Annotated in this window: 66 protein-coding genes and 1 tRNA gene (1 of these 67 only partly in view); 30 read left to right on the top strand and 37 right to left on the bottom strand. The window is 57.7% G+C overall.

The features are described 5' to 3' along the window. Nucleotides 1-541: 541 nt before the first annotated feature. Nucleotides 542-970, bottom strand: coding sequence for an archaeal heat shock protein Hsp14 (gene hsp14 / locus WKI84_RS05480; RefSeq protein WP_337862523.1), 429 nt, complete (start codon nucleotides 968-970; stop codon nucleotides 542-544). A gap of 17 nt (nucleotides 971-987) precedes the next feature. On the opposite strand from hsp14, the gene WKI84_RS05485 reads away from it, so the two are divergent. Further along, nucleotides 988-1,194, top strand: coding sequence for a zinc finger domain-containing protein (locus tag WKI84_RS05485; protein ID WP_337862524.1), 207 nt, complete (start codon nucleotides 988-990; stop codon nucleotides 1,192-1,194). A 5-nt stretch (nucleotides 1,195-1,199) separates the two neighbouring features. On the opposite strand, the gene WKI84_RS05490 is transcribed toward WKI84_RS05485, so the two are convergent. Then, nucleotides 1,200-1,877 (bottom strand): hypothetical protein, encoded by a 678-nt coding sequence (locus tag WKI84_RS05490; protein WP_337862525.1) that lies wholly within the window; start codon nucleotides 1,875-1,877, stop codon nucleotides 1,200-1,202. Nucleotides 1,878-2,015: 138 nt separating this feature from the next. On the opposite strand from WKI84_RS05490, the gene tmk reads away from it, so the two are divergent. From tmk to pyrH, 3 genes are read left to right on the top strand one after another with little or no spacing between them, the layout of a single operon-like run. Then, a complete protein-coding gene (gene tmk, locus WKI84_RS05495) occupies nucleotides 2,016-2,633 on the top strand; it encodes a dTMP kinase (protein WP_337862526.1) in 618 nt (205 codons plus the stop codon). Nucleotides 2,634-2,662: 29 nt separating this feature from the next. Then, nucleotides 2,663-3,949: an HD domain-containing protein gene (locus WKI84_RS05500; protein WP_337862527.1), complete on the top strand. Its 1,287-nt coding sequence runs from the start codon at nucleotides 2,663-2,665 to the stop codon at nucleotides 3,947-3,949. Beyond that, a complete protein-coding gene (pyrH, locus tag WKI84_RS05505; protein ID WP_337862528.1) occupies nucleotides 3,933-4,688 on the top strand; it encodes a UMP kinase in 756 nt (251 codons plus the stop codon). The genes WKI84_RS05500 and pyrH overlap by 17 nt, the downstream gene beginning before the upstream one ends. 14 nt (nucleotides 4,689-4,702) lie before the next feature. On the opposite strand, the gene WKI84_RS05510 is transcribed toward pyrH, so the two are convergent. Next, nucleotides 4,703-5,026 (bottom strand): hypothetical protein, encoded by a 324-nt coding sequence (locus WKI84_RS05510; protein WP_337862529.1) that lies wholly within the window; start codon nucleotides 5,024-5,026, stop codon nucleotides 4,703-4,705. Nucleotides 5,027-5,137: 111 nt separating this feature from the next. Between WKI84_RS05510 and WKI84_RS05515 the strand changes: the two genes are divergently transcribed. From WKI84_RS05515 to WKI84_RS05525, 3 genes are all read left to right on the top strand, one after another. Beyond that, complete coding sequence (locus WKI84_RS05515) at nucleotides 5,138-5,722, top strand: hypothetical protein (RefSeq protein WP_337862530.1); 585 nt, start codon at nucleotides 5,138-5,140, stop codon at nucleotides 5,720-5,722. Nucleotides 5,723-5,885: 163 nt separating this feature from the next. Beyond that, the gene (locus tag WKI84_RS05520) at nucleotides 5,886-6,386 is read left to right on the top strand and encodes a cupredoxin domain-containing protein (protein ID WP_337862531.1); all 501 of its coding nucleotides are present in this window, start codon (nucleotides 5,886-5,888) and stop codon (nucleotides 6,384-6,386) included. A gap of 30 nt (nucleotides 6,387-6,416) precedes the next feature. Then, nucleotides 6,417-6,830, top strand: coding sequence for a hypothetical protein (locus WKI84_RS05525; RefSeq protein WP_337862532.1), 414 nt, complete (start codon nucleotides 6,417-6,419; stop codon nucleotides 6,828-6,830). Here WKI84_RS05525 and WKI84_RS05530 read toward each other — a convergent pair. Together WKI84_RS05530 and WKI84_RS05535 are read right to left on the bottom strand one after the other, a co-directional pair. Beyond that, the gene (locus tag WKI84_RS05530; protein ID WP_337862533.1) at nucleotides 6,816-7,178 is read right to left on the bottom strand and encodes a winged helix-turn-helix domain-containing protein; all 363 of its coding nucleotides are present in this window, start codon (nucleotides 7,176-7,178) and stop codon (nucleotides 6,816-6,818) included. The two genes, WKI84_RS05525 and WKI84_RS05530, sit on opposite strands and share 15 nt — an antisense overlap. Nucleotides 7,179-7,212: 34 nt before the next feature. After that, a complete protein-coding gene (locus WKI84_RS05535; RefSeq protein ID WP_337862534.1) occupies nucleotides 7,213-7,404 on the bottom strand; it encodes a hypothetical protein in 192 nt (63 codons plus the stop codon). A gap of 176 nt (nucleotides 7,405-7,580) precedes the next feature. On the opposite strand from WKI84_RS05535, the gene WKI84_RS05540 reads away from it, so the two are divergent. Further along, nucleotides 7,581-7,721, top strand: a complete 141-nt coding sequence (locus tag WKI84_RS05540) for a hypothetical protein (RefSeq protein ID WP_337862535.1) — start codon at nucleotides 7,581-7,583, stop codon at nucleotides 7,719-7,721. Between the two features lie 43 nt (nucleotides 7,722-7,764). Here WKI84_RS05540 and WKI84_RS05545 read toward each other — a convergent pair whose 3' ends face one another. Continuing rightward, the gene (locus tag WKI84_RS05545; protein ID WP_337862536.1) at nucleotides 7,765-8,436 is read right to left on the bottom strand and encodes a hypothetical protein; all 672 of its coding nucleotides are present in this window, start codon (nucleotides 8,434-8,436) and stop codon (nucleotides 7,765-7,767) included. Between the two features lie 63 nt (nucleotides 8,437-8,499). Continuing rightward, nucleotides 8,500-9,840: a trypsin-like peptidase domain-containing protein gene (locus WKI84_RS05550; RefSeq protein ID WP_337862537.1), complete on the bottom strand. Its 1,341-nt coding sequence runs from the start codon at nucleotides 9,838-9,840 to the stop codon at nucleotides 8,500-8,502. 123 nt (nucleotides 9,841-9,963) lie between these two features. Here WKI84_RS05550 and WKI84_RS05555 point away from each other — a divergent pair, with 123 nt between their 5' ends. Together WKI84_RS05555 and WKI84_RS05560 are read left to right on the top strand one after the other, a co-directional pair. After that, nucleotides 9,964-10,215 (top strand): hypothetical protein, encoded by a 252-nt coding sequence (locus WKI84_RS05555; protein WP_337862538.1) that lies wholly within the window; start codon nucleotides 9,964-9,966, stop codon nucleotides 10,213-10,215. 275 nt (nucleotides 10,216-10,490) lie between these two features. Continuing rightward, a complete protein-coding gene (locus WKI84_RS05560) occupies nucleotides 10,491-12,017 on the top strand; it encodes an AarF/ABC1/UbiB kinase family protein (protein WP_337862539.1) in 1,527 nt (508 codons plus the stop codon). 12 nt (nucleotides 12,018-12,029) lie between these two features. Here the strand turns inward: WKI84_RS05560 and WKI84_RS05565 are convergent, their stop codons facing one another. Next, complete coding sequence (locus WKI84_RS05565; RefSeq protein ID WP_337862588.1) at nucleotides 12,030-12,476, bottom strand: Hsp20/alpha crystallin family protein; 447 nt, start codon at nucleotides 12,474-12,476, stop codon at nucleotides 12,030-12,032. 115 nt (nucleotides 12,477-12,591) lie between these two features. Continuing rightward, entirely contained in the window at nucleotides 12,592-13,026 is a 435-nt protein-coding gene (locus WKI84_RS05570; RefSeq protein WP_337862540.1) for a hypothetical protein, read from the bottom strand. Between the two features lie 87 nt (nucleotides 13,027-13,113). Here WKI84_RS05570 and WKI84_RS05575 point away from each other — a divergent pair, with 87 nt between their 5' ends. Beyond that, nucleotides 13,114-13,713 carry an NUDIX hydrolase gene (locus WKI84_RS05575; RefSeq protein ID WP_337862541.1) on the top strand — a complete coding sequence of 200 codons (600 nt, stop codon included), beginning with the start codon at nucleotides 13,114-13,116 and terminating at the stop codon, nucleotides 13,711-13,713. Here WKI84_RS05575 and WKI84_RS05580 read toward each other — a convergent pair. The 3 genes from WKI84_RS05580 to WKI84_RS05590 all read right to left on the bottom strand — a co-directional run bounded on the left by WKI84_RS05580 (nucleotide 13,695) and on the right by WKI84_RS05590 (nucleotide 15,634). Then, the gene (locus WKI84_RS05580) at nucleotides 13,695-14,684 is read right to left on the bottom strand and encodes a phosphosulfolactate synthase (protein ID WP_337862542.1); all 990 of its coding nucleotides are present in this window, start codon (nucleotides 14,682-14,684) and stop codon (nucleotides 13,695-13,697) included. The genes WKI84_RS05575 and WKI84_RS05580 overlap by 19 nt on opposite strands. A gap of 75 nt (nucleotides 14,685-14,759) precedes the next feature. Then, nucleotides 14,760-15,182 carry a hypothetical protein gene (locus tag WKI84_RS05585; protein WP_337862543.1) on the bottom strand — a complete coding sequence of 141 codons (423 nt, stop codon included), beginning with the start codon at nucleotides 15,180-15,182 and terminating at the stop codon, nucleotides 14,760-14,762. 242 nt (nucleotides 15,183-15,424) lie between these two features. After that, entirely contained in the window at nucleotides 15,425-15,634 is a 210-nt protein-coding gene (locus WKI84_RS05590; RefSeq protein ID WP_337862544.1) for a hypothetical protein, read from the bottom strand. Between the two features lie 294 nt (nucleotides 15,635-15,928). On the opposite strand from WKI84_RS05590, the gene WKI84_RS05595 reads away from it, so the two are divergent. From WKI84_RS05595 to WKI84_RS05605, 3 genes are all read left to right on the top strand, one after another. Beyond that, complete coding sequence (locus tag WKI84_RS05595) at nucleotides 15,929-16,984, top strand: ABC transporter substrate-binding protein (protein WP_337862545.1); 1,056 nt, start codon at nucleotides 15,929-15,931, stop codon at nucleotides 16,982-16,984. After that, nucleotides 16,981-17,796, top strand: coding sequence for an ABC transporter permease (locus WKI84_RS05600; protein ID WP_337862546.1), 816 nt, complete (start codon nucleotides 16,981-16,983; stop codon nucleotides 17,794-17,796). The genes WKI84_RS05595 and WKI84_RS05600 overlap by 4 nt, the downstream gene beginning before the upstream one ends. A 114-nt stretch (nucleotides 17,797-17,910) precedes the next feature. Then, complete coding sequence (locus WKI84_RS05605; protein WP_337862547.1) at nucleotides 17,911-18,096, top strand: hypothetical protein; 186 nt, start codon at nucleotides 17,911-17,913, stop codon at nucleotides 18,094-18,096. Here the strand turns inward: WKI84_RS05605 and WKI84_RS05610 are convergent. Beyond that, a complete protein-coding gene (locus WKI84_RS05610; protein WP_337862548.1) occupies nucleotides 18,072-18,401 on the bottom strand; it encodes a 4a-hydroxytetrahydrobiopterin dehydratase in 330 nt (109 codons plus the stop codon). The genes WKI84_RS05605 and WKI84_RS05610 overlap by 25 nt on opposite strands. A 46-nt stretch (nucleotides 18,402-18,447) precedes the next feature. Continuing rightward, nucleotides 18,448-20,088 (bottom strand): hypothetical protein, encoded by a 1,641-nt coding sequence (locus WKI84_RS05615; RefSeq protein ID WP_337862549.1) that lies wholly within the window; start codon nucleotides 20,086-20,088, stop codon nucleotides 18,448-18,450. A 206-nt stretch (nucleotides 20,089-20,294) separates the two neighbouring features. Between WKI84_RS05615 and WKI84_RS05620 the strand changes: the two genes are divergently transcribed. From WKI84_RS05620 to WKI84_RS05630, 3 genes are all read left to right on the top strand, one after another. Continuing rightward, complete coding sequence (locus WKI84_RS05620; RefSeq protein ID WP_337862550.1) at nucleotides 20,295-20,564, top strand: hypothetical protein; 270 nt, start codon at nucleotides 20,295-20,297, stop codon at nucleotides 20,562-20,564. Nucleotides 20,565-20,646: 82 nt separating this feature from the next. Next, a tRNA-Val gene (locus WKI84_RS05625) sits at nucleotides 20,647-20,724 on the top strand. Nucleotides 20,725-20,792: 68 nt separating this feature from the next. Next, complete coding sequence (locus WKI84_RS05630) at nucleotides 20,793-21,275, top strand: hypothetical protein (protein WP_337862551.1); 483 nt, start codon at nucleotides 20,793-20,795, stop codon at nucleotides 21,273-21,275. A 248-nt stretch (nucleotides 21,276-21,523) separates the two neighbouring features. On the opposite strand, the gene WKI84_RS05635 is transcribed toward WKI84_RS05630, so the two are convergent. From WKI84_RS05635 to WKI84_RS05645, 3 genes are read right to left on the bottom strand one after another with little or no spacing between them, the layout of a single operon-like run. Beyond that, complete coding sequence (locus WKI84_RS05635) at nucleotides 21,524-22,048, bottom strand: hypothetical protein (RefSeq protein WP_337862552.1); 525 nt, start codon at nucleotides 22,046-22,048, stop codon at nucleotides 21,524-21,526. A gap of 29 nt (nucleotides 22,049-22,077) precedes the next feature. Beyond that, a complete protein-coding gene (locus WKI84_RS05640) occupies nucleotides 22,078-23,466 on the bottom strand; it encodes a M20/M25/M40 family metallo-hydrolase (RefSeq protein WP_337862553.1) in 1,389 nt (462 codons plus the stop codon). A gap of 52 nt (nucleotides 23,467-23,518) precedes the next feature. After that, nucleotides 23,519-23,680, bottom strand: coding sequence for a hypothetical protein (locus WKI84_RS05645; protein ID WP_337862554.1), 162 nt, complete (start codon nucleotides 23,678-23,680; stop codon nucleotides 23,519-23,521). Nucleotides 23,681-23,774: 94 nt separating this feature from the next. Between WKI84_RS05645 and WKI84_RS05650 the strand changes: the two genes are divergently transcribed. Next, a complete protein-coding gene (locus WKI84_RS05650) occupies nucleotides 23,775-25,886 on the top strand; it encodes a 4-hydroxybutyrate--CoA ligase (RefSeq protein ID WP_337862555.1) in 2,112 nt (703 codons plus the stop codon). Here WKI84_RS05650 and WKI84_RS05655 read toward each other — a convergent pair. After that, nucleotides 25,879-26,679, bottom strand: coding sequence for a zinc-ribbon domain-containing protein (locus tag WKI84_RS05655; RefSeq protein WP_337862556.1), 801 nt, complete (start codon nucleotides 26,677-26,679; stop codon nucleotides 25,879-25,881). The two genes, WKI84_RS05650 and WKI84_RS05655, sit on opposite strands and share 8 nt — an antisense overlap. Nucleotides 26,680-26,796: 117 nt before the next feature. Between WKI84_RS05655 and WKI84_RS05660 the strand changes: the two genes are divergently transcribed. Together WKI84_RS05660 and WKI84_RS05665 are read left to right on the top strand one after the other, a co-directional pair. Beyond that, complete coding sequence (locus tag WKI84_RS05660) at nucleotides 26,797-27,969, top strand: hypothetical protein (protein ID WP_337862557.1); 1,173 nt, start codon at nucleotides 26,797-26,799, stop codon at nucleotides 27,967-27,969. A gap of 157 nt (nucleotides 27,970-28,126) precedes the next feature. After that, entirely contained in the window at nucleotides 28,127-28,894 is a 768-nt protein-coding gene (locus tag WKI84_RS05665) for an ABC transporter permease (RefSeq protein WP_337862558.1), read from the top strand. A 7-nt stretch (nucleotides 28,895-28,901) separates the two neighbouring features. On the opposite strand, the gene WKI84_RS05670 is transcribed toward WKI84_RS05665, so the two are convergent. Then, on the bottom strand, nucleotides 28,902-29,915 hold the full coding sequence (locus WKI84_RS05670) for an ABC transporter ATP-binding protein (protein ID WP_337862559.1): 1,014 nt from the start codon (nucleotides 29,913-29,915) through the stop codon (nucleotides 28,902-28,904). Between the two features lie 81 nt (nucleotides 29,916-29,996). Continuing rightward, a complete protein-coding gene (locus WKI84_RS05675) occupies nucleotides 29,997-30,548 on the bottom strand; it encodes a hypothetical protein (protein ID WP_337862560.1) in 552 nt (183 codons plus the stop codon). Nucleotides 30,549-30,662: 114 nt separating this feature from the next. Between WKI84_RS05675 and WKI84_RS05680 the strand changes: the two genes are divergently transcribed. Then, nucleotides 30,663-32,162, top strand: coding sequence for a hypothetical protein (locus tag WKI84_RS05680; protein WP_337862561.1), 1,500 nt, complete (start codon nucleotides 30,663-30,665; stop codon nucleotides 32,160-32,162). Between the two features lie 33 nt (nucleotides 32,163-32,195). Beyond that, complete coding sequence (locus WKI84_RS05685; RefSeq protein ID WP_337862562.1) at nucleotides 32,196-33,551, top strand: hypothetical protein; 1,356 nt, start codon at nucleotides 32,196-32,198, stop codon at nucleotides 33,549-33,551. Between the two features lie 26 nt (nucleotides 33,552-33,577). On the opposite strand, the gene WKI84_RS05690 is transcribed toward WKI84_RS05685, so the two are convergent. From WKI84_RS05690 to WKI84_RS05700, 3 genes are all read right to left on the bottom strand, one after another. Then, the gene (locus WKI84_RS05690) at nucleotides 33,578-33,700 is read right to left on the bottom strand and encodes a hypothetical protein (RefSeq protein ID WP_337862563.1); all 123 of its coding nucleotides are present in this window, start codon (nucleotides 33,698-33,700) and stop codon (nucleotides 33,578-33,580) included. Nucleotides 33,701-33,754: 54 nt separating this feature from the next. Further along, nucleotides 33,755-33,889, bottom strand: a complete 135-nt coding sequence (locus WKI84_RS05695) for a hypothetical protein (protein ID WP_337862564.1) — start codon at nucleotides 33,887-33,889, stop codon at nucleotides 33,755-33,757. A gap of 407 nt (nucleotides 33,890-34,296) precedes the next feature. Next, entirely contained in the window at nucleotides 34,297-37,134 is a 2,838-nt protein-coding gene (locus tag WKI84_RS05700) for a DEAD/DEAH box helicase (protein ID WP_337862565.1), read from the bottom strand. A gap of 278 nt (nucleotides 37,135-37,412) precedes the next feature. Between WKI84_RS05700 and WKI84_RS05705 the strand changes: the two genes are divergently transcribed. After that, nucleotides 37,413-38,546, top strand: coding sequence for a hypothetical protein (locus WKI84_RS05705; protein WP_337862566.1), 1,134 nt, complete (start codon nucleotides 37,413-37,415; stop codon nucleotides 38,544-38,546). A 274-nt stretch (nucleotides 38,547-38,820) separates the two neighbouring features. On the opposite strand, the gene WKI84_RS05710 is transcribed toward WKI84_RS05705, so the two are convergent. The 4 genes from WKI84_RS05710 to WKI84_RS05725 all read right to left on the bottom strand — a co-directional run bounded on the left by WKI84_RS05710 (nucleotide 38,821) and on the right by WKI84_RS05725 (nucleotide 40,846). Beyond that, nucleotides 38,821-39,153 carry a hypothetical protein gene (locus tag WKI84_RS05710; protein WP_337862567.1) on the bottom strand — a complete coding sequence of 111 codons (333 nt, stop codon included), beginning with the start codon at nucleotides 39,151-39,153 and terminating at the stop codon, nucleotides 38,821-38,823. Between the two features lie 178 nt (nucleotides 39,154-39,331). After that, entirely contained in the window at nucleotides 39,332-39,937 is a 606-nt protein-coding gene (locus tag WKI84_RS05715; protein WP_337862568.1) for a MarR family transcriptional regulator, read from the bottom strand. Nucleotides 39,938-40,011: 74 nt separating this feature from the next. Continuing rightward, nucleotides 40,012-40,551 (bottom strand): hypothetical protein, encoded by a 540-nt coding sequence (locus tag WKI84_RS05720; protein WP_337862569.1) that lies wholly within the window; start codon nucleotides 40,549-40,551, stop codon nucleotides 40,012-40,014. 169 nt (nucleotides 40,552-40,720) lie between these two features. Beyond that, nucleotides 40,721-40,846, bottom strand: coding sequence for a hypothetical protein (locus WKI84_RS05725; protein ID WP_337862570.1), 126 nt, complete (start codon nucleotides 40,844-40,846; stop codon nucleotides 40,721-40,723). A gap of 103 nt (nucleotides 40,847-40,949) precedes the next feature. Between WKI84_RS05725 and WKI84_RS05730 the strand changes: the two genes are divergently transcribed. Next, nucleotides 40,950-42,035 (top strand): TerC/Alx family metal homeostasis membrane protein, encoded by a 1,086-nt coding sequence (locus WKI84_RS05730; RefSeq protein ID WP_337862571.1) that lies wholly within the window; start codon nucleotides 40,950-40,952, stop codon nucleotides 42,033-42,035. On the opposite strand, the gene WKI84_RS05735 is transcribed toward WKI84_RS05730, so the two are convergent. Next, on the bottom strand, nucleotides 42,032-42,475 hold the full coding sequence (locus WKI84_RS05735) for an MgtC/SapB family protein (protein WP_337862572.1): 444 nt from the start codon (nucleotides 42,473-42,475) through the stop codon (nucleotides 42,032-42,034). The genes WKI84_RS05730 and WKI84_RS05735 overlap by 4 nt on opposite strands. A 291-nt stretch (nucleotides 42,476-42,766) precedes the next feature. Between WKI84_RS05735 and WKI84_RS05740 the strand changes: the two genes are divergently transcribed. Next, complete coding sequence (locus WKI84_RS05740) at nucleotides 42,767-42,970, top strand: hypothetical protein (RefSeq protein ID WP_337862573.1); 204 nt, start codon at nucleotides 42,767-42,769, stop codon at nucleotides 42,968-42,970. A 229-nt stretch (nucleotides 42,971-43,199) separates the two neighbouring features. Here the strand turns inward: WKI84_RS05740 and WKI84_RS05745 are convergent, their stop codons facing one another. The 4 genes from WKI84_RS05745 to WKI84_RS05760 are packed head-to-tail and all read right to left on the bottom strand — an operon-like array spanning nucleotide 43,200 to nucleotide 46,506. Further along, a complete protein-coding gene (locus WKI84_RS05745; RefSeq protein WP_337862574.1) occupies nucleotides 43,200-44,213 on the bottom strand; it encodes an aldo/keto reductase in 1,014 nt (337 codons plus the stop codon). A gap of 55 nt (nucleotides 44,214-44,268) precedes the next feature. Beyond that, nucleotides 44,269-44,727 (bottom strand): hypothetical protein, encoded by a 459-nt coding sequence (locus tag WKI84_RS05750; RefSeq protein ID WP_337862575.1) that lies wholly within the window; start codon nucleotides 44,725-44,727, stop codon nucleotides 44,269-44,271. A 1-nt stretch (nucleotide 44,728) separates the two neighbouring features. Next, entirely contained in the window at nucleotides 44,729-45,772 is a 1,044-nt protein-coding gene (locus WKI84_RS05755) for a tyrosine--tRNA ligase (RefSeq protein WP_337862576.1), read from the bottom strand. A gap of 38 nt (nucleotides 45,773-45,810) precedes the next feature. Further along, nucleotides 45,811-46,506, bottom strand: a complete 696-nt coding sequence (locus WKI84_RS05760) for a SprT family zinc-dependent metalloprotease (protein ID WP_337862577.1) — start codon at nucleotides 46,504-46,506, stop codon at nucleotides 45,811-45,813. Between the two features lie 66 nt (nucleotides 46,507-46,572). On the opposite strand from WKI84_RS05760, the gene WKI84_RS05765 reads away from it, so the two are divergent. Continuing rightward, the gene (locus WKI84_RS05765; RefSeq protein WP_337862578.1) at nucleotides 46,573-46,863 is read left to right on the top strand and encodes a hypothetical protein; all 291 of its coding nucleotides are present in this window, start codon (nucleotides 46,573-46,575) and stop codon (nucleotides 46,861-46,863) included. A gap of 5 nt (nucleotides 46,864-46,868) precedes the next feature. On the opposite strand, the gene WKI84_RS05770 is transcribed toward WKI84_RS05765, so the two are convergent. From WKI84_RS05770 to WKI84_RS05785, 4 genes are all read right to left on the bottom strand, one after another. Continuing rightward, entirely contained in the window at nucleotides 46,869-47,975 is a 1,107-nt protein-coding gene (locus tag WKI84_RS05770) for a hypothetical protein (protein ID WP_337862579.1), read from the bottom strand. Beyond that, complete coding sequence (locus WKI84_RS05775) at nucleotides 47,976-50,042, bottom strand: DNA topoisomerase VI subunit B (RefSeq protein ID WP_337862580.1); 2,067 nt, start codon at nucleotides 50,040-50,042, stop codon at nucleotides 47,976-47,978. Nucleotides 50,043-50,110: 68 nt separating this feature from the next. Then, complete coding sequence (locus WKI84_RS05780) at nucleotides 50,111-50,269, bottom strand: hypothetical protein (protein WP_337862581.1); 159 nt, start codon at nucleotides 50,267-50,269, stop codon at nucleotides 50,111-50,113. 103 nt (nucleotides 50,270-50,372) lie between these two features. Continuing rightward, nucleotides 50,373-50,630: a hypothetical protein gene (locus WKI84_RS05785; protein ID WP_337862582.1), complete on the bottom strand. Its 258-nt coding sequence runs from the start codon at nucleotides 50,628-50,630 to the stop codon at nucleotides 50,373-50,375. Between the two features lie 166 nt (nucleotides 50,631-50,796). On the opposite strand from WKI84_RS05785, the gene WKI84_RS05790 reads away from it, so the two are divergent. Beyond that, a complete protein-coding gene (locus WKI84_RS05790; RefSeq protein ID WP_337862589.1) occupies nucleotides 50,797-51,129 on the top strand; it encodes a SemiSWEET transporter in 333 nt (110 codons plus the stop codon). Here the strand turns inward: WKI84_RS05790 and WKI84_RS05795 are convergent. Next, nucleotides 51,096-51,308: a hypothetical protein gene (locus WKI84_RS05795; protein WP_337862583.1), complete on the bottom strand. Its 213-nt coding sequence runs from the start codon at nucleotides 51,306-51,308 to the stop codon at nucleotides 51,096-51,098. The genes WKI84_RS05790 and WKI84_RS05795 overlap by 34 nt on opposite strands. A 63-nt stretch (nucleotides 51,309-51,371) precedes the next feature. Between WKI84_RS05795 and WKI84_RS05800 the strand changes: the two genes are divergently transcribed. From WKI84_RS05800 to WKI84_RS05810, 3 genes are all read left to right on the top strand, one after another. Then, nucleotides 51,372-51,599, top strand: coding sequence for a hypothetical protein (locus WKI84_RS05800; RefSeq protein ID WP_337862584.1), 228 nt, complete (start codon nucleotides 51,372-51,374; stop codon nucleotides 51,597-51,599). Between the two features lie 79 nt (nucleotides 51,600-51,678). Then, complete coding sequence (locus WKI84_RS05805; RefSeq protein ID WP_337862590.1) at nucleotides 51,679-52,836, top strand: hypothetical protein; 1,158 nt, start codon at nucleotides 51,679-51,681, stop codon at nucleotides 52,834-52,836. A 145-nt stretch (nucleotides 52,837-52,981) separates the two neighbouring features. Then, nucleotides 52,982-54,519, top strand: partial view of a radical SAM protein gene (locus WKI84_RS05810; RefSeq protein ID WP_337862591.1) — the 5' portion only. The gene runs 145 nt beyond the window's last position; only the first 1,538 of its 1,683 coding nucleotides appear in the window; the start codon lies at nucleotides 52,982-52,984; its stop codon lies beyond the right edge, outside the window.

Here is a 54,519-nt window from a genome sequence, read left to right on the forward strand (position 1 = left end):
AACAACCGGAAACTAGCGGCTAGCAAGACTTCTAAGCAATGCCTTGTCTTACTTTATTGCCTAGGATACTTGTTTTTCAAACATCTGCTTTTCCATGTTGATCACTATGTTCAGACCTGCAACCTCCTCTTCGGTGAGATCTGTCACGATGAGAATGGTGTTTCTGTCATCAACTAATTTTTGGGTGTATGAAATTCCGTTAACTATTTCTGATCTAAAAACAATACAATGAATAGAAAATCGCAGGTAACCCGCCAGGGTCACTGATTCAAAATTGAGCCTACTCCCTGCCCACTCAATTTTGAGTCAAGTGTCCTACCGGAAGGATAGCGGATTTCCTTAACGGAACCCCGCCTTCACAGGAGGGATTATCTGCGAAGCCAAAGTGATTGGGTGAGCAGAGCTGACCAGATATACCCGCTCAGGATCAGGCTGTACAGCAAAAAGGGATGAGCAATGGGACAAAATCTGGTTTAGGAACATTAGCAGGGTTGCAGACTCGCCTATCACAAATCCGTCAGAAAACTTCGGAAAAAGCGGCCTAGGATATTTGGATCGTCGATTTTGTCGGCAGCTTCAACCTGAGGGTCACTACGCCGTTTTCATAGGCAGCCTTGCCTTCCAGCTTGGCGTCATCGTTGGTGAACGTGTACGGCAGAGGGATTGTCTTGTCGATGCGCAGCGGCCTGTGCAATTGATAAGTTGTTACTGCACCCTGCTCGCTCGCTTCGTTCCTCGACGCCCTGATGGAAAGCATGTTCCCTTCCACCGAGAGGAGTATAGAGTCCTTGGCAAAGCCCGGCAGGTCGACAGAGACGACAAGCTCGCCCTGGCGCTCCACTATATCGACGGCAGGCATGACAAACTCGAAAAATTCCCGCGACAGGTTGCCGGCGCCCTTCTTTTTCTCCATCATCGCCTTTCTGTTTTCATTGCTCTTTGTATAAACCCTGCGCCGCTGCGGCGACAAGTAAAAATAGGCCGGAATTGCAAGCACCGGAAGAAAGACAGATGTACGCCGGCTCGTACGACATGCCAAACTGCAACGCCTGCGGCAAGCAGGTGCACCCCGGGGAGCTATCAGAGAGTTTCAGCTGCCCCAAGTGCAAAAAGGCCAGGATATGGCGCTGCGAAGGGTGCAAGGGCAAATCAAAGAAATACAAATGCCCCGAGTGCGGCCACGAAGGCAAGTAATTTTACTAAGAGAGCACTTTGAAAAAGCCCCGCACCTGGTCCTTCTCGTCAGGCTGCAGGCCGACAAAAGCCTCGATGAGCTGGCGCTCGACTGCTATCTGCTTTCCTATCACGGCGCGCAGCTTTTTGCTGTCAAGGGGCGCGATGCTGTCTATCTCGCCCGTGCTGTACGCGTAGATATACTCGCTTATCACCTTGGCTACAAAGAGCGGCGCGCTCTCTATCAGGAGCAAAAGCCCTTCCTTCATGGCCCTGCACGGCGCGTCTGTGGAAGGGAGCGACGACACGTACGATTTCAGTATGCCCATACGCCTGTCGCCCAGCTCTTCGATGGAGGAGGCCACGAGCAGCCCCGTGTCGGTGAGCTCGTAGAACGGCACACCTTCCAGCTGCAAAGCCTTTGGCCCGCGCCTGAGCGGGAGCCGGCCCCCCTCCTTGACCACGCCGGCGGGTATGAGCACCTCGTCCAGGTCGCGGAAAATGCCCGAGTAAATGTTCTGCCACAGGATGCCGTGCTGCTCCGCAATGGCGTGCGCTATCGAGGTGCGGGTGCGAAGTTCGGGGCTCTGCTCAAGCGCTAGGTGGGCGATGATGCCGCGCTGCCTCTTGGCCTCGCCGGTGAACTTGTTCCGGCGGGTCTTGAAGGTGTCAAATATTGCAATGTTTGACTTGGCGTCTTTCAACCAGCGCAGAGCTCCTACAGGCTCTTAGCAAGAGAGTTAATATTTTAATTTGTTGGTTTTTTGCATTAAAATCCTCGGCAAAGGGGGCGGGCAAATCACACAAACCATGCCGGCGCCCAAATTTTCAACAGCTTTTTATTGACGTGCGGCCAGACAAACGGCGGCGTGGCAAGGGGCAAGATAATTGTTATAGAGGGGACCGACAAGGCGGGCAAGACGACCCAGTCCCGGATGCTTCAGGAGGCGCTCAAGGCGCTGGGCAAGATATGCGTGGTCATCGATTTCCCGGATTACACGACGCCGATAGGGATGGAGATAAGGGCGTTTCTCGACGGCAGGCGCGACTATAGCGCAGAGGTCAAGCACCTGCTGTTCTCTGCAAACAGGTGGGAGAAAAAGAAAGAGATAGAGAGCATGATTGAGAATGGCACCATAGTGGTGATGAACCGCTATTACCAGTCGAACCTCGTCTACGGGGTCGCAAACGGCATGGACGAGAGCTGGCTCTTGAAAATAGACAAGGGCCTGCCAAAGGAGGACCTGACCATCGTCCTTCTCGTGAATCCGTCGGTGTCTAAAAACAGGGCCGAGGTGCTGGACGCATTCGAGGGCGACGCCAAGCTGGCGGCGGCGGCGTACAGGAACTATGTCAAATATGCAAAAAAGTTTGGCTGGAAAGTGCTTGACGGCTCCAAGAGCAAGGAGCAGGTGCACCAGGAGATATTAAAGATGGCAAGGAAGCTTCTCAAAGTTTAATTCCGCCCCGCCTCGAATATACACGCAAGATGTCGCTGGACTTTGCAGGCGAGATAACGGACCCCATCCACCGGTACATCAGGTTCTCGCAGGTGGAAAGGGACGTCATCGACTGCCCCGTCTTTCAGCGGCTGAGGCGCATACGCCAGCTTGCAGGCGCGCACCTCGTGTACCCGAGCGCGCAGCACTCGCGCTTTGAGCACTCGCTTGGCGCCATGCACATCGCCGGCCTTGCCGGCGAGAACCTCCTGCTGAAAGGGTACGTGGACAACGCCGAGACAGTGCAGGAGCTGAGGCTGGCGGCGCTCCTGCACGACATCGGGCACGGGCCGTTCTCTCATTTGTTTGAAGAAGTGTTGGAGACCGGCTGCGGCACCTCCCACGAGGAGATGGGCCGGCGCATCATAGCAGAGAGCGAGATAGCCGACATCCTGGAGAGGAACGGCTACAGCGCCGGCCACGTGTCAAAGCTCTCGTTTGGCCAGTCCAAGACCGGCTTTCTGAACGAGATAATCTCGGGCGGCCTGTCGGCAGACATCATGGACTATTTGCCCCGCGACTCGTATTTCACGGGGGCAGAGTACGGCAAGGTGGACTATTACAGGCTGGTCAGCTCGTTCGAAGTTTCTAGGGGCAAACTGGCCCTTGACAGGTCGGCGCTCAACTCGCTTGAGTCGATGCTGATATCCAGGTACGAGATGTTCAAGGCGGTCTACTTCCACAAGACCGTCCGCTCGGCCGAGGTGATGCTACTGGAATCGATGATAGCAGCAGACCAGGCGCTCGGGCTCACCGACACGTCGCTTCCGAACTATTTGTCGCTCACGGACGAGGCGACGCTTGAGAGGCTTGCAAGGGTTGGAGGGACGGCAGAAAAGCTGGCCCGCGACTATTGCGACAGGCGCCTGCTAAAGTGCGTCTATGAAAAGTTCCTGCACGGCCGCGGGGACAGAAAGCGGGTCAAGAGGATGGACAGGAAGGCGCTCTCGGCGCTTGCGGCAGAGATAGCCGACGGGGCGGGAGTCGACGGCAGGTACGTTTTCGTGGACGCCTCGCGCGCGTCGTCGATGCCCCTCACGCCCAGCAAGCAAGAGATGTATTCCGTCCTGGTGGCAGACAAGGGGAGAGTTTACGACCTGCCCGTGTCGGAAATGCCGCTTGTCGACTCGATAGCCGGCTTTTTTGACATGCTCAGGGTTTACACCACCGCAGAGAACAGGGAGAGGGTCGAGCGATCCGTTAAAAAGGTGCTTGGCGATCAGGATTCAATGAAAATGGGAGCGGGGCTGCACCAGGGCTATGGCAGTAGCAGATGATGACGACGACGATAAAAACAACAGCAACAACAGCAGTAGTAGTAGTGGTAGCAAGGGCAGAGTAGTCATCAAGCTTTCCGGCAGGGTCTTCTCGGGCGACTCGGGCGACGAGATCAAGAGATACGCGGCGATGCTGGCAGGGCTCTCTGCAAAGGGCTTGCAGCCGGTCGTGGTGGCAGGCGGCGGCAAAATAGCCCGCCACTATATCGGGATAGCGCGCAGCTTTGGGCTCGATGAAGCATCTTTGGACATCATCGGCATCCAGGTGTCCAGGCTCAACGCCAGGCTGCTTGTGGCGGCGCTTGGCCCGCAAAAAGCGCACGCCGCGATACCGGAGGACCTGGAGCAGGTGACGCACGCAGTCGCCGGAGGGAAAAAAGTGGTGGTGACAGGCGGCCTGCACCCCGGCCAGAGCACGAACGCGACTGCCGCGCTCATTGCCGAAAAGGTGGGCGCAAAGAGGTTTGTCAACGCCACAGACGTTGACGGCATATACGACTCGGACCCGCGCGCAAACAAGGATGCCAGGATGTTTTCTGCGATAACTGCCAAGCAGTGCAGGGAGCTCCTCGGCGGCGAGAACTCGATGGCAGGCGGGTACGACCTGATGGACATAGTCGCCCTCAAGGTGATCGAAAGGTCAAGGATACCCACGGTCGTGGTCAGGTCAGAGCCCTCAGTCGTCAGGGACGCGGCGCTTGGCAAAAAGAACGTGAAAGGCACCAGGATTACGTTCTAAAAGTCCACAAAAGACTAGCTCACGGTCTTGATCTCGCCCCTGTACGCGGCCATGCCGTCGGCCAGCATCCTGGCAAAGATCTCTTCGCCCTGCTGCGCCGGCAGCGGCTTGGACTGCGCCTTGGCGTAGCCGTCTGCGTCGCAGATAAAGAGCATCGCCTCGTCGCCCCGGGTCATCTTGGCGGCAAGCTCTTCCTCCCCGACTGGGTCGAACCCACCGCCTGCTGCGCCCTGCTTTACCGTGTAGGTGAGCATCGCAAAGCCCGTGTAATCAAACAGCCTCATCTGCGCCTTTTGCGCCCTCTGCTTGCCCAGGTGCGCGGCCTTGTGGTACTGCACTGCTATCCTGTCATTTTTTTCTCGACGCAGGTATAAGCATTGTCATCACATGGCGCATGGAAAAAACAATCGACAGATTTAAACGGCGGACAGGGCGCTAGAGCAGCTAACGTGAACAAGCTCGTCTACGCTGCTGCAGGTGGCATCGCAGTTGCGGCAGTCGTGATATTCTTTCTGCTCGGGCCCGGCCTTGCGGCAAGGCCGCCCACTGGCGGCGGGGAGGGCGCGCAACAACAGCAGCAGCAGTCGCAGGCGCCAAAGGTCACGCCGCCTGCGATAGGCATACAGGAGATCAAGGTCGAAAAGGTGGACGACAGGAACGCCACGGTCAAGGTCAAGTTCACGGTCCAGAACCCGAACCAGGCCACGGTCATACTCGAGTCGATACAGTACGAGGTCTTTGTGGACAACAAGGCAGTCACGTCGGGCGGCGTCGGCGAGGTCGCAGAAGGGTTCCTCGGAGGGCAGGCCAACCTGAACCCTGTAGTGCCCGGGGCCACCATTTCGCCCACAGGCCAGAGCAACTCGGTCCGCAGCTCCTCGGTAGCAGACGCGTGGGACAAGATGACCAGCGCGGCTGCCGAGGGCGAGGACAGCATCAGCTACACGGTTGCAGGCAGGTACGCCTACAGGCTTACTGCGGGCAACTTCCAGACGACATTTGAGGAGAAGGACTTTAGCCTGACGTTCCCCTGAGCCGGCTTTTTCCGCAGGTGGTTGACAGGCGGCAACAGCAGGCAGACAGGCAGACAGGCAGCCCCAAGTGCGATGATCCACGCAGAATATGAGAAAAAAGCTGCGCGAGTCGGTTAACCATGTTAATCATCCCCTAAATAGCCACGATGTCGATCAATCACACATGGGAAAAAGGCAGAAACAGCAGGCCTCAAGGGGCTTTAGCAGGAACAGGGTCATTGCGATAGGCGCCATTGCGGCCCTGGTCGCAGGGATAGGCATCGCAGGCTATAACGCTCTGATTCCGTCAAACGGCACGGCGCCCGTCCTGGGGATTGCCGCCAACCACTTTATCAAGGCCATACACACGAGCAAGGGCGGCTACCTGTACGTCAGCCAGTCGTCTGGAGCCGTCAAGGGCCTCCGGGGCAGCGGCGGAGGGTCCGGCGCGGCCAACCCGACATATACCTTTGCCAAGAACGACCTGCAGTCGATCCATTTCATAAACGAGGACATCGAGACGCACTCCAAGCACAACTTTAACATCGACGCCTTCAACGTCCACACCAGAGACCTGGGCTACTTTGAAAGCCAGACTGTGACGTTCCTCCCCGACAAGACAGGCACGTTCGAGTACTATTGCACCATCCACCCGGAGATGAAAGGAAATATAGTGATCGAATGATAAAGCAGGAGAGAGGATGGTTCGGCAGAGATGAGCGGTAAAGAAGGCGGCGATGGCGAGGGCAGCAGCGGTAGCGGAGAGGTCAAGCGAGAGGACATACTCAGCCTGATGGACGACTTTATCGAACAGGTCCAAAGGATCAAGAACATACTCTTTGGCATGTCGCTGTCTGCGATAATACTCGCCCCGCTTGCCATAGCCCTTTCGCTCTACCTGATAATCCACCCTTCGTTCTTTGCCGTGCTAGAGATCGAAAACGAGTTTGGGCTGGTGCTCAGCATACTCCTTGCCTCCGTCATAGCCATCTCTGCGATATGGCTGTTCACGGGGATAAGGCAGTACCGCTCCATGGGCGCGTGGAAGGACAGGTACAAGGAATACTCTTCCAAGAAGGAAGAGATGGACCAAAAGATAGCGTCCCAGTTCGGGCTAGATCAGGATTAACATCATCGTCGCCATCAGGTTGAGCCCCGACCCGCCGCTTTCAGGCTGCTGCCCGTCCTTCCTGCGCGGGAACATCCTTTCGTACGGCTCAAGGATGTTCCTGAAAAACTCGAGCCCTTTCTGCGTCGGGCGGTAAAACGTGACGGTGCGCTTGCCCGACGGCCTTTCGGTCCTCTCAACAAGGCCGTTTGCCTCCAGCTCGTCGAGTATCGGCCGGTGCTTGGTCATGTTCAGGCCGCAAAAGCTGACGAGTGCAGTCTGGTTGAGCTCGCCGTACTCGACCAGCTTTAGTATGATGTCCTTGACTATGTATATCCTATCGCGGTAGGAGGCCGGACTGCCAGACAAGGCAAAGACACGTTGGCTGGCGCATAATATAACTTTAGAATCCCCGTTTGAGCACGAAAACCGCGCCCCTCGCAGGGGCCGCGTTTCGACCCTGCTGCCGCCTGCAGGATGTGAAAGCAAGGACAAGCTCGGCCGCTGCCGCCACCACCAGAATCACGATGCCCGCAGGCTGGGCCTTTCCTCCAGCCCATCCCCTCCGGGATTGACTTTGACATTCGGTTCTCATGCGTACATCTGTCTGCAAGACATAGGAGTTTCAGTTCTGGCCGCAGGGGTTTGCAGCAATGCAGGTGCGATCCTGCCAGCATATACCATCACCGCGTGCAAGCTTTATGATAATATCATGCTGGCGGACATGCAAGACCGATAAGGATAATAACTTTAGCCAGAGACGCTTACCGCATGACTGAACAATTGTTCATGTACGGAGTCACCGTGGGCGTCTTTGCCTTTTTTGTGGGGCTGATCTTTGCTGCAAGGGCAAGGAGGTACAGCCAGGGTTATACGCCGGCAGCGGCCGCCCCGTCAGGTCACGGCGGATAGCCGCGATTTTTCTTTCCCTTCCCTCTCCTCCTCTCTTTCTTTCTCATTTCTTTTTCTTGCTGCTACTGCTGCCGCTACCAAATATCTCGGCGATAAAGTCGCCCGGCTGGTCCTTGATTTTTTCGCGCGCGTAGCAGCGCGTATAGTATTTGCACGTCATGCACAGGTCGGACGGCTCCACTATGGGCGTCTTGCCCTCCTTGAGCAGCGTGGACAGCACGCGGGCCCGCCGCACCACCTCCTCAAACATCCTGTTGTTTCTGGTGATGTCAAACTCGACGGTCTTGCCGTCGGCAGTCATGTAGACGAGGAACCCTTCGCTCTTGTTGAGGGCAAAGAGGCATGCGTTGAGGTACAGCATGTGCCGGGGATGCGGCACCTCCGGTAGCGAGGGCACTATTTCAAAGCGCACGGCAAAGTCGTCACCCACCACCATGTCGGCCTCGGCCTCCAGGATCAGGCTGTCTGCCCTGTACTCGCCCTTGACGTGGCTAAAGCCCTTGCGTATCCCGTGGTCGAGGAGGATCGAGACGCGGGCGGCGTTGTCCGGTGGAAGCGGGTCTTTGCGCTCGTAATAGGCAAGGCGGGTGCAGCGCGACGCCTCAAACGCGTGGATGCGGTCGCTGTTGTCCCGGTCTATCTTGATGTTGATGTCCCCGTACAGCCTATCGAGCGCCTTTTCCACCATGCCGCGCAGGTTGCGGTCTCCAAGCATCCTGTGACAGGGGATGGCAGGCGCGCTATATATTGTTGTGCGCAGAGGGGCAGAGTGTCGCCATCATTGTTGTTGCTGCTGTTGTGGGTCAGGACGCGCCTGGACGGTGGCGACCAGGTCTAGCTGGCGCCCGTTCCTGTCGATCGAGAGGGTCACCTTGTCACCTGCTGACTTGTGCTCTTCAAGGTACGTTATCACGTCCTCGATCCGCTTCACCTTGTGCCCGTCTATTGCCATGATGATGTCGCCGCGCTGTTGCTGCTGTTGCTTGCCTGTATCGCTGCCCCTGCTGCCGCTGCCGCTGTCAGCAGCGGCCTCCGAGCCCAAAAGCCCGGCCTTGTCGGCGGGGCCGCCGGGCACTACCGAGCTGACCAGCACGCCGCCATGGTTCCTCTGCAGGCCCAGCTTGGCAGCCATCTCGGAGTTGATGCTTGCTCCTGCTATGCCGAGCCACGGGTGGCGGTACTCTCCCCTGGCTATGAGGGCAGGCACTATGCGCTTGACGGTGTCTGAAGGCACCGCAAAGCCGACGCCGGCAAAGTCGCCGGTGCTAGACGTTATCGCCGTGTTGACGCCGACCACCTCTCCGCGCATGTTGAGGAGCGGCCCGCCCGAGTTGCCCGGGTTTATCGCGGCGTCCGTCTGGACGACGTTTGGTATGGAAAAGCCGCCCTCGCCGTTTGGCAGGAGCCGGCCAAGCTGGCTCACGATGCCCGATGTCATGGTGTTGCTGAGCCCAAACGGGTTGCCTATTGCCACCACCTGCTCGCCCACCTGCAGCATGGAGGAATTGCCAAGTGGTAGCGGCGAGAACCGCTCTGCCGAGTTATTATTGCTATTGTCGTCGTCGCCTGTTACCTGGATGACTGCAAGGTCGCTGTATGCGTCCCTGCCAAGCACCTTGGCGGGATACGTGTTGCCGTCCACAAACGTGACGTCCACCACCTTGGCACCGTCCACCACGTGGTTGTTGGTGACTATGTGGCCCTCGGCGTCGTACACGAACCCCGAGCCCAGCCTCTTTGACTCACTCTGGAGCGGGCTGCCGTTTATTATGATGTTGTTGTTCACCACAGAGGCTGTGCTGGTTATCTGCACCACAGAGCCCTCCGCCTTTTTAAAGAGCCCGACAAGGTCAGAATTTGATACAAAATGTTGCTGTGAAGATGGAGAAGAGTCTGCAGAGCCGGAAGCGGCCGGCGACGAGACGCTGTGCTCGGGCTTGAGTTCTGTTCCCCCTCCTCCCCCTCCTGCCGTCGCCTTCTGCTGCGCAGCAGAAGAAGCAGTAGTAGTGTTGGCGGCAGCAGCAGGCAGGTATGCCATGGCAGCAGCTGCTCCGGCCAGTGAGCCGACCACCAGGCCGGCTACGAGTAGCGCCATTGCCGACCGCGTTATTATTGCCATAGGCAAAGGCATGTGGTGTCGCAAATAATGCCTTGCGTAACTTTGTTAAGCAAGAGTTTACCTTGTCCTGCCATCAACACCGCCTGGCATGGAAAAAGCAGTGGCGGGAGAGACAACCGGCTGATGGCGTGCAGGGGAATATGCGAAAGGTACAGGGCGACTACGGGCACCTCCAGATACGCAAACGGGCAGAGGAGGTGCCAGGTGTGCGACATCTTTATGGCAGTCAAGGGCACGGCCTGCCCGTGCTGCGGCTACAGGCTGCGCACTAGGCCGAGGGACGGGAGGTACAAGGCCAAGCTGAGAAAGGCGCAGGGCGCGCTGGCGGCAGAGGCAAAACTGCTCGCACTGAGCAGGGCAATAGGCGGCGGCTGAGACCCAATGGAGTGGAAATGCTTGCAGAATGCACAGTTGCATGCGCGCGATGCGTGGTGGCGGCGCAGGCAAGCAGTCTTCTTATATCCGCCGGCATGTCTTAGTATCATTATCATCATCACAACATACAGCACGACGGCGATAGAGAAGAGGATAGTGAGAGGCGGAGGTGGAGCGCCACGGGAGACCCTGCAAAGGAGCAGGTAGCGCTCCAGCACGTCAGGAGCAGGCAGGGCGGCGGGGGCAGGCCCCCTTCGTGGCCCTACATCCTGGGAGTGCTGCTCAGGCTCGTGCCCATAATAATCGACCTGCGGCGCGACCGCAAAAAGTGGGTCAGGACCCAGGGCAAGGGGATCGACGAGGAGGCGTTCCGCCGGCACGCAAGGCGCCTGGTCGCCACCTTTATCTCCCTCGGGCCGTCCTACATAAAGCTCGGCCAGTGGCTGTCCACCAGGGCAGACATGCTCCCGCTGCCGTACCTTGAAGAGCTTGGCAAGCTGCAGGACGACGTGCCGCCGGCCAGCTTTGACAGGGTGAGGCCGATAATAGAGGATGAAATGGGCATGCCGGTGGAGGAGGCGTTTGACTCGTTCAGCCAAAAGCCGCTTTCAGGCGCAAGCCTCGGGCAGGTGTACCTTGCAAAATACCGCGGGAGGGACGTCATTGTCAAGGTCAGCAGGCCGGACGTCGAGGAGATGGTGGAGCGCGACATTTACGCGCTGCAAAAGATCCTGCCGCTTGCCACCCGCTTTATAGACCCGAACCTGCGCTTTTCCGCAGAGGGCATGCTCTCGCAGTTCATCGACACGGTACACGAGGAGATGGACTACAGGGTCGAGGCCAGGAACCTGGAGGCGATAAGGCAGAACCTTGCAGACGACAGCTCGGTGGTGCTCCCGCAGCTGTTCCACGAAAGGACGTCGAGGCACGTGATAACGCTCGAATACCTCCCCGGCATCAAGATAACAGACGTGGCGGCGCTCGACGCGACGGGGATAGACAGGGAGCAGCTTGTGGTCAGGGTCCACAGGCTATTTTTCAAGATGCTCCTCCGCCACGACATCTTCCACGCCGACCCGCACCCGGGCAACATATCTGTCTCGGACAGCGGCGCGATAATACTTTATGACTTTGGCATGGTGGGGAGGCTTGACAACCAGACCAGGCTGAAGCTGGTCCGGCTGTACCTTGCGCTTGTGGAAAAGGACGCGCAGAGGACCGTCAACATGCTCTTTGAGCTCAACACGCTAGAGCCTGGCATCAACAGGTATTTCGTGGAAAAGGCAGTCGACATGAGCATCCAGTCGCTGTACGGCAAGGAGGTCGACAAGATGGAGGTCAAGGCGCTCATGGAGCTTGCCAACAAGACGATGAGCCGGTTCCCCTTCCGCCTGCCAAAGAACCTGGCGCTGTACATGCGCATGGCCTCGATCCTCGAAGGGATCTATCTGCACCACAGAGTAAAGTTCCAGTTCGTAAGGGTGCTGGGCGACCTGCTGCGCGAGGAGGGGCTTGTCACAGAGGCGTACGTCGAGGAGGTGAAATACTCGGTGCAGCGGCTTGCCAAAGGTCTGGGATCTGCGCTGACGGCAGGGCCGGCGCTCCAGCAGATCCTTGCCGAGATACAGGTACAGTCGGAAAGGAACAGCAGGAATGCCGGCGTGGTGGCGGCAAGCATAGTATCGGCGGGGCTGTTTGTCAGCTCGGCCCTCCTGTTCTCCCAGAACCCCGCGGTGGCCGTGGCGCCGCTGGCAGGCGGGATAGCGGCCGCCGCGTGGGCGCTTGTGCGCAAGAGGCGCTGATAGCCACAACAATTAGCTGATAGGGATCTGGTTGCGTGGCCTTGGCCTTTTTATCGAGATGTCGAGGACGCCATCCACATAGGTGGCCTTGGCGTCCGGCTGCTGGCCCTCGTCAAACGCAAACGGCAGCACGACCAGCTTTTTTATCGGCCTTGGCGGCTGCGGGACAGCCATGCCCTCTTCTGCCTTGCGCTGCGCGTCTATCAGGAGCAGGCTCTTTTCGATGCGCACGCTCGTCTTTGCCTTGTCGAGGCCGGGCATGTCTATCCTCACCCTGACGCTGTCGGCATCCTCCGTCACGCGCGCCTCAAAGGCTGGCACGTATCCAAGCCACCTGCCGCTCTTGGACTGCTTTAGGCGCAACAATATCTCGTTAACGATAGGGTTCTTGCCAAGCTCTGCCGCAACGTACTGCATCCAGTCGTCGCACGGGTTATGAGGTCTGCCCTCGTGTGCCATCAAAAGATCTAGGCAGGTTTCCCGTATAAACATTGTCCGGCTTGGATTCTGCCAGGCGCGGCTCTGCGACGCCTCTGCCGTAAAACAGCCACCCTAGAGAAAAAATGCGACCAGGTTAACGCTTTGCCGCCCTGTAAAACACGTTGCCTGCAGCCGAGCCTGCCACGATTGCAGCAAGCGCCGCTTCTGCAAGCGCCCTGCCCCTGCTAATGCTGCCGTCCTTTTTACGCCGCTCGTAGACCTTGGCGCCGACGTGCCGGCCCGCAATGACTGCCGCCATGGCCCCCACGAGGTACTCGGGGGCATCCTCGATGAGGTGACCTACGGGGCTTGTCCGGGGGTCCACCCTGTCCAGGTGGGCCGTGTAATGGCTGCCATAGTCTCGCACGTGGAGGTTCCCGTACCTGTATTGCCTGGCGGCGCCCTTTTTGCCCCCAAGCAGGGTCTCTTGCAGCCCGACCACCGGCCTCACCTCCTTTGGGATGACAATGTTGCCGTCGGCGTCCACAAACTCTGCTGCTGCAGCAGGCATCATTGCTGTTGTCATCATAACAAGCAGGGCAGGCTCGGCTATAAAACTAGCGAAGCCCGGACGAGCGAATCAGTAATTAACCCATGTATCCTGTTTCAAGCCGTATTGCCTTCTCCTGCCAGAAGAAAAAAAGAAGCAGCCGCAATCAGGGTCATTGCAAGCGACAGGCTGTATCAGGGCGCAGTCTCGCTGCGCAGGGACAGGTTCTTGATAAACGGCAGGGTGGTGGAAAAAGAGATAGTGGAGCACCGGCCGTCAGTCGGGATTCTTGCAGTCGTCGATGATAAAGAAGACTCGCTCATACTGGTCGAGCAGTACAGGCGGGCGCCGGACAGGACGCTCCTTGAAATCCCGGCAGGCAAGATAGAGGATGGCGAGACGCCCGGGCAGGCCGCGCTTCGGGAGATGGACGAGGAGATAGGCTACTACCCGGGCAGGCTGCAGCCCTTCCTGAAATGGTATTTGGCCCCCGGCTACGATACAGAGCTCATGCACCTATTTGTGGCGACCGGCCTTGAAAAGATAAAAGAGAAACAGCGCAGCAAGATGGACGACGACGAGAACATTGTCGCACGCAGGGTAAAGCTGTCAAGCGCCGTGAAAAAATGCTTTAACGGCGAGATAATTGACGCAAAGAGCATTGCGGCCATACTTGCCTACTATCATCATCATCGTTATCATCATCATTACAGCCAGTCCGAGTGAACCGGCTGGTACACCTTTTTGCGGGCGTCTTCGAGGCTGTTGCGCTCGATGATGAGGCCCTGCCTCTTCAGGTCGTCGATTGCGGCCTGCACCGTCCTCCTCGGCAGGTGGCTCATCGACATCAGCTCGCCCTGCTCGACGGGGTTCTTGCTGGCCTTTATCAGGTAGTAGATGAACTTGGGGGCCGGCCCGCCTTCGGGGTCCTTGCGTATGTACGACACTCCAAACGCCGACTTGGCCAGAAATCCCCTCCTCTGCGACTCGACCGAAGCGATGGCGTCCTGGTGCACCTCTGCCAGGTTGACGCGCTGCCCAAACTCGGCGATGAGGGCGGACTGCTGCGATTCAAGCGGCGCCTCAAAGATGAACGTGCTTGGAGGATACTCGTTTGTCAGGGCGCCCACCGTGCTCCACCTGACGGCCCCCTTTTCGTCATAGATGCCCACGTTCACGCCCTCGTTTGCCTCGATTACCACCTTTTTCGAGCCGAGCCTGACTGCCTCCCCCACCTTTTTCAGCATGGCGTCGATGTCCAGCTGGTGCCTCGGGTCCTTTTTGCCGACCTTCCAGTGGAACTCAAGCCCCGCCGCGCGGATGGCGTCAGTGATCCTCTTTTTCTTTTCCATCTGCAAGTCGATGCTGCTCTCGCCTATCTCGACCACGTCAAACCCCACCCTGGCAGCCTCCTTGGCGAACCTCTCAAGCGAGTTTTCGACTATGGCAAACTCGGTTATAGTGCTCCCTGTCGACACCTTGACCCCAAAGTCGTGGTAGAACCTGATCTTTTTCTTCAGCCCGTCCTCGGGCGCAAGCAAAGGGAAGGCGCCATAGATCTTGACGATGTCGACAAACGGCGCCAGGATTGCAAAGTTCTCCCGGTCGACGCTCTGCAGCCGGTCTATCGTGCACGTGAGGCCCTCCTTGCGGGGCTTTTTCGAGTCGACCCTGCTCTTTACTAGGCCGTCAAGCAAGATGTGATATATGCAGATTCTGCATATATTTCTAGGTTTGCGCTTACTGTCGAGCTTTCTGAAAGAGCGCGCCCCCTACTTGGCAAGGATCGACCTGAGCTGCTGGTTGTCCGGCAGTAGCGCATCAATGAGCCTTTTTTCCTCCTCCGCAGCAATCTCGCCTGAAGCGTCCAGAGAGTCGATTGCCCTGAGCTTCCAAAAGTTTGCCAAGGCAACGTCCACCGTCGCCTGCATGTTGTACGTGACCCTGCCAAGCGACGTGAGCATGTATTCGCCAGACCTCTTGACCACCAGGCCGGCGCCCACCAGCGTTGCAAGCCGGGAATAGTATTGCTTGCGGGTAAGCCGGGCCTGGTCCTTGAGGCTCTTGCTGCCTATTCCGTTTCTTGCAGCAATGAGCTTGAAGAGCTCCATCGATTTGTCGTTTGCAATGGCATCCAGTACCCTGGCGGTTGTTGTTATTACTGTCGTAGTATGATGTGCACCACTCGTCGTCATGTCTTTCTTTCTGCCGCCCTGTCGTTGGGAGCGGCGCAAATAATAGCAGCGTGTCAGTCAAAGAGTTACAACGCAGCCTGAAAAACAGTGCAGCATCCAGAGACGGGTTTTATCATGCATCTCTGTAGCGCAGTCAAAAATTCCTTCCCTCCTCTGACTGTGACGCGCTGCTCAAAAGAAGACGGACCGGGCCATCGCAAAACATTGCATTGCACGCAATGATGCATACACGGACAGACGAATCAAAAGTGCTGCCAGTCGCAGCCCTCTCCCGGTTCCGTCCTGCCGGGCTCAAGCATCTCGCGGTATGTCTGGCACAGCACAAGCATCTCTGCAAACACCAGCCTCTTTTCGCTCATCACGGCCGCGGCGGCCATTCCAGCACGCAGGTCCCTTTCAAGCATCAGCGTGGCATCCAGCTCAGAAGACCATCCTTTTTCCATCGTCGCCATATCCGGTTATCTCTCTCCACCTCCACCATATCGCCGGTGTGAATAATAGCTGTATGTCGGTAGGAAAGCTACAACGCAGGCATAGTTTTCAGGCTTGACCCTCGCCTGCGATGCACATCTGCATGATGCATGCATGCATGTATGTGCACATAAACGCCCTGCAGGGTCCCCGGGGTAGAAAAGAGGGGGCGGAGTGGGTGGGTAGGTGGGTGGGCGGGGGTGGAAGACGTGGTTGAATGTGCAAAAACTGCGTGCATGTCGTCAATTATATAGCTCGGCGCTTGCAGGTTGCAGGTGGACGCCAGAGTCAAGCTGGGCATCACGGCCGCCCTTGTCGCTTTCGTGATAGGCACTTCGGTGGCGCTGGCCGACCGCCCGCTTGTCGTGTCGAGCAGAGGCGAGCAGGCTTCAGACACGCTGCGCCTGGGGTACTTTCCAAACATCAACCACGCGCAGGCGGTGATAGGGGTCGGAAACGGCGACTACCAGAAGGCGCTTGGGAGCGTCAGGCTCGAGCGGCAGCTGTTCACAGCAGGCCCCGCGGCAGTCGAGGCGCTGTTTGCAGGGAGGATAGACTGCTCGTACGTGGGCCCCAACCCGGCGATAAACGGCTACCTGAAATCCGCCGGCTCGATCAAAGTCGTATCGGGCGTCTCGTCCGGCGGCGCGGTCTTTGTCGTGAGGAACGACGCCGGCATAGACTCGCCTGCCGACCTTGCAGGCAAGAGACTTGCGTCGCCCCAGCTTGGCAACACGCAGGACGTGGCCCTCAGGACGTACCTTTTGGACCACGGCTATGACGTCAAAAAGTCCGGCGGCGACCCCGAGATACAGCCGGCCAAGCCGGCAGACATACTGACGGCGATGATAAAAGGCGACATTGACGGCGCGTGGGTGCCCGAGCCGTGGGGCGCAAGGATAGTGAGGGAGGCCGGCGCGCACATTTTCCTTGACGAGCGGGAGCTGTGGGAGGGAGGCAGGTTTGCCACCTCGCTCATAATATGCAGGTCAGACTATATCGAGGCCAACCCGCAGGCGGTAAAGGGCCTGGTGGGCGCCCACGTCGACAAGACCGTCTGGATAAACAGCCACAAGGAAGAGGCGGTGCAGGCGTTCAACCAGGAGATAGCCAGGCTGCTGGGCTCGCCTTTTGACGAGCGCGACCTGAAAATAGCGCTGACAAGGATGGACTTTACGTACGATCCGCTGCAGGAATCAGTCGCCAAGGTCGCGCACGACGCATACAGGCTCGGGTTCCTGGAAAAGGAGGAGCCGGACCTGTCTGGCATGTTCGACCTTGAGATATTGCAAGACGTGCTTGCAGAAAGGGGGCTTGGGCTGCAGCAATGATGCAAAAGTCGGTCTCTGCGCGCCCGAAGAACGGGGCCCGGGCCACGCTTGACGACCTGGCAAGCATCGCCCTCTTTCTGGCGGCGTTTGGCGCGGCCTGGCAGGTGGTCTACCTGCTTGGCATATTCCCGCCGCAGTCGCTCCCGTCGCCGATATCTGTGGCGCAGTCGTTTGCAGACCTTGCCTCAGAGGGCTCGCTTGGCGCAGGCGTGGCAGTCACCATGGGGAGGCTTGCAGCCGGCTTTGCCATCTCTGTCGCCATCGGGGGCGCAGTCGGGCTTGCCATGGTGCGCTTTCGCGACTTTGGCAAGACGATGAGCTCGTTCTCTGTCGGGCTGCAGTCGTTTCCGAGCATCGCCTGGGTGCCGTTCACCATCCTGCTGATTGGCTTTAACGACTTTGGGATACTGTTTGTGATGGTGGTCAGCTCCGTGTTCTCTGTCATGATGTCCACCTACAGCGGGATACGCAACATACCGCCCATCTACATGCGCGCGGCGCGCAACATGGGCGCGCAAGGCTTTACGCTTTTCAGGTACGTCATGATACCTGCCGCCACCCCCACCCTGATAATCGGCCTGCGCCAGGCGTGGTCGTTTGCCTGGCACGCGCTCGTGGGGGCAGAGATACTGATATCGCTTGTCGGCCTTGGCCACATCCTCAGCGTGGGCAGGGAGCTTTCAAACATGGGCTGGATAATGGCGACCATGATAGTGATATTCGTGATAGGGATGGTGGTCGACAGGGTGATCTTTTTCAAGCTGGAAGAGCGCATCAGGTCGCGCTGGGGCCTCAACCAGCACTCTGACTAGCGACAGAAAACGGCAGAGGGCGCCTCTAGCAGAAGATAATAACGGTTGTGATAAGTGGCGCTTAAACCTGTACATAAAGGCTTTAACATGACTTTGCTTCATATTCCGCCGCAAATGGCAACAGCAGCCCCGTCCAGACTGGCGGCCGCCCGGGACAGGGCGTGGTACTTCGTCATCTGCCCAGGCTGCTACTGGTGCGCCTCCTGCATAAAGTCGCGCTTTATAAAGTCGTGCCCCGCCTGCGGAAGCGCCGAGCTGTCCAGGATGGACGTGTTTTACTGCTCGCCGCTGATGCCTTGACGACTGCCATGATAGATGGCGCTTATCCTGCCTGCCAGCTCGACATCATAGTTTGAGATCTCGTTGCCGATGTCGTGCGTCACAAGGTCTATCGAGACGCGGTTGTACACGTTGAACCACTCGGGGTGGTGGTTCAGCTTTTCTGCCTCAAGGGCCACTCTCGTCATGAAGGCAAACGCGCTGGCAAAGTCCTCAAACTCGAAATCCCGGTGCAGCTTGCCCTTTGCCGACACCTGCCAGCCTTTCAGGCGTGCAAGGGCGCCTTCAAGCTCGGCCCTGCCCAGTTTGCGATAGTCTTCCTGCATATATGCCAGGTGCCCCGTACAGGGTAATTGAGAGGCGCCGCGGCTATTATATTTTGAGGGTGCCTGCCTGCAGCTGCTTGCCAGACCCGTCAAACGTGGTCCACTTGAAGGACTTGACGGCAGTCGGTATGATGAATATCGCGGCCTTGCCGGCCTTGACAGGCTTGCCGCCGCTGCTGCTGGTGTCGCTCCCGTCGGCAGCGGTCGTAAAGGTCACCACCTTGCCCTTGGCGTCCACCTTCCAGCCCTTTGGAGGCTTGATGCTGCTTCCAAGCTTGTCGGTGTCAAACTCGAATGTCACCTTGCTTATCGCCTTGCCGGACTTGCCGTTTACAATCTTGATGCTCGTGCCCTTGCTGGCGCTTATCTTGGCCGTGACCTTGGCGTCTGACGGGCCTGCCGCTGCTGTTGTTGATGAGGAGGATGATGATGGCAACGCAGGCTTGGCCGCCTCGACGTTAATGCCCACCTGCACGGACTCGCTGGATGCGTTTATCTTGTCCACCCTGACGGTGTACGGGCCGGGCTCCTTTAGCATCACGTCCTGCGAAGAGATGCCCTCCGGCGTGGTCACGCCGCCGGCTCGGTAGGCTTCCTTGTTGTCCTTGCCTGCTATGACTATCTCGTAGGTCGCCGCCTGCACCGGCTTGCCGGCCTTGTCGCTTATGCGCACCCCGACAGGAGTGGGGCTTGACGAGAACAGCTTTTCAGGGGTCGTGAGGATGACCTTGAAGCTCTTGGATTCCAGGGTCGTCTGCGAGACCCTGGCCTCGGCCTCCGGCGGGCTCAGCGTGAATGCGGCCCTGTCAGGCGTCAGGTTGCCTGCCTTTATCTGGTCGCGCAGCTCAAACAGGTGGGCCTGCGATATAGTAAAGTGCACTATGGTCTCCTTTTCCCCAAAGTTGTCCACAAACACGGGCGACTCGATGCCGTTCACGGTGCCCCTGAGCGACTCTTTGTCAAAGTCTGAAAGCGCCTTTGGGATGAATATCTCTGTGTGGAGCATGCCTATCTTGTCCACCATGGGCGACGCCCAGTCAAACGGCATCGAGAACCTGATGGTCTTTGTCTTGGCGTCATAGCTTGAATCCTCTATTGTGCCGTAATAGTTCCGGACAGTCACGTCGAGCGTCTTGGAGCCGTCTGGAACCTTGATGACCTCCTCCCTGCCCGGCGTCACCCACACGTCGTACTGGAGCACGGGCTCTACCTGCGTCCTGGTCGTGCCCACTGTGTGCACTTCGACAAACAGGTTGTACAGGCCTGGCTCTGTGAATATCGGGCCCTCGATAGGGACCGGGGCTCCCCGGTTCCATATCCCGCCGTACTGGTACTCGGGCTCGCCCTTGGCGACTGCCGTGTTAGAGCTCTTGGGCGTCACCTTTATGACGAGGTTGCCGTTTGGGTCGTAGAAAAAGCCCTGCCCTCCAAACATCCCTCCCTCCGTGGAGATTGGGATCTCCTTTCCGTCCTTTTTGAAAAATATCCTGTACGTGACTTCCTTGAAATTCTGGTTAGTGTTCTCGTCGAAAAAGCGGGCGGTGATAAAGATGGGCTGCTTGCTGTCTGTCACCACCGGCGGGTCGAGCTTTAGGAAGAGGCTCGCCTTCTTGCCTCCAAGGTCTGCAGCCGGCGGCTGCATGCCGCCGTGCGCGTATGCAAGCGCCGGCGTGGCCACCAAAAGCACTGTCGCAAAAAACCCAAATGCGAAAATCGAAAGAGCCCTCTTGCCCAGAAACATCCGAGAAACAGAAAGCAATTTCAGTATATATTTTTAATCCAGTCCCGCTCTAGAGACTGCGAAATCCGCCGGGGCGCAGGCCGACTTTTTTCCTTGGCGCCTGAAGAGAAACGAAACAGATAAGCCAAGGTGCAGTTTCATGATATATAAATATGAGCAACCAGGAGTCGGCAGAGATCAAGCTTCAGATAAGCTCGATAGGCGCAGTCTACAAGCAGATGATGTCAGCCAGTTTTATGACAACCAGCCCGCCTGTGCCCAGGATGCCAGAGATAGAGCCGGGCTATGTGAGCCTGAATCTCATGCCGCTTGTCGAGGAGCTGAGCCACCAGGGCGCTTCTGTGATAATAAGGAAAGACGACGTCAGGCGCCTTGACCTGATGGTGGGCGACACGGTAACGCTCAAGATAACAAAGCCGTAGGGCTGCCTGCTGCTGGCAGCAAGTTTTGCATGAAAAGCAGGTAGTTTGCAATTTATAAGGCTGTGAAACTTGCAAACCTTGCGGGCATTTGGTCTAGCTCGGTTATGATACCGCTCTTACACAGCGGTGGTCGGGTGTTCAAATCACCCAATGCCCACCACTTTTTTAACGACTGGCATGACAACGCAAGGTTTACATCGTCTGCCTCTGGCGTCAAGTACATATCGCATGGCAGGTACAGGGAGAAGAGAAAGAAAAAGAAAAGCAAGGACGCAGGCCGTTTCTGGCGCCGGCAGCATTGCCGCAAAGATAGGCAGGTTCCAGTCAAACATCAAAAAGAGCTGGTGCGCCTGCGTCGACTCCTCGATACCGGCGTTTTCGATGAGCGAAAAGATAAGGCCCGGCTACGTCGCCGCCAAAAGGCGCGGAGTCAGGATAAGGTACGTCACCGAGATAACCCGGGAGAACCTGCCGCGCTGCAAGGAGCTGATGGAGTTTGCCGAGCTGCGCCACCTTGGGAACGTCAGCGGGAGCTTTGCAGTCAGCGAAAAAGAGTTTGTGGCAGGCATCAGGGGCAAAAACGGGCGGCAGATTGCCAAGCTCGTCTACAGCAGCATGCCAGAGCTGGTAGCGGCCCAGCAAGAGATGTTTGAGACGCTGTGGGCAAACGCGGCGCCGGCACAGGCCCGCATAAGAGAGCTTGAAAGCTGAAATAGTTCGCCTGCTTTTTTTATAAACCGCACACACAGATATGCCAGTCATACAGGTGACGATGAGCCAGGGGAGGACGGTCGAGCAAAAGCGCGAGCTGGTGAAGGTGCTGACGAGGGAGGCGGCGCGCATCCTGAAGACAGAGGAGGCGGCAGTCAGGGTGCTCATATACGAGGTGTCAAAAGAGAACTGGGGCGACGCCGGCCGGCGTGCTCGGCCTCGACATGAAATAATAGCAACAATAATAGCTATTTGCTACGCCTGTCCACTATCACTACCACGACGCCGACTGCCATCACCACGATGCCCGCAATCACCATGCCTACTCCGACTAGCAGGCCGGAGAACATCTCGACATTGGGGCCGCTCTGACCCACGCCCGGCAAGTGTCCAAACAGCACGTCCACCTCGGTCGCCTCGTCGCCTTGGTTTGTGACTGTGAGCCTGTAGCTGCCCTGTACAGTCGCCGGGGCCGTCTGAAAGTTGGCACCGGTGAACGTAGAGTTGATGCCTGGCCTGCCTTCAGGGTCGAGCAGCAACGCGTTGACGGGCGAGTCGTTGCTTGCCGAGATCGCCACTGACAGTGGCCTTGTGATGTCTGTCACTTGCAAAGTGATCGTCTGCGATTCTCCCGGTGCAAGCCGTGTCCCTTCAAGGGAAGAGGTGTCGCGCTCTATCTGCTGCGCTATCGGGACGGCCCACACCGCGGCAAGCACGATCCCCGCGACAAAGACGGCGGCGCCTCCGATTAGCAGATAGTATCCGCGCTTCAAGTGCAGGCATTATTGCGGCTCTCTGGGTATTATTGATTTGCTCCGAACCTGCCTATTATCCGGCAGACGCACTTGGTGCACTTGTTCAGCAGGTCCACCCTTGCAAACTCGTTTGGCGAGTGTATGCGCGCAAACATGTACGTGCTCCCCACAGAGATGCACGGCGCCTTTAGCACCTTGACAAACGAGTGCATGGGGCCGGTGCCTGCGGCAGAGACGCTGAGCACGGCGCTGCCAAACGACTCTTCAGCCGCCTGCCGGACCTGCTTTACAAACGGGTCGTCCACCGGCGTCCGGGCGGCAGCTTCGCCGTGGATGAACCTCACCTCGATGTCGCCAAACCCCTTCTCCTTCAGGTGCCTCTTGAGCAGGGCAAGCTGCTTTTTCGGATCCATGTCCGGAACGAGCCTAAAGTCTAATTTTGCGGTGGCCTCGGCAGGCAGGACCGTCTTGGCTCCCGGGCCGGTATAGCCTGAAACGATGCCGGCGATGTTGCAGGTCGGCATCCCCACAAGCGCCTTTTTCACGTCAACGCCCCTCGCCCCGTTGACGAACCTGGAAACGCCGTATTCCTTGCGGAATTCCTGCTCGTCAAAGGGCTCTCTGGAAATGACTGCCAGCTCTTGCTTTGTAAAACCGCGGACGTCCCTGTACCAGTCCTTTACCAGTATCCTGCCGGAAGGGTCCCGCAGCGTCTTGAGCGCAGACACCAGCCTCCACGCAGGGTTTTCGATGAGGACTGCAAGCGACGAGTGGGCGTCCCTGGACGGGCCCCGGGCGACAAGCTCGACGTACAAAAGCCCCTTCATCCCGAGGCTCACGATGGGCCTGTCCTTGGCGTCGACGTAGCCAAACTCCCATATCACGCCGTCGCACGCCAGCTTTTTCCGGTATTTTTTCAGGTACTGCTCGACGTGGATGCTCCCTATCTCCTCCTCGCCTTCGACCAGGAATTTTATGTTGCACGGCACGTCGCCTGCTTCTTTTAAAAAGCATTCTACCGCCTTTATCCTGGTCATGAGCTCGCCCTTGTCGTCGGCGCTCCCCCTGCCAAATATCTGGTTGCCCTTTACCTCGCCGGAAAACGGCGCGGCCTCCCAGAGCTCCAGCGGCTCTTCCGGCTGCACGTCGTAATGGTTGTAAAACAGCAGCGTTTTTCCGTCAGGGTTCGACTTGGACCGGACCTCGCCGTAGACGACAGGCGGCACCTCTTTTTTCTCGTCGTCAAGGTAGAGGACCTCGGCGCTGATGCCTGCCTTTTGCATGGTTGCTGCCACCAGGTTTGCGCACTCGACGAGGCCGAGCTTTTTTGCAGAGACGCTTGGCTGACGTATCAGCGCCTGCAGGTCGGAAATCAGTCCGCCCATTCCGGCGTCCACCGCCGCGTCCAGCTTGTTCACTGCTGTTGTGGTAGTCAATGCAGCATGACAGTTTTTAGCCGAGCGGAAATAAAGGTTGCTTCCCCAAAGGCTACGGACCGCCCTGGCCCACTATTATCTGCCTCGCGTTCGGGTAGCCGTAATAGTAGTAGAGCCTCTCCTCGACTTCGGGCAGTATGCTTGCCATCACGAACACGCCAAACGCTATGGCGATGACTGCAGGTATCACTATCAGGAACAGGATCCCCGACATGTACGCGTATCTACTGGTGCGTGCCTGCAATAAAAGTCCATCTTGATGAACTTTTATAACCTCCCCGACGCACCCTTTCAGCAGATAGTACAACATGACGTCGTCCTCAAACTCGATATTCTTTTCCCCCAGGTCGATAGCCGTGATAGGCGCCTCCGAAAAGCCGGGCGTCGGCAAGACGATATTCACAAACATTGCCCGCCACTTCAAGGGCAAGATATATCCTGTCACGCCGTCCAACCCGACGGTGGGCGGGCTGCAGGCTTTCAAGAGCGTGCTTGACATACCGGAGAGCGTCGACCTTGCAGTCGTGGCGGCGCCTAGCAGGTTCACGCCGGCCGTGATGGAGGAGGTCGGCAAGAAGGGGATCAAGGGCGCCATAATCGTCTCGGCAGGCTTTAAGGAAGTGGACGAGGAGGGTGCGAGGCTTGAAAAGCAGGTGGGCGAGATTTCCAGGAAATACGGCATAAGGGTCATCGGTCCCAACTGCCTTGGCATCATGTCCCTTTCCAAGGAGAACATGATGAACTCTACTTTTCTGAAAATAACGCCCAAGCACGGCGGCATCGCGCTCGTCTCGCAGAGCGGGGCCATCTGCGCCGCGACCGTGGAAGACGCAGAGGCGCAGAACATCGGCTTTTCCAAGGTGATAAGCATGGGCAACAAAGTCGACATGGACGAAAGCGACGTGCTCGAGCTCCTGGCAGAGGACGAGGACACGCGCGTGGTCGTCATGTACCTCGAAGACATTCGCAACGGCCGCAGGTTCATGGAGATCGCAAGGCGCATGACTGCCGAAAAGAAAAAGCCAGTCATCGTGCTAAAGTCTGGCAGGACGGCAGAAGGCGCCAAGGCGGCCGCGTCCCACACCGGGGCGCTTGGTGGCTCTGACGCCAACTATGAGGCCGCGTTTGCCCAGTGCGGCGTCATAAGGGTCGACACGATGGGCGAGCTGTTCGACCTTGCCACCGCGTTCTCAAAGCAGCCGCTGCCCGACGGCGGAGTGGTCATCGTCTCAAACGCCGGCGGGCCTGCGATCATTTCAACGGACGCCTGCTCGAAATACGGCCTAAAGATGGCCGACATCTCGTCAATCCGCGACGACATTGCCAAGGTCATACCCGCGTACGGCTCGCCCCGCAACCCCGTAGACATCGTCGGCGACGCCGATTACATGAGGTTTGAGAAAGTGCTGCAGCTGGTGCTTGCGCACCCAAACGTCGGCTCGGTGGTGACGATGTGCACCCCGTCTGCTACGCTCAACTATGACGACCTTGCAAGGACCCTCGTAAAGATGTCAAAGCAGTTCCCCAACAAGACCATGCTTGCCTCGCTCATGGGGCTTGCAGAGGGGGTCGAGAACAGGGCGATAATGTCTGAAGGCGGCGTGCCCTACTACCTATATTCAGAGCCGGCGATACGTACGCTCAAGGCGATGTACGATTTCAAGAGCTGGGTGGACAGCTCGGCTACAAAAGCAGGCACGCTCCAGTTCGCCAAGGACAAGGAGAAGGTGCGCTCGATATTTGAGAGCGTGAGAAGGCAGGGGCGCAGCAACCTGCTCGAAGAGGAGGGGTATGAAGTGCTAAAGGCGTACGGGTTCCCGACGCCAAAGAGCATACTTGGCGCTACAGAGGACGAGTGCGTCAAGGCTGCAAAGGAGATTGGCTACCCAGTCGTCATGAAGATAGCCTCGCCGGACATCATACACAAGTCAGACGCAGGCGGGGTCAGGGTCGGTGTAAAGAGCGACGAGGAGCTGCGCTCTGCTTTCAGGTCGATAATAGAGAACGCCAAAAAGTACAAGGCCGACGCCAACATCAAGGGCGTGCTGGTGCAGGAGATGGTCAGGTCTGCAAAGGAGACCATCCTTGGCGCAAGCCAAGACCCGACTTTTGGGCCGGTCATCATGTTCGGCCTCGGAGGCATCTATGTAGAGGTTCTGAAGGACGTGGTGTTCAGGATAGCGCCGATAAACGAGCGCGAGGCCATGCAGATGGTAGAGTCGATAAAGACCATCAAGCTATTGAAAGGGGTGAGGGGTGAGAGGCCGTCCGACCTGAAGGCCATCGCAGACTCGCTCCAGAGGCTGTCGGCGCTTGTCACCGACTTTACAGAGATCAAAGAGTTCGACATCAACCCGCTCCTCGTGCTCGAAGAGGGCAAGGGCACAAGGGTGGTCGACGCCAGGATAATACTCAAGTAGCAGCGAGCCTGGCGCCGCACTCTTCGCAAAAGGCGGCTTCGGCCTCGTTCTGGTAGCCGCAGGACGGGCACTTGCCGCCAGCCTGCTGGGGCCTGCCGCCGCTTCCGGGCGAGCCGAGCAGTATGATGTCGCCTATCTTGGATATGCCGTCCCAGCCGACCTCTTTTTCTTCGCCGGCGCCAGAGGATATCTTGACCGTTATGCGGGCGTTGCCGCCGTCGCGCCGCAGCCCGACCTCCCGCACCCTGCCTACCAGCATGGCCTCGCCGTCATAGGCCGCCATCCCCACCAGCTGCTGTATCCCGACAAAGCCGTCCATTGTTGTTGCTGCTGTTGTCATTGTTGTAGCAGCAGGGGTAACGGCGGCAGATGCCTGCAAAGATGACGGTTGTGGAGCAGCAGATGTTTCAACCGTTGCCGTTGGCGCCGGTGCAGCCTGCTGTTGCTGCGGCTGCGCTGCTGCCGGCGTGCTGAACTTGCGGTACTGCGCTATCGTCGCGTTGCACGCCCTGCACTTGTACTCGCCCTTCTCTGCAAGCGTCACCCCCTCCCCCAGGTCCTCGTTCGGGTTTTCGTACGAGAGGGCGGGCGCGCCCTCAAAGTCGCGCTCGCACCTGTTGCAGAAATACTTTACAAACCGGTCACTGTCAAGCCTGCCGATGCCTGCCAAGAACAGCTCCGGCCCGCCGAGGTTGGCCATCTTTTGCTCCTCGTCAGAAACCCTTGCAACGGCGTAGCCGCCCGAGCCGCGCAGCTTTTTCTCGGCCATGTCTGCACCTTCTGCTGCCATCATGTTATGTTATCAGGCATTCCCGCGCCTGCTAGTTATTTAAATCGTGCTTGCTTTTGCCAGAATATCGGCCTGCTGCCGCCCGCTAACATTTATCAGGGCGTTCAATACACGTAGGGCATGAAGTCGGGCAGCTTTTTGGCCGCATCTCTGTTGGTGGCAGTGGTGCTGGCTTTTTCAGCAGCAATGGTCACACCAGCGGCAAGCATGGGAAAGGCATACGCGCAGCAGGGCGACACGTGGTACGTTGGTCAGGGCGCCAAGGCTGACACGCATTACATCTACAGGATACAGGACGGGAGCACGAAGGAGGGGACGCCATTTGTAATGTCCCTCTACTTCAAGGAGCAGGACGCAAGCGGCTACTGGACGGTTCCTGTCTACGTGGTGGAGAACAACGGCCACGTCATCACAGGCACGCTCAAGCTTGGCGAGAACCTGGCGGTGCAGTCCAGGGGTTCAGAGATACCAAAGGAGATGACCCCTTACATAGGCGCATACCAGAACTCGCTGACCTGGCTTGAGGCGTTCACGTCAAAGGGAGCCCCCAAGTCTCTCAAGGCCGTTTCCTGGGGCAAGATAGCCTGCATAGGCTGCGGCACGCTCGATCCAGCAGGCGGCGAAAAGGTCACCACGCAGGCAGGGACTTTTGACACCACGGTGCTTTTGAACCACAGGGGCCAGGTCGACAGCAAGATATGGGTGGCAAAGGAGATGCCCTATCCTGTAAAGGCGCTGACGTACGCAGACGTCACGACCGGCAACCCGCCCATCCAGTATGCATTCGAACTCACCGCCACCGGCGCAGGCCAGCCGCCAACACCGGAGGAGACATCGGTGGTGCCAGAGCCTCCGCTCACTCTGACCACAGGAAGAGGCACGTACAAGATAACGCTGGCATGGAACCCGGTGCAGATAGAGCCGGACAAAGAGGTCGAATTCACGACGACATTCATGGACAGCAGGGACAGGGCGCAGCAGCGCACAAACTATGACCTGGCCGTCAAGGACGCTGCCACGGGCGACGTGATCAAAGAGTTCAAGAACCAGAACACGGGCGAAAGCAACACGGGCAGGGTCAAGTTCACGTTCGACCACGGCGGGCCGGCGACGATAACCGTCAAGATAAACTCGGTGCAGGGCGTCGGCACCGGCGACTTTATCGAGAACGCCGACTTTAGCATCGTAGTCGTGCCCGAGTTCCCGGCGATAGTGGCCATGATCGCGATCGCAGGGGCAATGGTGCCGGTCGTCCTGTTCAGCAGGTTCGGCTGGAACAGGTTCTGGAACTAGCGCGCGCAGATTTTTTTCCTGCGCGTCCAGCTCTCCTCCTCTTCTTTCTTTTCTTTTCTTTCTTTGTCATGTTTTTTCTTGGCTGCCGCAGCAGCAAGGCAGCCGCTGCGTCTATCAATGTATACATAAATAATGAAAAGCGCAGACAGATCGCAGAGTGAACGCAGTAGCGACCCTGATCTACCGCAACCTCGTCGCGTCGATAGACAAGGTCTTTCTGATATGGCAGATAGTGTTCCCCATAGTCTACATCTTTATCGCAGGCTACTCTTACTCTGCACTCCTTGGCGACCAGGGGGTCGCAGTTGGCAACACGAGCGTCCCCTACCCCGCGTACCTGGCGGCAGGCATGGTGGGCTTTAACATGATGAACTCTAGCACGGCGGCTGGCAGCATAATCTGGAACGACAGGCGCAACGGCATGCTCAAGCAGATACTGGTCATGCCCTTTGCCCGCATGCACTACATCATCGGCAACATCGTGACGATAATGCTCATGGGGCTTGCAAGCGCCGGCCTGATACTCCTGGCAGGCTCGCCCACGCTTGTAGGCACCGCGCAGCCCACCCTGCTAGGCTCACTGTACGTGCTCTACGCGCTCTTGGTGGGCGCCATCTTTTTCGGCTCGATAGCAGTGATCATCTCGACGCGCCTGAAGAGCAGCGAGGGGTTCAACGTCATAGTCAACAGCGTGTTCCTGTTCTTCTCGTTTGTCAGCTCGGCCTTTTACCCCGCGCAGGGGATACCCGGCCTGCTTGGGGCTGCGTTCTACGTCAACCCGCTCACATACATCGTCGACATCACGCGGGCAGGGATATTCAACCAGGTGACGTTCTTTACAAACGTCGAAGTAGGGATTATCGCGGCAGTATCGGCAGGGACGTTTGCGCTTGCCACCCGCTCGATACTGCGGATGAAAGTGTGATGGGCGGCTAGACGGCCCTGCCTCTGCTGTTGTTGTTGGCTGTGTTAGTGTTAGTGGCAGTAGTAGTAGTGGCGGTGCCGACCACGGTCAAAAAGACCTCTTCAAGCGTGGGCGGGGTTACTGAAACGCTCTCTATCTGGACAGAGCGGGCGGCAAGCGCCTCTATCAGCTTTACCAATAACTCTTGCGCGTTCTGCGAGCCGATGCGCACCGTGTCCTCGGCAGGCACCTCTACGGCAGAATTGCTGCCTGCCACCTGCCTTATGATGCCCATGACGGACTGGGCAGGCACCTCTTTCAGCTTTATCTCGACTGCCTTGATGCCACCGTACTTTTGCTTAAGGCCGGCCGGCGTGTCTATCGCAAGCATCCTTCCCCTGTTGATTATCGCTATTTCGTCGCACAGGTACTCGACTTCTTCCATGATGTGCGTGGTGAAAAACACGGTCAGCCCGCCGTGCACGTGCTTTTTCACATAGTCGAGGAGCACCCTGCGCGCCGCAGGGTCGAGCCCAACCGTCGGCTCGTCCAGGAACAGGAGGTCCATGTCGTGCATGAACTCCCTTGCCACCTGCACGCGCCTGCGCTGGCCTATCGACAGCTCGTCGTTCTTTTTGTTGGCAAATTCCTGCATCTCGAATTTTTCAACCAGCTCCCGGGCCCTGTCGCGCCTCCTTTCTCCAGGCATGCCCCACATCATCCCGTAGAGGTCCAGAGCCTTTGCCACAGTCAGGTTGCCCTCGTAGCTTGGCTCCTGCAGGACGACGCCTATCCTCTTTTTTATCTCCTTGGCGTGCCGGACCACGTCCTTGCCGAACATGCTGACGCTGCCTGCCGTGGGGTGGACGAGCGTGGTCAAAACCTTGATGGTGGTGGTCTTGCCGGCGCCGTTCGGACCGAGAAACCCGAACACCCTGCCATAGTCGACATCGAAAGAGATGCCGTCGACTGCCGTGACCCTGCCATAGTCCATGCGCAGGCCGGAGACGCTGATGCAGGGGCCATTACTTCCCACCAACACTTATCTATGCCCGTTATTGCAGGCACACGCCCGGCTAATCTTTGTATCTGTCCAGTACAGCAGAGAGCAGTAAAGGGAGTATCAACACACCCTTGCCTGCAAAGAGCCCATGACGCCATCATATCCTTGGACCACTTTTTGCGTGCTGCCGCCCTGGTTTCCCAAGTAAGATATGCCGCACCTGAGCTCGATCCACCTGATGTTGCCGTCCCCGTCTAGTGCGACCCACAGGCTTGGATAGTGGTAGGAGATGAGGGGGCGGTTGTCATTGCTCTCTTCACCTCTCCTTCCGTCGTATTCTATCCTCGTTATCGTGCTGCCTCCGTACACGAACACCGCCACGAACTCTGAGGCTGCCGCGTCTTCTTCTTCTTTATTGTCATAGAGAGGCAGGTTGCTGCTGGTGTATTGGTAGACTCCTGACGATGCAAACGGGTACCTGGCCAAAAACGTGCGCACGGGCTCCTGCTGCCTTGCCTTTGCAGCAATCCTGTCCAATAGCTCCCTGTCTTCCGGCGCAGGGTTGTCGGCATGGCCGTAATTGAAGTGCACGGGCGGGTTTATGGCCTGCGCCAAAAGCACGACAAACAGTGCGCCAGTTACAAGCCCTGCAAGCACGGGCGCTAGCTGCAAATCGCCTCTCACCACTACCTCCACGCCCTTACGAAGCCAGAGCTGGCTCTTGAATATTGCCGGTTCCCAATCGCCTCCCCCTCTCGCTCTCAAGATATATTAGCAACCCCGACCATGCTAGACGGCAGGGGCAAGAACAGAAGCGGCATGTCATTGAGCTTTATCGACATGGTCAACATCCTGCTAAAGCAAAAGCCCGGGCTGACCGCCGAGGGCATCAGGGACCTCGTGGACGAGAAAAAGCGCAAGGTCGGCGCCGGCTATTTGACTGACCAGGGTGCCCTCTTCCTCGTGGCGGCAGACCTTGGCGTGTCGTTTGACAGCGTGCCAAAGGCGCAGTCGGGGCTCAAGGACCTGTACGTGGGCGCCAAGGACGTTACTGTCACGGGCAGGATAATGAACATCTACCCCGTCCACAAATTCACAAAAAAGGACACCAACGAGCAGTCGTCGACTCGGACGCTGGTGGTGTTTGACAGGGACGCGCGGGTCAAGGTAAAGCTGTGGGACAAGCAGGTCGGCGCGCCCGACGAGATGGGTCTTGCGGCTGGCGACCTTGTAAAAATAGTAAAAGGATACGTAAGGGCCGGCCTTGACGGCAAGCCCATCCTGAACCTTGGAAGCTACAGTGCGCTCGAAGTGGTGCGCGACGACGACGGCGACAATGTACAGATACCGGACATTGACTCGCTTGCCATTTCAGTCGACGACGTGAAAGAGACGCAGGACTCGGCAGTGGTCACGGGCGTCGTCAACGCAAACCCGCGCATAACGGACTTTGTGAACCAGCGGGGCGAGCCCAGCAAATCTTTGCAGCTGCAGGTGTCAAACGAGAGCAACACCCGGACGCTTCGCGCCGTGATATGGAACGTCGACGAGTCGCGGGTGCCCAAGGTCTTCAAGACAGGAAGCAAGGTCAGGCTCATAGGCGTGCGGATCAAGCAGGGCAACCCGCAGTTTGGCAACGGCGACTTTGAGCTGCACGGCGACGAAGGGACGATCTTGGAGTTCTCCGGCTCGCAGCAGGATGTCGACGTGATGCCGCTGCGGATAATCTCTGTTGGAGAAGAGACAGGCAGGGGCAGTTTCTTGTGCCTTGCAGCAGACAGAGCGGCAAGGGCGCTCTCGCTCACCATAGACAACTCTGTGGCGACGCCGGGCCAGCTCGAGCCGGGGGCGATGATCGAGTGCGTGCCCTCGCGCGTCTTTGGGAATTCGATCACTCTTGCCAGGGAAGATTCCTACCTGCGCATAATAGACGACGACAGGTCGTTTCCGCCCCTGTCCAAGTTCGAGAGCAAGATAAAAGACATAGTCGCCGCCGCCAGCGCCCAAGAGCCGGCGCCCGTGATAGTAGAGGCCATAGTGCTGCAGGCGCCGGACACGGCTGAGGTGAACACCAAGTCGGGCGAGACGGTGACTGTCACGTCCACGCTCCTTGGCGACGACACGGGCGAGATAAGGCTTGTGGGCTGGCGCAACCAGAGCAACGTCGTCGACAGGCTGGCAGTCGGCGACAGGATCAAGGTGGTCGGCGCCACCGCCGGCGCGGGGAGGGAGTCCAAGCCCGAGCTCACGCTGCGCCCCTATTCTTCTATAGTCCACCTCGGCTAAGGACAAATAGCAGGGGCGGCATTTTTTACATGCGTGCACTATTCCTATAATCATCACCACCATCATAGTCGTCGCCCCGGCCAGCAGCCTGACAGGCAGCGGGCCGCCATACTGGCGCAGGTAGAGGAGCTCAAGGCGAGGGTGAGGAGCCACGCCGACAGGCGCGACGAGGATTTCCGCGTCGGTGTCGAGATAGAGGTGTGCCTGCTGGACGGAAAGGGCAGGCCCGTCGACGCGTCGCCGGTCATTGACGAGCTGAACCGGAAAAGCAAGCACCACAGCGTCGAGCACGAGTACGGCAGGTCGCAGCTAGAGTTCAGGACCGAGCCGGTGTCCATGGGCGAGATCGAGGCGCTCAACGCCCAGTTCGAGGACTTTATCGAGCATCTGGCAAGGGCGCTGGCAAAGGTGCACGGGCCTGCAAGCACGCCGGTGTTCCTTGGCGCAAACCCGTCTCCGTACGTCTTTGGAACGGCAGGGGGCGTCAGCAGCAGCGGCGGCCAGGAGGCCATGATGGCGATGATAACCGACAAGCCCCGGTACATGCAGCTTGCACGCTGGCAGGCAGGGATGCCGGACATCGAGATGGACGGCCAAAAGTTCAAGGCGCTGCACGTGGCCACAGCGATCCAGGGCTTCCACATGCACCTCCAGGGCAGGAACCCCGGCTTTACGGCTGCGATGTTCAACCACATACTCAACCTTATACCATCGGTGATACTGCTTGGCGCAAACAGCAGGCTGTTCGCAGGCAGGGTGTTTTCGCTGCACGAGCCCAGGATCTTCATGTACGACCAGTCGGAGCAGCAGAACTCGGGCTTTCCAGGCATCGCCCGCTACCTAGCCGGCGTCGAAGATTACATTGACTATATCGTCTCAAGAGAGCCGGTCATAGCAAGAGACTATTTCGAGCTTGTCAAGGAGCGCCACGACGACGCAAGGATAAGGCTCAACACGGGCCAGTACAGGGTCGAGACGCGCGTCATGTCGGTCCAGCCCACGCCGGCGACCATGATGGCCATGATCGAGTTTTTCATAGGCTACCTGCACAGGGCGGTCCACGCAGAGGAGAGGACGCTCCGCCCGCTTGCGGCGCTCAGGGAGGAGCGGCAGTCAGTCGTCAGGTCAGGCTTTAACGCCAGGACCCACTTTAATGTGGTCGAGTCTGCAAAGGGCCAGGTGTCGGCTGCAAGGAAGGGCCTCTCCGACCTCGGCATAAAGGCCCGGTTCCTGGGCATACTTGAAAGGCGCATAGAGAACCGCAACACGGCCGGCGAGCACGTGGCCCGCCTGTGGCAGTCCAGGTTCAACGGCGACGTGGAACAGACGCTTGCAGAGGTGGTCGCAGACGTGTGGGACAAGACAAAAAACAACAGGCCGATATCGTAGCCAGACTGTTTGCTTGCATGTCCGGTCTACCGGGCCACTTTGACTGTCAGCCTGTTCCAGTTCCTGTCAAGGGCAGGGATTGCTTTTCGTGCTGTCCTTTTTGCAATGCCGTCATACGCGACCGACGCTGCCAGTGCCGCAAGTATCACCGAACCTGCAGCCGCCAGAATATGCCTGATATTTCTGCTGCCGCCATACTCTGTCTACGCCACCTTTTCTACCGCGATTTTCTCATGCCGCTTCTTCTTTTTATTTGCCAGCCGCCATGAGGCTTCCATGGCTGCGAGCGCGGGCGCAAAACCGGCAGTGATCCAGAATGCAGATTCGAATATTTCCATTGCAACCTAGAACCGCAGAAATTCATGATTAAGGATCCTGAAGCGCGTTTGTTACCAGTCAGAAAAAATTCAGAGTAATCATAACCGCGTCTGAATCTGCGTGCACGGTTTGGAACAATCACACAGGACGTTTTGACAGCTAAAAGGCGCATGCCAGGAACTGATAAAATTCATTTTTGCCCTATTCTGCCCATAAAGGAAGACCAGACAGCACATAGTTTTGTCAAAGAAACCAGGTGCGACTCATTTGGCGAGGGCGCCTGCGACTGCGGCTACCGCAGCGTCGCAGGCTAGCGCGGAGGGGATCATTTCCGGCAACGCTGTCGCCGGCCGCAAAAAAACGTCCACACCATCCTTCTTATCCACCATTATTATTATTGACGCGCACGGAGAGATAGAGAGACAGGCTAATCGTTCCAGAATCCCCGGGTGATGACGTACTGCTTTTCTGCCTCGTATATGTTCCTGAACATCTGCTCATCGTCGATATAGTTGCGCAGTACGCGCGCGGCGGTATCGGCGCCGACGCCGTGGCCGGCCAGCACGATCAGGGCTTTTCTGCCAAAGTTGTTGACAAGCGACGCGACCTTCCATGCCCTCTCAAAGCGGCGGTTCTCCTCTTCGTTCAGCCTGCCCCCGGACAGCCGGGTGCGGATTATCCTTGCCAGCTCGCCGTCCGACCAGAACGTGGCCGTGACAAGCTTTGACCTGCACGACGGGCATGTGAGCTCTTCAGGCGCTTCTCTGGTTTCCATGACGCGCTCCCACCTGCCGCAGCGGATGCAGATCAGCCGGTGCTTTGTCTTTTCCAGCCGCTCCCTGACCAGGTCGATGACGCCCTGCTCGATGCTCTGCGGCGCGGCCGCAGACTTGGACGAGTGCTCCACCACCGGCTTGGCAAGGTCTGAAAAGCGCGTCACTTCGAGCCAGTGGATCTTGATGGCGCCGGACTTGATGTCGTCAAGCGCCTTCCTTGCCTGCCCTATGTCGTGCTTGTCGTGCATCAGCTCCCTGATGGACTCGGCGCTCACGGGCGTCTTTGAATACCTGTCGTAGATGAGCCGGGCCGCCTTTTTGTCGTAGACGGCCTCCCTTGCTATCATGCCAAACCTCTTGGCGACCGTCCACACCTTCCAGTTTATCTGGTGAGTGCCTGTCAGCGAGGCGATTATGACCGGCTCCAGATCGTACGTGTCGGCAAGGGCAGACTCGAGCCTGCCCCGGGTGATCCTTGCGCTTGACGAGAGCATTATCCTGTAGGCGTCTGCCCTCGACTCGACCATGTAGCCCAGCTGCGAAGACAGTATCGTGGAAAGAAGGGAGGCGAGCGTGGTGTTCACCTTTGAGCCGAGGACAGAATGGACGACCAGCATGTTCCGAGCGGCAAGCGACTCGACTACAATGTTTTTTGCGTCCGGTATTACCTTTAGCTCTTTCAGCGTGTCGTCCATTATGCCAGTCGATAGTTTCAGCCGCCCTGCTGCGGCCCTGGCGCGCACGACGCCGACTTCTTCGGCGGTCTTCCAGTCGACAGGTATCATCTCTCCCACCCAGTACGGTATGTTTATCGCCGCGCCCCTGAGCGGCTCGACGTTTACCACCATCCTGCCCTCGTCGACTGCAAGGACGCGCCACTGGGAGCCCTTTAGCACAAAGACGTTGCCCCGCTCCCCATAGTCGCCCACGAACTGCTGGTCCAGAGTGCCGATCCTGCGCTTGCTTATCGAGTCCACGACCTCGAATTTCAGCACGTGCGGGATCATGGACAGGTTCTCAAAGTAGTACTTGTACGCCTTGATCTTGCGGCCGTACGTGCGGGCGTCCCTGTCGTATTTTATCACGTTGTGGCCCGCCAGGATGTCCAGGCAGCTCTCCACGTCAAAGAGCGTCACGTTGCGGTACGGGTACGCCTGCGTGACAAGCTCGTACGCCGCGTCGACGCTGACCGGCTCTCTGGTCTGCATGGCAAGCCCGACCAGGTGGTGCGCCATTGCGTCGAGCGCCCCTTCGTGCATCTTTTGCTCCTCTATCGAGCCGCGCTTCATGCGGTTGATTATCGCCAGCGCCTCTATCTCGTCGTCAGGGTTGTTGGTGACTATGAGCCCCTTGGCAAAGGTGCGCTGCCTGTGCCTGCTCCGGCCTATCCTCTGCATCAGCTTTGAAACCTGCCGCGGGGAGCCATAATGTATTACAAGGTCGACAGAGCCAATGTCAAGCCCGAGCTCTAGCGAGCTTGTGCACACGACGATGCCGGCGTCGCCTGCGCGCAGCGTGTGCTCTGTCTCTTCGCGCATCTCTTTTGATAGAGAGCCGTGGTGGACGTCCACTTTGACGCCTGACTGGTTGTTCTTCAGTATCGTGCCCAGGTACTCGGCCTCGTCGCGCGTGTTTGTGAACAGCAGCACCGAGCCTTCGGGCTTTTCCTTCTTTACGTACTCTATCACAAAATGCGCGACGTTGTTGAGCGAGCCCTTGACGTATTTCACTTCGATGTCGTAGCCTCTTGCAGACGAGTCGACGAGCACCGCGTGGCGCCTGCCGGCGCCGGACACGAACTGGGCCGCCTGCTTCAGGTTGCCAACCGTCGCAGAGAGCCCGATCCTCGTTACCTCGTGGTCAGAGACTGCCTGCAGACGCTCGAGGCTTATCGACAGGTGCGAGCCGCGCTCTGAAGGCACCAGCTCGTGCACCTCGTCGACAATGACGTACTGCAGCCCCCTGAGCGCGGCCAGCATCTTTTCGCTTGCCAGCACGACTGCAAGCGACTCGGGCGTCGTTATCAGCACGTCGGGCGGGTTTTCCATTATCTTTTTCTTGGCGTTTGCAGTCGTGTCGCCGTGGCGTATCTCCACCCGCAGGCCCTCCGACTCGGCGTATTTCACTATCCTGCGCAGCACGTCGTTGTTCAGAGCCCTGAGTGGAGTGATGTAGATGGTCCTTATTGTCCCCGGCGCGCCCTTGGAGTGGGCAAGCATCGTGAACACGGGCATCACGGCCGCCTCTGTCTTGCCAGAGCCGGTGGGCGCCACAAGCAGGCAGTTTATCTTTCTTGCGATGACTGGCAGGGCCTTGCGCTGGATGGTCGTGAGCGCGGCAAAGCCTTCGCGTGAAAATTTTTCAATTATCAGCCGGTCGTTGTTATTATTATTGCCGTTGCTGTTTTCATAGTCAACGCTTGTCGTCGTCTGTTGCTGCAGCGACTTGCTGCTGTTGTTGTTGCTTCGACCGTGAGCTGGCTCTGTCATAAACAATTACTGCAAACAGGCTGGCAACAAACAGACCCGCTGCGACCCACACATACGAATCAAAGTTTGCAATCGCCTCGCCCACCATTTGCGGAGTAAGTTCCCGACCCGACAATAAATACATTCGGGTTCAAGGCGGATCTTCAGCCATACGTATCATCGGGCTAGACATCAGGGAGGAAAATCATGCTCTTGGCACATATCTGGCAAAAGCATATTCCAGGCTGCGAAAATCGCCTTGTAGCTTTATAAGCGCTACAGCGCACCACAGCGCCAATATGCACACCAAGAAGGCTGGTAGCTTTGCGGTACTTGCGGCTGTCATAGCCCTGTCCGCCTTTACGATGGCGACAGGCTCTGCTGCAAAGGCGTTTGCTGACCAGGAACACATCGACTTTGCTACAAACATCGAGTTCATCAGGGGCCATCTGGACAAGGCCGTCGAGAACAAGGAGGCAGGCAACAACGTGCTGGCGACTGCGCATGCCGGCCACCCTGCCGAGGAGGTATATTCGCTCGTCAAGGAAGAGATACAGGAGCACGACGCGGACCTCGAATCGAGAATTGAGGGAGCGCTCAATGGCCTCTTTTCTGACATTGCCACCCTGTCGCTTGAAGACGTGCAGGGCAGGGTAGACGGTATCAACGCAGACCTCGATTCTGCGATGGAGGCAGTGGTGCCGTCCTCCGAAAGCGGCGAGCCGGCCTTCTGGGCACAGGTCGTCAACGGCCTGCTAGAGACTGCCGAGCACGAGTACGAAGAGGGGGTTGCAGACGGCGCAGTCAAGGAGGAGATAGAGTACCAGGACGCGACCGCATTCATCGGCAGGGCAAAAGCTGTGTTTGAAAACATTCGCGCAGACACGCCCGAGAACGAGGCCGAAGAGGTTGACGAGTTCTTCCAACAGCTCGACGCGCTGACTGCCAGTGCTGCAAGCGCCGGCGAGGTCGAGACCGTGATAGACGGCATCAAGCACGAGCTTGAAGAGGCGTTTGGGCTCGAGTCTGCAGAGGCAAGCGAGCTTGGCGGGTGGGAATACATTGAGCAGATAAACAGGCTGCTTGACCAGTCTGTCAGCGAGTACAGGGAGGGCAACTTTGACGAGGCACGAGCCCTTGCAGTGGAAGCCTACCTTGACAACTATGAATACATCGAGACAGACATCGCAGAGGACGACAAGGAGCTGATGGAAAAGATCGAAGTCGACATGAGGACCGACCTGGTCAAGATGATAGACGACAGGGCGCCTGCCGACGACATACAGGCACACGTCGACCAGATCAAGGCGGATCTGCAGACTGCAAAGGCCGTCGTGACGCCAGAGTTCCCGGTGGCCGCGCTTGCTGCTTCGCTTGGCGTCGCCGGCACAATCGCGTACGGCAGGCTCCGCGGCTTTGGCCGCAGGGCCTGAGCCCTTTTTCTTTTCCCTTTCCTTTTTCTTTTTTCAAAACAAGCGCGTATTGCCGCATTATTTCACAGCATATCTGCTCTCGACGGGGATCAAACCACGTAGCGAAATTATGGCTGCGTTACAATGGCAGCATGGCAAACAGCACGAAAACCACGGCTGCGGCAAACGCGATTGCTATCAACCCCTTTACTGTCAGGCTGACGTACATGTGCCCTGTATCATCATTAGTACACAAAACAACGGATAAAAAATTTTGGATGGCCGCCTTCCTTCTTTAGCGGGTGCGCTGCACGTCGTTCTTTTCCAGCTGGAGCAGGATCTGGTCCCGGGACATGTTGAACTCGACTGACTTGACCTTGCTCCTGAAATAGACCACCTTTTTGCCCTTGCCGTCCAGCTCTATCTTTTCGACAAAGAGCAGGCCCATAGACTGCAGCTTTCTTACTTTTTTGTAGGTCGAGCTCAGCGGGAGCGAGTTCTCTGCCGCTAGCTGCGCCGCGGTCTTGGCAGAGTCGATGGTGGACATGACCAGCCTGTAGGACGCCCCGTCGGCAAGTTCCTGCAGCAGGGGCATCGCGGAATGGTTGTCGAATGAGAGCATGTTCATAGTCAATTAGGCTAACCTAATTAGGTTAACCTAAGCGGACGTATTTAAACCATCTCGGAGACGCTGTTAACTTGGCTGCTGATTTCACATTTTCTCCTTCGTAATATCACTAACCTTGCTGCGCCCATTCACTGGGAAAATTCTGGCCTGGCAGGGTTAAAAACAAGCTTGGCGCGGGTTAAAAGTCCCCGCCGCCACCAAAGTCCCCGCCGAAATCTCCGCCGCCGCTGTCAAAGCCGGCGTCGCCGGTGGAGTCGCCGCCAGTATCGCCGCTACCGCTGTCGCTACCGCCATCAGCCCCGCCACTGTCAGCTGCCGCGGCCTCCTGTGCCTGCGCGTCGCCGGCCATCGACGCCTCTGCCGGGTTCATCGCCATCCCTGCAAACGACATTATCGACGCAAACATCAGCGCGCTCATCAGGCCAGAGAATATCATCATTGGAAGCCACGCCCTGTTCTGGTCCAGAAACGACTGGGTGGCCTGCGTGTCGCCGTTGCGGTACAGCCCCTTCAGCTCTGCCGCTTTCTCTTCAAGCTCCCTCTTTTTCTCTGACAGGACCCTCATGCCGGTCTCTGTCACCGACACCTGGAGCTTTTTCCCAAAGAGCCCCTTCTTTTCAGACGTGATCACCAGCCTCTGCGACGCAAGGTCGTTGACTGCCAGCTCGACTTCTGCTTTATCGAGCTTGGTCACCTTGGCTATCTTGCCTATCTCGTTCATCCCCCTTGCGACTGCGTCCAGCGTCATAAAGTGCTTGGGGCTGTCTGCAGCGTAATTTGACATGGTGTAACTGGGCGCACAGGTTACTTAAGGACCAAGTCCACATTGTGCTGCACTGTCACACTGCGGTTAGAACGTCATTCGCGGAACGAGAACAGTATCGTGTCGCCCATCGTCCTGGCCTCCACCTTCTTTCCAAGCACGTCCTGCGCCAGCTCCGTTATCAGGGTCTTGACGTACAGGGACCACTTGCCCCCGAGCCCGTGCTGGATCTTGAACCTGTAGTCGCCGTCGCGCACTTCGACGCTCTGCTGCATCCACGACACGTTCAGCCAGGTCCTCATGAGCTCCACGAAATCGGCCACGGTCGGGCTGTCCTTCATGAAGGCCAGAATGTTCTTGAACTTTTGCTTTTCCAGCTTTTGCGCCAGGTTCACCACCTGCTCGTCGCTCAGCTGCGACAGCACCTCCTTCAGGAACGCCTCGGTCATGGGCAGGAGGCCGACCTTGCGCTCGTACCGCTCCCACTGCACGTGGTTTGAGAATATCCTGGACGCGTAGCTGTTGAGGCTCATCCCCTCCATCTCGGCGTCGCCCCGCAGTTCCTCGATGAGTGCGGAGGGCAGCCTGAAGGTGATTGTCTCGGTCTTGGTCTTTTTCGTGTCGCCTGTGGCCAAAATGCGTATGCATGTCTGGTTGCTGCGCCAGTGGATTAAAAGATTGCTTTCCCCTTTCTCTCTTTCTTTCTCATCAAAAAAGTATGGGTTGTGGTAGCAGGCGGGTGTGTGTGAGGGTGAAGGTGGGATGGGGTGGGGGAGGAGGAGTAGGAGACTGCTGTTGTTGCTACTACCACTTGCGCGAGTCGCCTTCGAGCAGGCCGGAGCCATGGTGCAGCCTGTCTATGTGCTTTGACATCTCGGCGCTCGTGCTGAACTTGGACTGGCAGTACGGGCACGAAACCTTGTTTTCCATTTGTGTATATCATTGCACAGGATTTGCTATTTAGCAAAAGCGTCTACATTGTATTGCAGAGTAAACGTGCCAGACATATATCATGCAGGGCAGGTACTTGCTGTTGCCATTGCTTGCAGACGAGAGCCTCATGTGGGTGCTCTTTGGCCTTTTTGTCGGCGTCGCCCTTGCAATCGACCTTGGCGCCTTCCGCCCACTTGTGAAGAGGCTGCGTCCCGGCCGTACCCCTGCTGCCCAGAGCGAGGAAGAGGGCGGAGACGAGGAGCACATACGCCAGAGCGCCTTCCGGCAGGGCCTGACGTGGACCATAGTGTGGATCGGCCTTGCAGCGGTCTTTGCATTTATCATATTTGCGCAGATGGGCTACGACAAGATGCTCGAGTTTGTCACGGGCTATGCGGTAGAAAAGTCGCTCAGCGTGGACAACATGTTTGTGTTCCTGCTGATATTCTCGTCGCTTGGCGTGCCGCACGCGCTGCAGCACCGCGTGCTGTCGGTGGGCATACTGAGCGCCATAGCAATGAGGATCCCCCTCATAATCGTCGGCGTGTCGCTCCTTGAAAATTTCCACTGGATGATCTATGTCTTTGGCGGCCTGCTCATCCTGACGGCGGCAAGGATGATAGTGCAAAAGAAGGAGAAAAAGATCGAGATCGAGAAAAACATCGCAGTCCGCCTGCTGAAAAAGGTGATGCCCGTGTCCACGGAGCTGCACGGCAACAAGTTCCTGGCAACGGTAAATGGTGTGATATATGCGACGCCGCTCCTGGTCGCCCTGGCCATCGTAGAGATGACAGACCTGGTCTTTGCCATAGACTCCATACCCGCCGTGCTTGCGATAACCACCGACCAGTTCATTGTCATAACGTCAAACATATTTGCGATACTCGGGTTGAGGAGCCTGTACTTTTTGCTGGCAGGCGTGATGGAAAAGTTCCACTATCTAAAGCCGGCGCTGGTGGCGCTGCTGCTGTTCATAGGAGTCAAGATGGTCGCCTCCGACGTATTCCACCTGCCGGTCCAGGCTTCGCTTGCGATAATAGGGGCGATACTTGGCGGGGCGCTCGTTTTGTCGGTAGCAAGGGCAAGGCGCGAGCAGCTGGCCGCAGCGCACCACCATCACCATCATCATCATCGCAGCGGCCACTCCCACGATGGCGGCAGTGGCAGCAGCAGACAAGAGAACTAGGTCTCTTCGCCTTTTTTTATCATCTTGGATATGTGCGGTATCCGGGGCACGCCCACGGCAAACGCTGTGGCGACGGCGGCAAGGAAATAGTATTCGTAGCCGATAGCCATGCCGATGGAAGCGGCAAACCACACGGCTGCGGCCGTGGTCAGGTTCGTGACCTTGCCGTCAAGCTCGCTTTTTAGGATGAGGCCGGCGCCCAGAAAGCCGATGCCGGATATCACCTGCGCGGCTATCCTTGACGACGAGTTTGGGTCCACTATTGACGAAAGGAAGGTAAAGATCATCGCCCCGCCTATGACGAGGCAGTGCGTGCTTATGCCGGCCGCCTTGCCCCTCGACTCGCGCTCTGCCCCGATGGCAAAGCCGGCGGCAAGCGAGATCCCGATGTCGACCAGGAAGCGCAGCTCGTAGCCGGTCGGCATCCCTTCAAAAACCATCCCTGCACCTTCTCTTTGTTTTGTGGCAGATGAAATTAAAACAGTTGCAGCAAAACGCGCGGCAATCCCGGTCTTTCTTTCAGGCGGCATGGAGCGCCGCAGATGCCCCACATACGCATCGATAATAATAAAATAATAACAACAACAAAAGGGAGCATCGCGCGAAACGTCACGCAGTTGCAGCGGCCGGCCAGGAACAATGGCGGCAAAACGGATTAAAATTATTATTCCTGTCAGGTGGTTGCATGACAGAAACGGAAGAGAGGAAGCCCGGTCATCGACTGGGACAGCGTGGTGCACAAGAACGTCAGGTCTGTGGACGGCGAGCAGGTTGGCAGCATTGTCGCGGTGCTCGGCGACGAGATACACGTCGGAACCCAGGGACCCAGGAGCCAGTACAGGATACCAAAGCAGAACGTGGCAAGGTTTGGCGGCGCAAAAGTGAGGCTTGACACGCCAGTTGGAGAGATAGGCAGGTTCGCAGTAGCAGGCTAGCCGGCTCTTTTTTCGCCAGTATTAAAGAGGCGCACCGTGACAGCAGCCCCCCAAGACAGATGCCGCCGGCTTTGGGAACACGAAAGCCTGCGCGCAATTCCCGGGGGAATCACGGTGCAGCTTTTATGTTGCACGCCATACAATATAAGCCTGCAGGCTGCGCAGGCATTCACAGGGAAAAAAGGAGCGGCAGGCTGAGGGCGCAAAAGCTGGCTGCAGCAGGCTGATACTAGCGGTACTCGTCTCCGCAGTCGCCGATGATCTCGTACAGGTTCCTTGCTCTTGATGTCACCTTCTCTATGTCTTCCATGTCCTGCCTGTCAAGTGCCAGGCCAAAGACGCGGGCGTTGTCCTGCCTGTGCTCGGTTATCCCAAGGCGCGCCCCGATTATCACGCCTGCCACCTCCGGCCTGTCCAGGATATAGCGCGCGGCCACGTTTGCGATGCTGACCCCGCCGTGTTTTGCAGCGATGCGGCCGAGCGCGGCCAGCAGTTCCTGGAACAGCTTCCAGCCTCCCCACGCGTCCACCATCTTTTTGTACTTGCGCAGGCTCAGCGTGTCAAGCTCTGAAAGCGGCGGCTCGGGCCTGCCCAGGTATTTCTCGGAGAGCAGCCCGCCGCATATGGTGCCGTACGCAAAGAGCGCGACGCCGTTTCTTTTGCAAAAGTCGGCCATCCTGACTGCCGGCCGCTGGTCGATTATCGAGTACTGCACCTGGTTTGACGCTATCCTGATCCCCTCGTCTGCCATGTCCTGCATGTGCGCCGTGTCGAAATTGGTGAGGCCAACGTTCCGCACCTTGCCCCTGTCGCGCAGCTCTGACAGAAAGATCATGGCGTCCAGCCACGACGGGTTGCCATAGTCCCACCAGTGGAACTGCACCAGGTCGATGCTCTCGACTCCCATCCTGCGCATCGATCTGTTTATTGCTTGCTCGACAAGCTGCCGGGTCATCCTCGCAGGCTCGGGGACGAACTTTGTAAAGGCCTGCACGTTTGCCAATTCCTGTTCGCCTTTCTGGCCGGCAAGGGCGCGCCGGAACTCGCCCATGAGGTCCTCGGCAGGCCCGTAAATGTCTGCCATGTCCCAGCTTGTAAAGCCGGCCTCGTGGTAGTTTATCATCTCGGCGACCGCCCTTTCCGGGTCGATGTATCCGTGGCCCCCTGCGACCTGCCACATCCCGTTGAGCATCCTGCAAACGTCAAGGCCGCCGAGCCTGTACCTTTCCATCATCGTCGTCATTCTCTGTCATTTTTGAAGAAGGGAAGCGGGATTTATGCTTGTATCAGCGGCTTCTTCACCGCTGCTGGTGCTTGAAGAGCCTCACCAGCCTGGCCATCAGGTTTATCACGACGAAAAAGACAGCCCACGCCACTATCGAGGCGGCCATCGACGCGGCGTACGCTTCTTCGACGCCGGACTGCAGCAGCTGGTATTGCAGGCCGAGCTTGACTGCTGAAAAGACTACTTCTGATACCGAGAAAGCGGCAAGCAGCTTCTTCAGGTCGGCCACGAGCAGGCGCCTGCCCGTCTCGGGGTTTGCATACCTTGCCCTGTTGTCGAAGTAGAACAGAAGCGCAAACGCCGGGATGTAGACGGCGTACTCTGCGGCAAGCGTGGTGGCCGAGTTTGCCAGGCTGTCGCCGCTGTAGCTGGAGAACGCCTCTGCGACGAGCGCGCCCGTAAAGAACGCGGCGAGGCCGGCTATGACGATGTTCCTGTTGAATTTTATCGCGTCGCGGTACCTGCGGTACAAGTCAGAGCCGGGGCTCTTTGCCCCTGAAGTGGCGCTGCACCGGCTCGATTATCCTGTTCACGTATGTCGCAGTGGCACCCTTTAGGTCCATCGGGTGGATCTTTTTTGCGACATAGTCGCGCTCTACCTCCGCATAGCTTGCGTATGTCGTGCTGCCGCCGTACTTGGCAGGCCTTTCTATCGTAAACGAGCTGAACTCGTGGAAGACAACGTAGCGCACCAGCTCTAGCACGGGGTTGCCCTCGGCCACGCCGACGGGGCAGAACGCCTTTGCTATTTTTTCTCTGATGGCCTTTTCGTCGTCGTGCACCAGTATACCGCTTGCCGGCTTGCTCTTGCTCATCTTGCTGGAGATTCTGGCGTCCTCCTCGGCGTCCTCGTCAAGCCCCATCTTGACCGGCTCTGACAGCCCTGGCAGCAGGTGGTGGTGCACAAGGACGGGCGCCTTCCAGCCCATCTTTGGGAACACCTCGCGCACCAGCATGTGGATCTTGCGCTGGTCCATCCCCGAGTGCACGATGTCGAGGTCGAGCGCCCTGATGTCGACTGACTGCATTGGCGGGTACAGCAGCTGGCCGAGGTCGAGCGCGTCCTTTTCGCTCCGGCCCATTATCGTGAGCGAGCGCATGGTCCTTGCAAGCGTCATGTGCTTTGAAAAGCGCACGAAATTCTCCCAGTAGTCGGGCGTTTTTTTGTAGAGGTCCGACCCCATGACGATGTTGACGCCGGGGCAGAACAGCCGGAACGCCTCCGCATAGTACTGCGACACCTGCCTTATCTTGTCCCAGTCGCCCCCCAGCTTGTCGTTGATGTAGGTGTGCCAGTCTGCAAGAAAGACGGTGCAGTCGATGCCTGCCTTGATAAAGTCGTTTATCTTGAAGCCTGTCAGCACCAGGCTGCCGAGGTGCAGTATGCCCGATATTTCCAGGCCGATGTAGTGGCGCGGGCGCGCCTTTGTCTCAAACAGTGCCTTTAGCTCGTCAAGGGTGATTACTTCCTCGGTAGGCTCCCGGGTGACAAGTGCGATGCGCTCGGCTACGTCCATTATCCTTTCTCTGCAGACAGAGACGCGTCCGGCCAGTTCTATAAACCTTGTACCCCGATGACTGGAGAGTGGTCGTCGAGCCACTGCTTGTGCTTTTTGTAATCGGGGTCGTGCATTACTACAATGTCCCAGAACCTCCTGGAGTGGTTGAGCTCGACGATGTGGGCAAGCTCGTGCACGATGACATAGTCGATTACCTCCGCCGGCGCGGCTGAAAGGAGCAGGTTAAAGTTGAGGTTCTTTTTCCGTGAGCAGCTGGCCCAGCGCGACTTTTGCTGCTTTATTGCGACGCGGCTGTACCGCAGTCCCCCCATCTTTTCTGCGATGGCAGGCAGGCGGCTGGCGATTATGGCGCCTGTCTGCTGCCTGTACCAGTCCAGCACGTGGCGGCGGTAGCTCCGCCTGTCCGTGACATGAAAGGTGACCGTCTTTAGCGAAGCCGAGACTGTCGCGCTTGGCAGCCTGTCCTTTACCAGCCTGTACTGGTACTTTGCCCCAAGGTAATAGAGCGCGCCGTCCTCGTGGCCCGTGCGCTCTTTGATCTTTGCGTAATACTGGGCGGTTTTTGCTATCCACTCTTTTCTGCTGCGCACAAACTCGTGCAGCCTGCGCTCGTCGCAGCCGGCCGGGACGACTGCCTCGACGCCCCTTATGCTGGACACGAGCCTGAGCCGGCGCGCACGTGAGCTCTGCCTCACCCTTATCTCCACCACGCGCCCGTCGTCGAGGGGCAACGAAAGAAAAGGCACGGGCTCTAGCCGCGGTTAAAGGGTTAAAAGCTATGCGCGCAAAAATATTTCGTGCGCGCAGGCGGCACCACCAGTACCAGGATAGGGCAGGACGAGCTCTTGAAAAAGCTAGAGTCGCTTGACATCGACGAGGGGATAAGGGTGGAGCTTGGAGGCGGCAGGAAAATGTTTGTCAACAGGTCGCCGTCCGGGACATTCGTCGTCCAGTTTGCCGGCGGCCCGCCGCAGAAGGGGAGCAGCGACGCCAGAGAAAAGAAAGAAAAAGAAAGCATACGCTATTTCGACTCTGCAAAAGAGGTCGCCAGGCTCGCCAGGGGCGCCGTGGCGGCGTGGGCCTATTAGCGGATCTAGATCATGCCGGCTTCGCGCAGCTTTCTGGGGAGATAGACCTCGGCCAGGTACTTGAAGCCGTGCTTGAAGAACGCGTCCAGCTCGCACTTTTCCTTCCTCTTCAAAAATAGATCTAGTTCTTTCTGCCACTGCTTGTCCTGGAACCAGGGCTTTTTCTTCATGTCTGTCGCTCTCGTCAGGTCCTCGTCGGTGGCGGCAAGGCGCGCCACCTCCGGTATGTTGTACTCGTAAATGTCAGAGAACATCATGCCGAGCACCTTGGCGTCCGGCGTAACCAGCCTGTCGCTGTCGTAGCTGAGCGACTCGCTGCCTATCTTGTAGCGCAGCGCGATGCCAAGGCCCCAAGGGTCAGCGTCTGCGAACACGACCACCGGCTTTTTCCACTCCTCGTTGAGCATCTTGACCATCATGCGCGTCGCCCTGTCCGGCTCGCCCGAGCCGGTCATCAGTATCGCGTTGTATTTCTGGATAAAGCCGGACTTGCGTATGTTGTTGAGCACGGTGTCCTTCTCGACCACCATGACAAAGTCGGCCTTGACCTTGACTATCTCGACGTCGCGTATGTTGGTGGGTATTAGCTGCGAAGTGGCCCTGCTGCCAAGGTTGCAGTCGATGATGTCGCCTCCCACACGGAGGGTGATTGGCCCGGAGATCATGCCCTTTGGCTTGGACGTGACTGAAAACTCTTCCCTTGGCACGCCGGTCAGGAGCTCGACTGCCTTGATGGCGTCGTCCGAGTCTTCCTGCCCCCGCCAGAACTTTTGCTTGTTCTTTTCGTCGCCGACGGTGCTCAGAGTCGCATAGTACATGCCCCTTATCGTGCTCTCCATCTCCTCGTCGAGCAGCCTGCGCACGGCGTTTGCCATCACGATGTACTGGGCAAACGTGGGGATCTTTTTGGTGCTGTCCGGGCTCACCTTGACCTTCTTGTCGCCTATAGTGAGCATCCTCTTCTGGTCAGACCAGACGGTGTTATCATAGCCAACTTTTGGCACGTCCAGCACAGGCATGGTCTTTTCCAGCAGCAGGTCCGTGCTAACGTGCTTCATTATCGCCTTGATCTCCTTGATGACTTCTTGGTGGCGCTTGTCCTTGGCGGGCATTTACTTTTTCTTGGCACCTCCGGCTTTTCTGTGTATCACGGCGTCAAGCGTCGTCTGGCCGCCTCCTGTGGCGGGGTTGTTGCCCTTTGCCTCGTTTCTCTTCCTCTCTCTGCCGCCAGAGCGCTCCCCCTTTCTCCTTGCCGCGTTTATCGCTATCTGGCTCCTGTCCCTCTTTACCACCTCGCCGTCTATCTCGGCCTCGATGGTCTCTGCCTCTTTCTTTATCGTCTCGCTCGTGATGTCGTCCTCCTTTTCCGGCACGGGCATGCCGGTTATCTCGCCTGACACGTGCTTTTCTGCAAGGCCGGTGAACGCCTCCTCCAGCTTTTTAGAGTCCACGGATATCGATTCCGAAATGGCGCTCACGATGAGTGGGATATAGTACTTGTATAGGGAAAGCCTGCTCTGCGCCTCCTTCATGCGCAGCTCCTTGCGTATCTGGGCGCTCACCTTGCGATACAGGTCTGACAGGCACGCCTTCATGTATCTCTTCAGGTCGCCTTCGGATGCGATGCTCTCCTTTCCAGCCGTCTTGTACGGGATTTTCGTCGAGCAGATGTGGAAGAATATGTGCAGGGGCAGGAGCTCGACTGCCCTGTCTGACTTGGCGTCGGGGTTTGCAAACTGCTCCTTGACTTCTTTCTTGGAGATGCCCATCTTGTTTATCTCGACTTCGGACACGACCTCCTTTGCCACGTCCGAGCCCTCGTCGTAGAGGAGTGGAATCTTGTTGGCAAACCTGTAGAGCTTGAATGAGCCGATGTCGCCACCGTATGCGATGCCGCATTCCACGACAGTGGGGCGGTTGTTGATGACGCACGTCCTTGAAGAATAGGCGGTGAGCGCCGGCTTTAGCACCTTGACAGATATCTGGGGCTGCTGCACCTGGCTGCCGCTGCCGCCGGAAGAAGATGAAGAGTCGTCAGACGACCTGCTTGTGATTATCGTGTATTCAGAGGTCATCCCGGCAGTCAGTATCTCCTCTCCTATGGGGCTCAGGTGGTCAGTGTTTGGCATGTGGAATTTCGTCTGCTTGCAGACGTTGACCACCCTGATGAGCTCGTGCTCGTCGTACTTGTCGGCAGGCTTGGATTCAAGCCCGGCCTCTGCGATTATCTGGCGGGCCTTCTCGCTTGAGAGCTTTTGGAACGACTCGGCAAGCACGCCCTGCAGCGTGGTCTTTTGGTTCATGAAATTCATGATGGCCTTTTTGAGCGTCTTCAGGTCCATGTCGGCTGGATGTGGTAACACTTCTTTTGCCGGCTCGGGCATCTTGTCGGTCCTGCGGTCAAAGACGACCTTGCCGTCGTCGGTCTCAAACTCGATGTGGGCATACGGGTTGACGATCGACGTCTGGCTGATATAGTCATAGATCCTGCTCTTTGTTATCGGCGACAGGCGGGCGCGAAGGATTGCCTCCACACGGAAGCCCGACTCGCCGGGTATGACCTGCGCCTCGTCGTTTTTCATCGCCCTTTTTGCAAGCACAATCGGCCTGTTGGTGCTGATGTCCGTGCGCAGCTCGAAATAGTAGCCCGAGTTTTCCTCGCTGGACTTGCTCCACACCCTGAGCGGGTGGTCGGTGTCCTTTGTGGAAAACGCCGCTATCATTTTCAGGCCGACGCCAAAAAGCCCGCGCTGCTGCTTTTCGACGTACTTGCCGGAGGTCAGAAAGGAGCAGACTGCGACAGGCACTTTTTCCGACGGGATGCCGATGCCGTTGTCCTGGCAGGTTATCATCCACATGTCGTTTGCCGAGTCTATAGTCTTTAGCGTAAGGGAAATTCGCGGGAGGATGTGGCTGCTCTCGCAAGAGTCAAGCGAGTTTTCGATGAGCTCGCGCACGGCCATGTAGAGGATGCGCTCGCCCGTAAATCCCGCAAGGGCCGAGTTGTCCACAAAGAACTCGGACTCGGCCTTTTTGTCATACTTTACCCTGCGCACTGCCTGCGTCTGCGAGGCAGGGACGTTAGCGACAGGCTTTGTCGTTGTTGATGATGATGAGGGAGGGCGAAGATGAGGAGCAACGGCAGAAGTAGCAACCTCCGCGGTAGCCTTTTGGGTCAATCGATTTGGGATGTCCATCTAACTCAATTTAACTTTTTACGGAAATAATGTTGACTCGATGGTAAATCTCAATCAAACTGGGAGCCGTACGGCGTGCCGTGCGTCTTGAGCTCCTGCAGCCTAAAGCCCGGGCATTCAAGCATTATCCTCTTTTTGCCCTTTTGCACCACGATATAGTCAGAGCCGGAACCTACGACTGCGCCGTCCACCAGATCTTTTAGCTGCATATACGCCTGCCATACATCGCATGGGCAGCATGATAATTAAACGTCGTGCTGTTGCGTTTGTGGAAACACTTTTCCACATTTCCCGGATACTATCCCATTTCTGCTATTTTGCAGGCTTGAGCTCGAGCATGAGCTTTAGAAACGCCAGCGCGTTTTCGCCAAAGAGCGACTGGATGGCCGACGCCACCTTTTCGCCGTCCAGCTTTTTGTCGCCGGTGATGGCCCCCGTGTCTTCCAGGAACCTGACTGCAAGCTGGGCGTTCTCGGCGCCAAGCGTGTCCGATAGCGCGTCGACAAACGAGTCATAGTCAGGCAATGTTGCTGCTGCGCCCATGGAACCTGCCATAGGGGCGGCAGGCATGTGATTTAACCTTTAGCAAAAAAGGTTCTATTTCCTTCCGAGCGGCATTTACGTCTTATGATGCATTTTTTTCGTGCGTATGTGCGTGCGTGCAAAGGCAGACGTACAGATAGGCAGGAGGGAGGCACATGCTTTTTAATGGCCGCCGGCGACAAGCTGCCAGTTGGTGCAGCTTGACTCCTCTGTATTTGTGACCCTGGTAGGGTCGGCAGCGGCGACTCTGACCACAGGCAGCTTTTTGCCCCAGATAATCCGGGCCTACAGGACAAAAAAGATGCAGGACGTGTCGCCTTACCTGATGGCCCTCTTTGCCTCCGGCACGACGCTGTGGCTCGCATACGGCGTGTTCAAGGCCGACTGGGTGATAATAATCGCAAACCTGCTTGGCACCGCCTTCAACCTCCTGCTGCTGTACATGAAGTACGTTTACGGGCGACGGTCAAAGCCGCCACCGCCGCCGTCTTCTCAGTCGCTGTCAAGCCCTGACGAGGCCAGATAATATGGGTTGGAGCGCTCGGCCTGCGTCATGAGCGCAACCGTGTTGCGGACCAGCTGGTACGTGCTGTCGTGGCACTGGCAGGCGCAGATCCTGGTCACCGGCGAGTCGTTCACCGTCTCTTTGAAATGGCCCTCGCACCTGCCGTGGTTGTTCTCTATGCAGTCAGCCGACTTGGCCACGCCCTGATTTGCGCAAATGCATTTAAAAATCCTGCCCCCCATCTCTGTCTCGAAGAAAAGAAGATGGCGGCGGGAAAGAAAAAACCATCGGCAGAGGCAGCACCGTCGGTAAAGATAGACGGCAGCGCCACAGTCTCTTTAGGCAAAAAATCCTTTTCAGTATCCAAAGAAAACGGTTCGTTAGAGCTGACAAACGAGTACGGCAACTCGCTCACTTTTCCCCTTGACGGGCGCGGCTTTGAAGCCGTGTGGTCGCAGCTGTGGCAGATGGTCAAGGACAGCCAGCACTAGCCATATATCTTGGCGCAGGGCAAGGACTGCCGCGTAGAAAGAGAGGAAAGAGAGAGGAGGGACATGATGGCTATTGCTCATGATAACAGACGCTTTCAAGGCCAGCCTTGACCCCTCGCTTTTCAAGCTCTACCGCAAGTACCTGTATTCCCGCCACAAGGCCACAGCCGAGCTCTCGCAGGCAGAGGTGATACACGAAGTGGCAAAGGAGCGGCTGGTCAGGATGGCCGACAAGTTCCGCAAGAACGCAGCGTATTTCGACCCGGGCGACCAGCTGAAGGTCATAGTAGATGGAAGCCACAAGCTTGCAAGCCCGGTCGGGATGGCTGCCGGCTTTGACAAGGACTGCGAGATGCTTGCGCCCACCTCGTACGTCTTTGGGTTTCTCAACCCCGGCAGCGTGCTCAAAAATCCAAGGAAGGGCAACCCGCAGCGCCGGCTGGCAGTGGACAACGACAGGGAGGCGCTGATAAACGCGCAGGGCTACCCCCACAAGGGCCTCGACCACACAGTCAGGAACCTGCAAAAGTTTGCGGCCGGCCCCCGCGGGCACGCCAGGCTGCTGCTCAACTTCTCCGGCATCACCGACACGTACACGGAGGACGCGGTGCTCGACGCCTGCAAAGAGATAATCAGGGCTACATCCCCCTACGTCGATTTCGGGTTTGAGGACAACAGGGCGTCGCCAAACACCGACTTTAACAAAAAGCTGCAGACGCCGGAGTTCACTAAAAAGATGATAGACCTGATGAACTCGCACGTGCCGCCGCGCCTGATCAAGGCGTCCAAGGTGGCGCCGTACAGCGCCCTGCCCCCGAAGGAAGAGGAGAGGGAGGCCCGCATGAAATCGATAAGGGTGTTTTACGAAAACGGCGGCCAGGCGGTGGTGCTTGGCAACACGAGGCCCGTCGACACGGCTGCAAACCCGCTGACCAGAGGCTTTGCCCGGCCGGTCGCAGGCGAGAGCGGGCGCCCCCTGTTCCCGTACATGCTCAGGATGGTAGAGGACGTGCACAGGGAATTCCCGGGCCTGACGATAATAGCCTGCGGAGGCATCTGGAACGGCGAGGACGCGTGGCAGGCCCTGCAGAAAGGCGCCACGCTTGTGCAGCTATACACCGCCTTGACGTTCCAGGGCTTTGGCATTGTCAGGGAGATTCACGACACCCTAAAGAAAAAGCTGGCCGGCGACACGCTGCAGGCGTTTATGGAAAAGCGGGGCCGCAGCAGCGGGTAGCAAAAATTCATCCCTGTGCATATATCCTACAAATACTCTGCCACACGGTTGGAAAACTTTTAATCTGCCCTAGACGGTTTCCCACCAGACAGGGATTTAACTATTGAAGCACCCTAAGGTAGTTCTTACTGCAGACCGCACTTTGATGTCGCCCTACAGGGGCATATCGCTTGCATCGTTCTTTGGCTGCGCACCGGCCCTTGACATGCACAGGAGCCACAGTTCGATGTGGTACCACATACTCGGAAACCAGGTCACGCCAAAGGTGCTTTTCGATTTCATCTGCAACCCAATCGAGCACACGAACGGGCACGCCAACTATGCGCCGTACGGCCTGAGAAAGGTGGAAGCAGCCCTGCTGCGCGATGGCTATGCCCGCGAGGACGTGGTGGTGGCGCACCCGGACCACGTGGAGCAGTTCATCGGGCCCGAGACGCAGGTCGTCGGCACGTACGAGATGGACCCGCTAGGCATGGGCCCCGTCACCATGACTTTTACCTATGGACGCAAGCAGACGTCCTACGACGAGTTTTACAACGCCGACCTGCACCACCGCATCACGGCCGCCAAAAAGAGGACAGGAAGCAAGGCCAAGGTGGTCGCAGGCGCGTCCGGCACGTGGCAGTACAATTACGACCCGGCCAAGATAGAAGAGTACGACCTCTATGGCATTGTGGAAGGCGAGCTTGGTGGCATCGGCCCCGAGATTGACGGCGCGGCAGGCCCGTTCTTTGACGCCCTCATCGGAGGCGAGTTTGACGTGGCAAACCCGTTCAAAAAGAGCCAGTTCAAGGTAGAGATAAAGGAATTTGTCAGGAGCGACAGGACCTATCACGGCCGCTTTATCCACTACTGGAACGAGCCGTCCGTCGACGAGATCCCCAATATCGTCAACCCGAGCATGCACGGCATGATAGAGGTGATGCGCGGCTGCGGGCGCGGCTGCAAGTTCTGCGACGTGACTCTCCGGCCCCTGCGCTACTACCCCGTCGAAAAAGTGCAGAAGGAAATCGAAATAAACATGAAGTACGGCGGCCTGAAGAACGCTTGGGTCCACAGCGACGACATTTTCGTCTACGGCCTCAACCCCAGGACGACCAAGAACATGCAGCCAAACAGGGAGGCCATCGAAGAGCTGTTCAAAGGCATCATGGCGACAGGCATCGAGCACACCAACCCGACGCACGGGACGCTTGCCGGGGCGATTGCAGACGAGCGCCTCCTGCCAAACGTGTCCAGGATAATCAAGTCTGGCCCGAACAACCACATCGGCATCCAGTGCGGCTTTGAGACAGGCAGCATACGCCTGATAGGCAAGTATGCCGACCGCAAGCTCTCCCCGTACCGGCCCGAGGAGTGGCACTGGGTGGTCAAGCACGGCGTCAAGACGCTGAACGAGAACTACTGGGTGCCCGCTTTTACCCTCATCATGGGCCTCGACAACGACGAGACGCCGGAGGACAGCTGGGAGACGATCCGCCTGATACACGAGCTTGAAACGGAGCAGCCCGATTCAAAGTTCACGGTCACGCCCCTGACCTTTGTTCCGATCGGCCTGCTGGAAAAGTCGGACTTTTTCGACATCGGCAACACCATGGATCCTGCCAAGCTGGGCGTCATGTACAAGACGTGGCAGCACAACTTCAAGTACGGCATCCAGAAATTCATGTCCAAGGTCGGCAG

Origin of the sequence: Nitrososphaera sp., assembly GCF_037447015.1 — an archaeon.
Lineage (GTDB): Archaea > Thermoproteota > Nitrososphaeria > Nitrososphaerales > Nitrososphaeraceae > Nitrososphaera.

Bases quoted from the DNA above. Each gene is read 5' to 3' on its own strand.
- WKI84_RS05800 (WP_337862584.1), top strand. From the start codon at position 51,372: ATGGCGGCGGGAAAGAAAAAACCATCGGCAGAGGCAGCACCGTCGGTA.
- WKI84_RS05785 (WP_337862582.1), bottom strand. From the start codon at position 50,630: ATGCCTGCCGCCCCTATGGCAGGTTCCATGGGCGCAGCAGCAACATTG.
- WKI84_RS05535 (WP_337862534.1), bottom strand. From the start codon at position 7,404: ATGAGAACCGAATGTCAAAGTCAATCCCGGAGGGGATGGGCTGGAGGA.
- WKI84_RS05700 (WP_337862565.1), bottom strand. From the start codon at position 37,134: ATGACAGAGCCAGCTCACGGTCGAAGCAACAACAACAGCAGCAAGTCG.
- WKI84_RS05520 (WP_337862531.1), top strand. From the start codon at position 5,886: ATGGGAAAAAGGCAGAAACAGCAGGCCTCAAGGGGCTTTAGCAGGAAC.
- WKI84_RS05540 (WP_337862535.1), top strand. From the start codon at position 7,581: ATGACTGAACAATTGTTCATGTACGGAGTCACCGTGGGCGTCTTTGCC.
- WKI84_RS05620 (WP_337862550.1), top strand. From the start codon at position 20,295: ATGAGCAACCAGGAGTCGGCAGAGATCAAGCTTCAGATAAGCTCGATA.
- WKI84_RS05645 (WP_337862554.1), bottom strand. From the start codon at position 23,680: ATGTCGGGGATCCTGTTCCTGATAGTGATACCTGCAGTCATCGCCATA.
- WKI84_RS05715 (WP_337862568.1), bottom strand. From the start codon at position 39,937: ATGTCAAATTACGCTGCAGACAGCCCCAAGCACTTTATGACGCTGGAC.
- WKI84_RS05525 (WP_337862532.1), top strand. From the start codon at position 6,417: ATGAGCGGTAAAGAAGGCGGCGATGGCGAGGGCAGCAGCGGTAGCGGA.
- WKI84_RS05745 (WP_337862574.1), bottom strand. From the start codon at position 44,213: ATGACGACGATGATGGAAAGGTACAGGCTCGGCGGCCTTGACGTTTGC.
- WKI84_RS05565 (WP_337862588.1), bottom strand. From the start codon at position 12,476: ATGGCACACGAGGGCAGACCTCATAACCCGTGCGACGACTGGATGCAG.
- WKI84_RS05585 (WP_337862543.1), bottom strand. From the start codon at position 15,182: ATGACGACGAGTGGTGCACATCATACTACGACAGTAATAACAACAACC.
- WKI84_RS05705 (WP_337862566.1), top strand. From the start codon at position 37,413: ATGCACACCAAGAAGGCTGGTAGCTTTGCGGTACTTGCGGCTGTCATA.
- pyrH (WP_337862528.1), top strand. From the start codon at position 3,933: ATGGCAGTAGCAGATGATGACGACGACGATAAAAACAACAGCAACAAC.
- WKI84_RS05610 (WP_337862548.1), bottom strand. From the start codon at position 18,401: ATGCAGGAAGACTATCGCAAACTGGGCAGGGCCGAGCTTGAAGGCGCC.
- WKI84_RS05805 (WP_337862590.1), top strand. From the start codon at position 51,679: ATGATAACAGACGCTTTCAAGGCCAGCCTTGACCCCTCGCTTTTCAAG.
- WKI84_RS05570 (WP_337862540.1), bottom strand. From the start codon at position 13,026: ATGATGACAACAGCAATGATGCCTGCTGCAGCAGCAGAGTTTGTGGAC.
- WKI84_RS05755 (WP_337862576.1), bottom strand. From the start codon at position 45,772: ATGGACGTAGCCGAGCGCATCGCACTTGTCACCCGGGAGCCTACCGAG.
- WKI84_RS05630 (WP_337862551.1), top strand. From the start codon at position 20,793: ATGGCAGGTACAGGGAGAAGAGAAAGAAAAAGAAAAGCAAGGACGCAG.
- WKI84_RS05590 (WP_337862544.1), bottom strand. From the start codon at position 15,634: ATGGCGACGATGGAAAAAGGATGGTCTTCTGAGCTGGATGCCACGCTG.
- WKI84_RS05550 (WP_337862537.1), bottom strand. From the start codon at position 9,840: ATGGCAATAATAACGCGGTCGGCAATGGCGCTACTCGTAGCCGGCCTG.
- WKI84_RS05660 (WP_337862557.1), top strand. From the start codon at position 26,797: ATGAAGTCGGGCAGCTTTTTGGCCGCATCTCTGTTGGTGGCAGTGGTG.
- WKI84_RS05770 (WP_337862579.1), bottom strand. From the start codon at position 47,975: ATGCCCGCCAAGGACAAGCGCCACCAAGAAGTCATCAAGGAGATCAAG.
- WKI84_RS05500 (WP_337862527.1), top strand. From the start codon at position 2,663: ATGTCGCTGGACTTTGCAGGCGAGATAACGGACCCCATCCACCGGTAC.
- WKI84_RS05555 (WP_337862538.1), top strand. From the start codon at position 9,964: ATGGCGTGCAGGGGAATATGCGAAAGGTACAGGGCGACTACGGGCACC.
- WKI84_RS05735 (WP_337862572.1), bottom strand. From the start codon at position 42,475: ATGGTTTTTGAAGGGATGCCGACCGGCTACGAGCTGCGCTTCCTGGTC.
- WKI84_RS05650 (WP_337862555.1), top strand. From the start codon at position 23,775: ATGACGTCGTCCTCAAACTCGATATTCTTTTCCCCCAGGTCGATAGCC.
- WKI84_RS05600 (WP_337862546.1), top strand. From the start codon at position 16,981: ATGATGCAAAAGTCGGTCTCTGCGCGCCCGAAGAACGGGGCCCGGGCC.
- WKI84_RS05545 (WP_337862536.1), bottom strand. From the start codon at position 8,436: ATGCTTGGAGACCGCAACCTGCGCGGCATGGTGGAAAAGGCGCTCGAT.
- WKI84_RS05780 (WP_337862581.1), bottom strand. From the start codon at position 50,269: ATGCAGCTAAAAGATCTGGTGGACGGCGCAGTCGTAGGTTCCGGCTCT.
- WKI84_RS05710 (WP_337862567.1), bottom strand. From the start codon at position 39,153: ATGAACATGCTCTCATTCGACAACCATTCCGCGATGCCCCTGCTGCAG.
- WKI84_RS05655 (WP_337862556.1), bottom strand. From the start codon at position 26,679: ATGATGGCAGCAGAAGGTGCAGACATGGCCGAGAAAAAGCTGCGCGGC.
- WKI84_RS05695 (WP_337862564.1), bottom strand. From the start codon at position 33,889: ATGGAAATATTCGAATCTGCATTCTGGATCACTGCCGGTTTTGCGCCC.
- WKI84_RS05605 (WP_337862547.1), top strand. From the start codon at position 17,911: ATGGCAACAGCAGCCCCGTCCAGACTGGCGGCCGCCCGGGACAGGGCG.
- WKI84_RS05680 (WP_337862561.1), top strand. From the start codon at position 30,663: ATGCTAGACGGCAGGGGCAAGAACAGAAGCGGCATGTCATTGAGCTTT.
- WKI84_RS05725 (WP_337862570.1), bottom strand. From the start codon at position 40,846: ATGGAAAACAAGGTTTCGTGCCCGTACTGCCAGTCCAAGTTCAGCACG.